The 57,671-nt window shown below is 62.5% G+C and carries 44 protein-coding genes (1 of these 44 running past the window's edge); 7 read left to right on the forward strand and 37 right to left on the reverse strand.

Annotation, left to right across the window (positions count from 1 at the left end):
• The 3 genes from AB4Y87_RS21610 to tdh form a co-directional block, all read right to left on the reverse strand.
• On the reverse strand, window positions 1–134 hold a 134-nt coding region (locus AB4Y87_RS21610), incomplete at its 3' end, for a transposase (protein WP_442006358.1).
• Between the two features lie 105 nt (window positions 135–239).
• Window positions 240–1,433 carry a glycine C-acetyltransferase gene (locus AB4Y87_RS21615; RefSeq protein ID WP_442006310.1) on the reverse strand — a complete coding sequence of 398 codons (1,194 nt, stop codon included), beginning with the start codon at window positions 1,431–1,433 and terminating at the stop codon, window positions 240–242.
• 47 nt (window positions 1,434–1,480) lie between these two features.
• Window positions 1,481–2,527, reverse strand: a complete 1,047-nt coding sequence (tdh, locus tag AB4Y87_RS21620; protein WP_442006311.1) for an L-threonine 3-dehydrogenase — start codon at window positions 2,525–2,527, stop codon at window positions 1,481–1,483.
• Between the two features lie 107 nt (window positions 2,528–2,634).
• Between tdh and AB4Y87_RS21625 the strand changes: the two genes are divergently transcribed.
• Window positions 2,635–3,561, forward strand: coding sequence for a LysR family transcriptional regulator (locus AB4Y87_RS21625; protein WP_442006312.1), 927 nt, complete (start codon window positions 2,635–2,637; stop codon window positions 3,559–3,561).
• An 8-nt stretch (window positions 3,562–3,569) separates the two neighbouring features.
• Here the strand turns inward: AB4Y87_RS21625 and AB4Y87_RS21630 are convergent, their stop codons facing one another.
• From AB4Y87_RS21630 to AB4Y87_RS21650, 5 genes are all read right to left on the reverse strand, one after another.
• Window positions 3,570–4,754: a Gfo/Idh/MocA family protein gene (locus AB4Y87_RS21630; protein WP_442006313.1), complete on the reverse strand. Its 1,185-nt coding sequence runs from the start codon at window positions 4,752–4,754 to the stop codon at window positions 3,570–3,572.
• Between the two features lie 27 nt (window positions 4,755–4,781).
• Complete coding sequence (locus AB4Y87_RS21635) at window positions 4,782–5,834, reverse strand: LacI family DNA-binding transcriptional regulator (RefSeq protein WP_442006314.1); 1,053 nt, start codon at window positions 5,832–5,834, stop codon at window positions 4,782–4,784.
• A gap of 41 nt (window positions 5,835–5,875) precedes the next feature.
• A complete protein-coding gene (locus AB4Y87_RS21640) occupies window positions 5,876–7,537 on the reverse strand; it encodes a sugar ABC transporter substrate-binding protein (RefSeq protein ID WP_442006315.1) in 1,662 nt (553 codons plus the stop codon).
• Between the two features lie 71 nt (window positions 7,538–7,608).
• Window positions 7,609–8,532 (reverse strand): carbohydrate ABC transporter permease, encoded by a 924-nt coding sequence (locus AB4Y87_RS21645; protein WP_442006316.1) that lies wholly within the window; start codon window positions 8,530–8,532, stop codon window positions 7,609–7,611.
• Between the two features lie 43 nt (window positions 8,533–8,575).
• On the reverse strand, window positions 8,576–9,601 hold the full coding sequence (locus tag AB4Y87_RS21650) for an ABC transporter permease (protein ID WP_442006317.1): 1,026 nt from the start codon (window positions 9,599–9,601) through the stop codon (window positions 8,576–8,578).
• 212 nt (window positions 9,602–9,813) lie between these two features.
• Here AB4Y87_RS21650 and AB4Y87_RS21655 point away from each other — a divergent pair, with 212 nt between their 5' ends.
• The gene (locus AB4Y87_RS21655; RefSeq protein ID WP_442006318.1) at window positions 9,814–10,827 is read left to right on the forward strand and encodes a formylglycine-generating enzyme family protein; all 1,014 of its coding nucleotides are present in this window, start codon (window positions 9,814–9,816) and stop codon (window positions 10,825–10,827) included.
• A 27-nt stretch (window positions 10,828–10,854) separates the two neighbouring features.
• Here the strand turns inward: AB4Y87_RS21655 and arr are convergent, their stop codons facing one another.
• The 10 genes from arr to AB4Y87_RS21705 form a co-directional block, all read right to left on the reverse strand.
• Window positions 10,855–11,265 carry an NAD(+)--rifampin ADP-ribosyltransferase gene (gene arr, locus AB4Y87_RS21660; protein WP_442006319.1) on the reverse strand — a complete coding sequence of 137 codons (411 nt, stop codon included), beginning with the start codon at window positions 11,263–11,265 and terminating at the stop codon, window positions 10,855–10,857.
• Between the two features lie 35 nt (window positions 11,266–11,300).
• The gene (locus tag AB4Y87_RS21665; RefSeq protein ID WP_442006320.1) at window positions 11,301–11,990 is read right to left on the reverse strand and encodes a hypothetical protein; all 690 of its coding nucleotides are present in this window, start codon (window positions 11,988–11,990) and stop codon (window positions 11,301–11,303) included.
• Window positions 11,991–11,993: 3 nt separating this feature from the next.
• Entirely contained in the window at window positions 11,994–12,824 is an 831-nt protein-coding gene (locus tag AB4Y87_RS21670) for an ImmA/IrrE family metallo-endopeptidase (protein ID WP_442006321.1), read from the reverse strand.
• Window positions 12,824–13,156, reverse strand: coding sequence for a helix-turn-helix domain-containing protein (locus AB4Y87_RS21675; protein ID WP_442006322.1), 333 nt, complete (start codon window positions 13,154–13,156; stop codon window positions 12,824–12,826). The genes AB4Y87_RS21670 and AB4Y87_RS21675 overlap by 1 nt, the downstream gene beginning before the upstream one ends.
• 117 nt (window positions 13,157–13,273) lie before the next feature.
• Complete coding sequence (locus AB4Y87_RS21680; RefSeq protein ID WP_442006323.1) at window positions 13,274–13,834, reverse strand: DUF5666 domain-containing protein; 561 nt, start codon at window positions 13,832–13,834, stop codon at window positions 13,274–13,276.
• Between the two features lie 107 nt (window positions 13,835–13,941).
• Window positions 13,942–15,450, reverse strand: a complete 1,509-nt coding sequence (gene gatB, locus AB4Y87_RS21685; RefSeq protein ID WP_442006324.1) for an Asp-tRNA(Asn)/Glu-tRNA(Gln) amidotransferase subunit GatB — start codon at window positions 15,448–15,450, stop codon at window positions 13,942–13,944.
• Complete coding sequence (gene gatA / locus AB4Y87_RS21690) at window positions 15,450–17,018, reverse strand: Asp-tRNA(Asn)/Glu-tRNA(Gln) amidotransferase subunit GatA (protein WP_442006325.1); 1,569 nt, start codon at window positions 17,016–17,018, stop codon at window positions 15,450–15,452. Before gatA ends, gatB begins: the two co-directional genes overlap by 1 nt.
• 5 nt (window positions 17,019–17,023) lie before the next feature.
• The gene (gatC, locus tag AB4Y87_RS21695; protein WP_017199363.1) at window positions 17,024–17,320 is read right to left on the reverse strand and encodes an Asp-tRNA(Asn)/Glu-tRNA(Gln) amidotransferase subunit GatC; all 297 of its coding nucleotides are present in this window, start codon (window positions 17,318–17,320) and stop codon (window positions 17,024–17,026) included.
• 61 nt (window positions 17,321–17,381) lie between these two features.
• On the reverse strand, window positions 17,382–18,260 hold the full coding sequence (locus AB4Y87_RS21700) for a cytochrome c oxidase assembly protein (protein ID WP_442006326.1): 879 nt from the start codon (window positions 18,258–18,260) through the stop codon (window positions 17,382–17,384).
• A gap of 144 nt (window positions 18,261–18,404) precedes the next feature.
• Window positions 18,405–19,895 (reverse strand): CitMHS family transporter, encoded by a 1,491-nt coding sequence (locus tag AB4Y87_RS21705; RefSeq protein WP_442006327.1) that lies wholly within the window; start codon window positions 19,893–19,895, stop codon window positions 18,405–18,407.
• 198 nt (window positions 19,896–20,093) lie between these two features.
• On the opposite strand from AB4Y87_RS21705, the gene AB4Y87_RS21710 reads away from it, so the two are divergent.
• Together AB4Y87_RS21710 and AB4Y87_RS21715 are read left to right on the forward strand one after the other, a co-directional pair.
• Entirely contained in the window at window positions 20,094–21,809 is a 1,716-nt protein-coding gene (locus AB4Y87_RS21710) for an ATP-binding protein (protein ID WP_442006359.1), read from the forward strand.
• Window positions 21,802–22,461, forward strand: coding sequence for a response regulator (locus AB4Y87_RS21715; RefSeq protein WP_442006328.1), 660 nt, complete (start codon window positions 21,802–21,804; stop codon window positions 22,459–22,461). Before AB4Y87_RS21710 ends, AB4Y87_RS21715 begins: the two co-directional genes overlap by 8 nt.
• 25 nt (window positions 22,462–22,486) lie before the next feature.
• On the opposite strand, the gene AB4Y87_RS21720 is transcribed toward AB4Y87_RS21715, so the two are convergent.
• Entirely contained in the window at window positions 22,487–22,867 is a 381-nt protein-coding gene (locus AB4Y87_RS21720; RefSeq protein ID WP_223948469.1) for a RidA family protein, read from the reverse strand.
• A gap of 69 nt (window positions 22,868–22,936) precedes the next feature.
• Entirely contained in the window at window positions 22,937–23,449 is a 513-nt protein-coding gene (locus tag AB4Y87_RS21725) for a GNAT family N-acetyltransferase (RefSeq protein ID WP_442006329.1), read from the reverse strand.
• A 311-nt stretch (window positions 23,450–23,760) separates the two neighbouring features.
• Here AB4Y87_RS21725 and AB4Y87_RS21730 point away from each other — a divergent pair, with 311 nt between their 5' ends.
• Window positions 23,761–25,128, forward strand: coding sequence for an LLM class flavin-dependent oxidoreductase (locus tag AB4Y87_RS21730; protein ID WP_442006330.1), 1,368 nt, complete (start codon window positions 23,761–23,763; stop codon window positions 25,126–25,128).
• Between the two features lie 30 nt (window positions 25,129–25,158).
• Here AB4Y87_RS21730 and AB4Y87_RS21735 read toward each other — a convergent pair whose 3' ends face one another.
• From AB4Y87_RS21735 to AB4Y87_RS21815, 17 genes are all read right to left on the reverse strand, one after another.
• Window positions 25,159–26,367, reverse strand: coding sequence for an AAA family ATPase (locus AB4Y87_RS21735; RefSeq protein WP_442006331.1), 1,209 nt, complete (start codon window positions 26,365–26,367; stop codon window positions 25,159–25,161).
• 50 nt (window positions 26,368–26,417) lie between these two features.
• A complete protein-coding gene (locus AB4Y87_RS21740; RefSeq protein WP_442006332.1) occupies window positions 26,418–27,242 on the reverse strand; it encodes an inositol monophosphatase family protein in 825 nt (274 codons plus the stop codon).
• Window positions 27,239–29,536 carry an NAD-dependent DNA ligase LigA gene (ligA, locus tag AB4Y87_RS21745; RefSeq protein WP_442006333.1) on the reverse strand — a complete coding sequence of 766 codons (2,298 nt, stop codon included), beginning with the start codon at window positions 29,534–29,536 and terminating at the stop codon, window positions 27,239–27,241. Before ligA ends, AB4Y87_RS21740 begins: the two co-directional genes overlap by 4 nt.
• A gap of 68 nt (window positions 29,537–29,604) precedes the next feature.
• Window positions 29,605–34,065 (reverse strand): FtsK/SpoIIIE domain-containing protein, encoded by a 4,461-nt coding sequence (locus tag AB4Y87_RS21750; protein ID WP_442006334.1) that lies wholly within the window; start codon window positions 34,063–34,065, stop codon window positions 29,605–29,607.
• The gene (locus AB4Y87_RS21755) at window positions 34,062–34,766 is read right to left on the reverse strand and encodes a hypothetical protein (RefSeq protein WP_442006335.1); all 705 of its coding nucleotides are present in this window, start codon (window positions 34,764–34,766) and stop codon (window positions 34,062–34,064) included. Before AB4Y87_RS21755 ends, AB4Y87_RS21750 begins: the two co-directional genes overlap by 4 nt.
• A 48-nt stretch (window positions 34,767–34,814) precedes the next feature.
• Window positions 34,815–36,518, reverse strand: coding sequence for a serine/threonine protein kinase (locus tag AB4Y87_RS21760; protein WP_442006336.1), 1,704 nt, complete (start codon window positions 36,516–36,518; stop codon window positions 34,815–34,817).
• Window positions 36,515–38,293, reverse strand: a complete 1,779-nt coding sequence (locus tag AB4Y87_RS21765; RefSeq protein ID WP_442006337.1) for a hypothetical protein — start codon at window positions 38,291–38,293, stop codon at window positions 36,515–36,517. The genes AB4Y87_RS21760 and AB4Y87_RS21765 overlap by 4 nt, the downstream gene beginning before the upstream one ends.
• The gene (locus AB4Y87_RS21770; protein ID WP_442006338.1) at window positions 38,280–39,176 is read right to left on the reverse strand and encodes a PP2C family protein-serine/threonine phosphatase; all 897 of its coding nucleotides are present in this window, start codon (window positions 39,174–39,176) and stop codon (window positions 38,280–38,282) included. Before AB4Y87_RS21770 ends, AB4Y87_RS21765 begins: the two co-directional genes overlap by 14 nt.
• A complete protein-coding gene (locus AB4Y87_RS21775) occupies window positions 39,173–40,576 on the reverse strand; it encodes an RDD family protein (RefSeq protein WP_442006339.1) in 1,404 nt (467 codons plus the stop codon). Before AB4Y87_RS21775 ends, AB4Y87_RS21770 begins: the two co-directional genes overlap by 4 nt.
• On the reverse strand, window positions 40,569–43,058 hold the full coding sequence (locus tag AB4Y87_RS21780; protein ID WP_442006340.1) for a transglutaminase family protein: 2,490 nt from the start codon (window positions 43,056–43,058) through the stop codon (window positions 40,569–40,571). Before AB4Y87_RS21780 ends, AB4Y87_RS21775 begins: the two co-directional genes overlap by 8 nt.
• Entirely contained in the window at window positions 43,055–44,344 is a 1,290-nt protein-coding gene (locus AB4Y87_RS21785) for a DUF58 domain-containing protein (protein ID WP_442006360.1), read from the reverse strand. The genes AB4Y87_RS21780 and AB4Y87_RS21785 overlap by 4 nt, the downstream gene beginning before the upstream one ends.
• Window positions 44,345–44,378: 34 nt before the next feature.
• On the reverse strand, window positions 44,379–45,350 hold the full coding sequence (locus AB4Y87_RS21790) for an AAA family ATPase (protein WP_416417455.1): 972 nt from the start codon (window positions 45,348–45,350) through the stop codon (window positions 44,379–44,381).
• A 58-nt stretch (window positions 45,351–45,408) separates the two neighbouring features.
• Window positions 45,409–51,528 (reverse strand): Ig-like domain-containing protein, encoded by a 6,120-nt coding sequence (locus AB4Y87_RS21795; RefSeq protein ID WP_442006341.1) that lies wholly within the window; start codon window positions 51,526–51,528, stop codon window positions 45,409–45,411.
• 757 nt (window positions 51,529–52,285) lie between these two features.
• A complete protein-coding gene (locus AB4Y87_RS21800; RefSeq protein ID WP_442006342.1) occupies window positions 52,286–53,452 on the reverse strand; it encodes an adenylate/guanylate cyclase domain-containing protein in 1,167 nt (388 codons plus the stop codon).
• Window positions 53,442–54,035, reverse strand: coding sequence for a PH domain-containing protein (locus AB4Y87_RS21805; RefSeq protein ID WP_442006343.1), 594 nt, complete (start codon window positions 54,033–54,035; stop codon window positions 53,442–53,444). Before AB4Y87_RS21805 ends, AB4Y87_RS21800 begins: the two co-directional genes overlap by 11 nt.
• Complete coding sequence (locus tag AB4Y87_RS21810) at window positions 54,028–54,951, reverse strand: biotin--[acetyl-CoA-carboxylase] ligase (protein ID WP_442006344.1); 924 nt, start codon at window positions 54,949–54,951, stop codon at window positions 54,028–54,030. The genes AB4Y87_RS21805 and AB4Y87_RS21810 overlap by 8 nt, the downstream gene beginning before the upstream one ends.
• A 56-nt stretch (window positions 54,952–55,007) precedes the next feature.
• A complete protein-coding gene (locus AB4Y87_RS21815) occupies window positions 55,008–55,868 on the reverse strand; it encodes an SDR family oxidoreductase (protein WP_442006345.1) in 861 nt (286 codons plus the stop codon).
• Between the two features lie 216 nt (window positions 55,869–56,084).
• Here AB4Y87_RS21815 and AB4Y87_RS21820 point away from each other — a divergent pair, with 216 nt between their 5' ends.
• Both AB4Y87_RS21820 and AB4Y87_RS21825 read left to right on the forward strand, forming a co-directional pair.
• Window positions 56,085–57,668 carry an acyl-CoA carboxylase subunit beta gene (locus tag AB4Y87_RS21820; RefSeq protein WP_442006346.1) on the forward strand — a complete coding sequence of 528 codons (1,584 nt, stop codon included), beginning with the start codon at window positions 56,085–56,087 and terminating at the stop codon, window positions 57,666–57,668.
• A protein-coding gene (locus AB4Y87_RS21825; protein WP_442006347.1) for an acyl-CoA carboxylase epsilon subunit crosses the window boundary here: on the forward strand, window positions 57,665–57,671 show its beginning. 242 nt of this gene lie beyond the right edge of the window; 7 of the gene's 249 nt are visible here — the first part of the coding sequence; its start codon is at window positions 57,665–57,667; the stop codon falls past the right edge of the window. The genes AB4Y87_RS21820 and AB4Y87_RS21825 overlap by 4 nt, the downstream gene beginning before the upstream one ends.

The raw sequence follows: 57,671 nt of genomic DNA on the forward strand, positions 1-57,671 counted from the left end.
ATCTCCTCGGCGACCATCTCCTCGGCGACCTGTTTCACCGACCGGTTCGTGGACAAAACAAGCCGCACAGCGTCCTCACGGAAAGCGGCATCGTATTTTCTTCTGGGCGTGGTCATCTGAAGTGAAGCTCCCATCAAGCTGTCTCACAAAACCATACGACCGCATAGAACATCCGGTGGAAAGCGGCAGGATGTGAGAGAAGATCGGGTGGAAAGCGGCAGGATGTGAGAGAGCGTTGCTTAGGCGGCCGCTGCGCGGCTCTTCACAAACGCCTGGACGCAAGCTTCGACGTCTTCACTGCTGTGCGCGGCCGAAAGCTGGACGCGGATGCGGGCCGCTCCCTTCGGCACCACGGGGTAGCTGAAGGCGGTGACGAACACGCCGTGACCAAGCATCTCGTCAGCAACCTTTGCGGCTATTACGGCGTCACCGAACATCACGGGAATGATGGCGTGCTCGCCCTCGAGGAGCTCGAAGCCTTCCTCGCTCATGCGGCGGCGGAACAGGGCTGCGTTTTCGAAGAGGCGGGTGCGGAGTTCGCCGGATTCCTGTACGAGTTCGATCGCCTTGATGGTGGCGGCCACGATGGCAGGCGCCAGGGAGTTGGAGAAGAGGTAGGGTCGGGCCTTCTGGCGCAGCATCGCGACGATTTCACCGCGGCCTGAAACGTACCCGCCGGATGCCCCACCCAGGGCCTTGCCGAACGTGCCGGTGTAGATGTCCACGCGCTCCGAAACACCGGCGTGCTCAGGAGTACCGGCACCCCTGGATCCCATGAAGCCGACGGCGTGGGAGTCGTCCACCATCACCAGGGCATCGTGCTTCTCGGCGAGGTCGCAGATGGCTTCAAGCGGGGCAAGGTAGCCGTCCATGGAGAACACGCCATCGGTGACGATGATCTTGCGGCGGGAGCCCTCGGCCTCAACGAGCTTGGCCTCAAGGTCAGCCATGTCCTGGTTGGCGTAGCGGAAGCGCTTGGCCTTGCTCAGGCGGATGCCGTCGATGATGGATGCGTGGTTGAGGGAGTCCGAGATGATGGCGTCTTCCGGGCCGAAGAGGGACTCGAACACCCCGCCATTGGCGTCGAAGCAGCTGGAGAACAGAATCGTGTCTTCGGTGCCCAAAAAGGCCGAGACGCGGGCCTCGAGCTCCAGGTGAAGATCCTGGGTGCCGCAAATGAAGCGCACAGAAGCCATGCCAAAGCCGCGCTCGTCCATCGCGGCCTTGGCTGCGGAAATGATGTCCGGGTGGTCGGCAAGGCCGAGGTAGTTGTTGGCGCAGAAGTTCAGCACAGTGTTGGCTGGCTGGCCGAGTTGGCCTGCGGCGATGTGGCTGGCCTGCGGGGAATCGATGTGGCGTTCGGTCTTGAAGAGGCCGGCGCTGCGGATCTCGTCGAGTTCGCCTTGGAGTTGGTCTTTGATGGCTGAGTACATGGTGTGCTCCTGAATACGTCGGGAAAGGTTCGGTGGCGGAAGCGGGGTTACAGTTCGGTCCAGTCGAGGACCACTTTGCCGCCGGTTCCGGCGCGGGCGATGTCGAAGCCCTTCTCCCAGTCGGCCGCGGACAGCTTGTCGGTGACCACTGCGGAGATGTTCCGGTGCAGCACAGGGTTGGAAGAAAGCATGGCGCTCATCGCGTACCAGGTCTCGAACATTTCGCGGCCATAGATGCCCTTGAGCGTGAGCATGTGGGTGACCACCTTGCCCCAGTCGATGTCGATGGACTGGCTGGGAAGTCCCAGCATGGCGATCCGCCCGCCGTGGTTCATGTTGTCGATCATCTCAGGCAGCGCCGTGGGGTGTCCGGACATTTCCAGGCCGATGTCGAATCCTTCGCGCATACCCAGCTCCCGCTGTGCGTCGCGGACGCGCATTTTGGAAACGTCGACGGCGAGGTCCACGCCCATCTGTCGGGCCAGTTCCAGCCGGGGAGCGGAGACGTCAGTGATGGCGATCTTGCGGGCGCCAGCGTGGCGGGCGACGGCAATGGCCATCAGCCCGATGGGTCCCGCGCCGGTGATGAGGACGTCTTCGCCCACCAAGGGAAAGCTGAGGGCCGTGTGGACGGCATTGCCGAAGGGATCGAAGATGGCACCGAGTTCCGGCGTGACGGATTCGTCGTGGTGGACCCAGACGTTGGTTTCCGGGATGACCACATATTCGGCGAACGCGCCATCGCGCTGCACTCCCACGGAGACGGTGTGAATGCACATCTGCCGACGCCCGGCACGGCAGTTGCGGCAGATTCCGCAGACCACGTGGCCTTCGCCGGAGACCCGGTCTCCTACTTTCACATCGCGGACGTCCTCGCCGACTTCCACTACTTCACCGTAGAACTCGTGGCCGGCGATGAGCGGCGTTTCGATGATGCTTTGGGCCCAGGCATCCCAGCTCTGGATGTGGAGATCGGTACCGCAGATGCCCGTGGTCATGACACGGACCTTGACGTCGCTTGGTCCCGCTTCGGGCTCGGGACGGTCAACGAGTTCGAACCCTGCGTGTGGTCCGGATTTGTAGAGAGCCTTCATGGGATTCCTCACTGCTGGGGCTGCTTGGCTGCTGCTGACTCCATTAGAGCGCCGCTAACGATTTAGCACAACTAGATTCTTCTCAATCAACGATTTAGGATTTGCTAATGGAAATCCATCAGTTGCAGATGCTCCGTGAACTCGGCGACCTGGGCAGTGTTAAAGCTGTGGCCGAGACTCTTATGGTCACCCCATCTGCGGTTTCGCAACAGCTCGCACTCCTGCAGAAATCAGTGGACGTTCCACTGACACGCAAGGAAGGGCGCGCCCTGGTGCTTACCGACGCCGGAAAGGTCCTCGCCGAGGCCGGTGCCGCCGTCGTGAACGCCATGGCGGATGCGCGCGCAGCAATTGGTGCGTATCACGACGCTCCCGACGCGCCTGTCAGTGTCAGCGCCTTCCACAGCGCGGGGCAGGCGCTGTTTGCGCCGTTGGCAGCGTTGTTGGCGTCCGACGGCGGGAAGTCGCCCAGGCTGCGACTCTCGGATGAGGATGTGGCCCAGGAAGATTTCCCGGGCTTGGTTGCCCGCTACGACCTCGTGCTGGCACACAGGATGGATAACAGCCCGCCATGGCCTGGGGACAAAGTGGCCGTGATCCCGTTGGCCGACGAACCCTTGGACGTCGCCCTGCCTGCGGACCACCCGCTGGCATCCCGGCGCGAACTGAAGCCGTCCGACGTCGTGGGTGAAACCTGGGTGACCAGCCGCGATGGCTACTCCCCCGCGGACGTGCTCGCCGCCGTCGTCGCCGTGAGTGGACGGCCCGCCGAAGTGCTGCACCGCATCAACGACTACTCAACTGTTGCCGCGCTTGTCGCGGCGGGCGGCGCGATCGGACTCCTGCCAAGGTTCACTGCGCGGCGCGTCCTGGATGCCGGCGTTGTGCTGCGGCCTCTTTCCGGCGTGAACTCGGTGCGCAAGATCGACATCCTCGCCCGGCCGGAAACGCTGAAACGGAAATCGGTCATGACGGTTTGCGAGTCACTTCAAACCGTCATGACCGAACTTATCGAGCTATCCAGCCCCCGCTAGCCAAGTAGCTAGCCACGGGCCAAGGCGGGTTGTCCGGCGTCGAAGTACGCCACGAGCCCGGCGGGCAGGGCAGGGACTTCCCGCGCGCAGCCGTCGCCGCGCAACGATTCGGTGGCTAGGATACCGGCCACCACGGCTTGCCGGGCAGCCACGGGACTTGTTTGCGTTTGGCCGCCTTGGGAGGCGAAGCGCAGGAACTCCTCGATGAGACGAGGGTCTGCACCCCCATGGCCTCCGTCACCGTCCTGGATTGTGTGCACCTCGTCTGGTGCCGCGTAGCCGGAAGTCCGGCTGGTCCAGACGTTGATTGTGTTCCCGGGGCCGTCGCCGAAGTTCTCGATTCTGCCCTTGGTGCCGATGATGGTGTAGTTGCGCCAGTAGTCGGGTGTGAAGTGGCACTGCTGGTAGGAGGCCAGCACGCCGTTGTCCAGGACCATGTTCATCATGGAAATGTCCTCGACGTCGATCACCTCAGCCAGGCCTTTCTGCTCCGTGGGCGGCCAATTGTCCACCGAGTACCATTCGCCCATGCGCTTGCCCGCGTTGTTGCTGCGGTTGGTGACATCGCCATAGACCGCGAGATCACCGACGGCGGCAACCCGCTTGGTGTACCCGCCGGCCAGCCAGTGGATCACGTCGATGTCGTGCGCCCCTTTTTGGAGGAGCAGGGAGGTGACATTGGCGCGCTGGGCATGCCAGTCCTTGAAGTAGTAGTCCCCGCCATCGCCGACAAAGTGCCGGCACCAGATGGCCTTGACCTCGCCGATCTTGCCCTCCTGAATGATTTGGCGCATCTGTACTACAACCGGCATGTGCCGCATATTGTGCCCAACGTACAAGCGCGTTCCGGTCTCATAGGCCGTCTTCAAGATCAGGTCCGCTGCCTCCACGGTGATATCCAGCGGCTTCTCACAGAAGGTCGCAATGCCGGCCTTGAGCGTACGGACCGCGACGGCGGCATGCTGGTTATCGGGGGTTAACACCAGGACGGCGTCAAGGTCGCTGGCGAGCACTTCCTCGAGGTCGCTGGTGATACGGGCCGAGGGGATGCTCGCCGCGGCGTCCGCCCGTCCCCTCTCGCTCACGTCACAGACGATGGTGACTTCAGAGCCGTTACCCGGTTTATGGGCGTGTCTCCACAGCCCGGAGCGCAGGCCGAAACCCACGATACCGACCTTCAAATCCTTTTCCATGAGGTGCACTTTCCTTCTGCTGGTTCGTTAGTAAAGTCTGGTTGCGGAGCTGCGGTGAGGTGCCGATTCACGGACGAACAGGTGCCATGGGAAGTCCAGGACCGCAGGCCCGCCCTTGGCCTCCGGGGCAGCGGGTGACGTGGCCCGCTGCAAGAGAAGCCGGGCCACTTTGCCGAAGAAATCCACGGGGCCCACCGTGCTGAGCGAAGGCGACATCCGCTCCCCCTCCACTGTGTTGCCCACACCAATGATGTCCACGTCCACACCGACGGCGAGCCCAAGCCGTTGGGCCGCATTGATGGCTGCGACGGCGGCGAAGTCCGTGGTGGCGTAGATGGCAGTAGGCCGCTCCGGCAGGCTGAGCAGCCGCGTTGTGGCAGCATACGCACCGGCGGACGTGCCATCGAAGAGGCCCACATAATCCTCGTTTTCAGGGATGCCGGCTTCCACCAGGGCCTCTGAGTAGGCCCGGTAGCGGGTGCCGCCAGAGGCGCCTGCAGCCGTGGCCGGGGTGAGGCAAGCGATCCTCCGATGGCCGTGGAGTAGGTGCTCCACGGCCATGCGGCAACCCGGGCCCGCAATGGACCTGATGACGTCGAAGCCCTCCGGTTCAAGCTCTTCGTCAAAAACCACGAGCGTGGTCCCATGCTCCGCGAGCTTCCGAAGGGCGCCCCGTTGCTCAGGGCGGACTGCGTCCACGAACACAGCGTCGGCGTTATGAGTGCCCAGGACCTTCACCCAGTCGGCGTCGCCGAGGATCATCGGCGTAATTCCGAACGGAGCTGCCGCCTTTTGCACCGCCTCGATGACGGATAACGACCAAGGATCGGACAGCATTGTCAATGACAGGATGACGGTGTTCGTCTGCCCTGTCCGGATAGCACGGGCAGCCTGGTTGGGGCGGTAGCCAAGCCGCTCCGCAACTGCCTTGACCTTCTCCGCCGTCGGGTCCGAAACTCCCGGTCCCGCATCACCCCGGCGACCCGACAACACATAGGAAACCGTGGCCGTGGAAACACCCGCGAGTTCGGCCACCATGCGGATGGTGGGCCGGACGCCTGTGTTACTCGCTTTTGCCATGATTTCCCCTGCTTGTTGGTGTTTCTTCTGGTTTTTTGAGGCTAGCTCCTGAACACGGGAGCTTCGGGATCCAACGCGGCCTGGTATTCGTCGCGCATCTTCTCACCACCTTCGCTCTTCCAGCGCTTGACCGCGTCCTTGAGTTCATCGATCTTGGCCCGGCCCGTGATGATGTCCACCACCTTGTCGCGGAGCTGTTTGGTGATCTTCGCCCCCACCTTGGCGTTCGTATCGGAGTAGGAACCATTGGTGGGGTTGCGCCATGCGAGCTCCAGCAGCTTCTCTTCCTGCTGGCTGACATAGCGGGTGTCGTCGTCGAATCCCGGATTGAAGAGGACGTTTTCGGGGCTGGACATGATGTTCAACGCCGATACCAAACCGGGCGCATTGGTGGTCCCAGTCTCCGTACGGACCGGGTTGCCCGAACCATCCAGGGTGTAATCCTGGCCGAGCTCGCCGAAGTTCTTCTGCATGTACTCCACCGTGCCGAACGGTGCCGACAGGTAGTTGATCAGGGCCAGAAGCTCGCGGATCTTGCCTTCCTCAGCCTTCTTGAACGGCGTGAAGCCCACCGTGCCATAGCCCATGTCGTAGGTTGGCTTGACCTTCCCGTCGGCGCTGAAAGGAATGAGGATGTCGAACTTCGCGGTCTTGTTCAATGCCCGGTAGCTGCGGAGGTCATGGGGACCCACCACCACCTGTGCCGCAACACTGCCATTGGCAACGCGGGAACGAATGTCCGTGGCCTTGGAATCCGGGTAGAAAACGCCGGCTGCGAACATCCTGGCGGTGAACTCCACGCCGGCCATGTACTCGTCGGTTTCGTACAAATGCGTCAGCGTACGGTCCTTGTTGACCGCCCAGCTGTTCGGGGCGCCAAACCACTCGGTAACCATGTGCAGGGCATTGATATAGGCGGGCTCAAGGGCATACTTCTGATCGCCAGGACGCGTCAGTTCCTTGGCCTTGTCCAGGAACTCGTCCGCGCTGGCAGCCTCGAAACCACCTACTTGTGCCCATACGTCGTGATTGCCCAGGTACACCTGGCCGAACGGGGTGCTCGGAATGGGTGCTCCCCAGATCTTGCCGTTCACGACGGCGGTCTTCCAGGAATCGGGCTTCAGCGCGGCAAGGTTGGGGTACTCGAGCACTGCATCACCGGAGAGGTAGGGCGTCAGGTCCTGGAACTTCGCCTCGAGCATGGGGCCAACATTGGGAATCCCCTGGTTCGGCGGCACCCACATCATGTCCGGCAGTTCATTGCTGGCCAGGACAGTGGCGAACTTGGCCGGATAACCATCGCCGATGTCCTCGGCGATCTGCAGTTCCAGGTCGCCTCCGAGTTTGGCGTTGAGGCGCTGCCAGAAGGGGTTGTCCTTCAGGCCGGGACTCATGGTCTCGAAGGTTTCCGTCAGGCCGGTCACCTTGCCCTTAAGCGGCGGAGTCTTCACGGACTGCACGGCGGTGGGCAGTTTGAAGTAGCCGGCCTGCAGGCCTTTGGCGTTACCGGCAAGATCCGGACTCACTCCGGTGAATTCCTTGTAGGTGGGCAGCTTGACCGAAGCGGAGGCAGCTGCGCCTCCACTGCTCGCAGCTCCACCACCCCCGCACGCAGAGAGGCCGACGGCGGTGACGGTCAGGCCTGCGAGGCCAAGGAAGCCGCGACGGCTGAATCCAGCCTGTCCTGAGGTAGTGCTCGTCATGGCATAACCCTTTCTGGTTATTTACTGGTAGTTGATGCTGTTCTTAGTGGTCAGGGATGCCGCGTCAACGGCTAGCCCTTCACTGCGCCGGTGATGACTCCCTTGGCAAAGTGCTTTTGAAGGAACGGGTAAACCATCAGGATGGGAACCAGCGCCACCACCACTACAGCCATCTGGATGGATTGCGGCGGAGGTGTGGTGGTGATTCCCAACTGGTCTGCCGCTCCGCTGCCCTGGACTACGAAGTTACGGAGCAGCAACTGGATGGGCCATTTGCTGTGGTCATTGATGTAGAGCAGTGCGTTGAAGAACGAGTTCCAGAAACCAACGGCATAGAACAAACCGACGACGGCGATGACGGCCTTCGACAGCGGCATGACGATCCGCCACAGGATCTGCCAGTCGTTGGCACCATCGATCCGGGCGCTTTCGATCAGTTCACCCGGGATGTTCATGAAGAAGGAGCGCATCACCACGAAGTTGAAGGCGCCGAATATACCCGGGAGGATCAGCGACCACAGCGAGTCCAGCAGCCCGAGCTGACGAATCATGAGGAAGGACGGGATGAGGCCCGGCGCGAACAAGAGTGTGAACAACACGGCGAGTACCACAGGACGGCCGAAGAGGACTGATCGGCTGGTGGCGTACGCCATGGTGATCGTGACGAACAGCGCAAGAAGGGTGCCCACGGCGGTGATGACCATGCTGACCCCGAGGGACTGCAGAACCATGGGACCTTTGAAGATGGTCGCGTAGGCCTCCAAGGTGGGCCGCTCCGGCCAAAGCACGAATCCGCCTGCCTGTACGAGTTGTTCCGTGTCCGCCAGGGACGTGGACACCACGAGGAGCAGCGGCGTCAGGATGGACAGGCTGAAAAGGACGAGGACGACGGCTTTTACCGTCTGGTAGAGAGGAGAAGGGCGTTCCTTCCATACGGGTCGTTTGGGGTTGTAGCTCAATTCCCGCGGTTTCCTCGTGAAAAGTGTTGTTGCCATGGGTTTCTCCTTGTGCAGCAGCTTGTGCAGCAGCCGCGTGGGCTCAGCGTGCTTGCTTTGCAAAAATTCCGTCTTCGCCAAAGCGGTGGGCAAGTTTGTTGGCGCCGTAGATCAGCAGGGCACTGACCACACCCTTCGCCAGCCCGGCCGCGGCACCTGAACTCCAGCCGCCACCGACCACGCCGGTGTAGTAGGTAAAGGTGTCCAGCACTTCCGCCGCCCCTGCACCCACGGCGTCGCGTTGGAGGATGAACTGCTCAAAACCGACGGAAAGTATGTCGCCAATGCGCAGGATCAGGAGGAGCACGATCACGGGCCTTAGCCCAGGCAAGGTGATGTGCCACATCCGGCGCCAACGTCCCGCACCGTCAGCAGCGGCTGCTTCATACAGCGAGGCATCGATACTTGCCAGGGCGGCGAGGAAGATGATCATGGCCCAGCCGGCATCCTTCCAGATCATCTGGACGACCACCATGACGGGGAAGGTTTCCGGATTGGTCATGAACGGAATTGGATCCATGCCCATATCGCGAAGCAGGTTGTTGACGAAGCCCGCACCGCCCAACATCTGCTGGAAGAATGCGATCACCAGGACCCAGGACAAGAAGTGCGGCAGATAGGCGATGCTCTGGAAAATCCTCCGGATCCGTGTGCTGATCAGTGAGTCCACAATCAGTGCGAGCACCAGCGGCACCGGGAAAAGGAAAACCAGCTGCCACGCCGCAAGGTAGAGCGTGTTCCAGAATGCATGGATGAAGTCGGGGTTGCCGAACAGGTCCACGAAGTTCTGCCAGCCAACAAAGAGGCTGTCCCCGATGCCGAGGTAGGGCTGGTAGTCCTGGAACGCGATGACGTTGCCCAGGATCGGGATGTAGAAGAAGAGCAGCAGGAAAGCAACACCCGGGAGCATCATCAGGAGCATCTGCTGATCCCGCCTCAGCCTTGACCGGAAGCTTTGCTGGGGCCCCCTGTTGCCCTTGCGCCTCCCCATGCCGGATTTTCCGGGCAATGCCTCCGGGACGCGGCGCGCTTCCGGCAAAGCCGGAGCTTGTTGCGTCGTCGAGTTCATACTGTCTCCTCAGTGCTGGGCCAGAGTCATCAATGGTGCCGGGAGAGTGTGATTCAAAACACGCTCGTTAACCGTTTAACAAACCATAAGCGACCACCTTCACGTTTGCAAGATCATGATTGAAACTGACGATAGAAATCAGCTTTGATCATTGTTGGGGCTGTGGCCGGTCCCACTAAGATTGATGGAGAACCGCAGAGGAAAGGTTGAATATGGCAGACTGCTGCAGCCCTGGCGCCGGCGCCCGGGAACATTCGAAGCCGGGGCTGACGCTCCCCCTGCGTGCGGTGGGCGAACATCGGAACCCGACGGCCGGCGTCGTACGTTCCGGCAAGGATGCCGCGACGGCGGGTAATGGAGACGTCGAGATCCCGTCCGGGACCTTCGCCATGGGCGATCCTTTCGGCGAAGGCTACGACGGCGACGGCGAGACGCCAGTCCACGAAGTGTCCGTTTCCGGATTCACCATCAGCGCCACCACGGTCACCAACACGGAGTTCGCGGCATTCGTGGATGCCACGGGGCACCGTACGGAATCTGAAGAGTTCGGGACCTCGGCAGTGTTCCATCTGGCAGTCAAGGCCGAGCCGCACGACATCCTGAACAGGGTGAACAACGTCCCTTGGTGGCTCAATGTCCGCGGCGCAGACTGGGCCCGCCCGGCCGGGCCCCTCTCCCATTGGACGGACATCCCGGACCATCCAGTGACGCACGTGTCCTTCAACGACGCCTTAGCCTACTGTGCGTGGGCGGGCCGACGACTGCCCACCGAAGCGGAATGGGAGTATGCAGCCCGCGGCGGTGCGGCCGGGCAGCGCTATCCATGGGGCAACGAACTTCACGATGACAGCGCGGAAGGCAACGCCCGGCACAACTGCAACATCTGGCAGGGCGAGTTCCCGGTACGCAACGACGTCGAGGACGGCTACCTCACCACAGCGCCAGCCAGGTCATTCGCCCCCAACGGGTATGGGCTGTACCAGACCAGCGGCAACGTGTGGGAGTGGTGCAGCGATTGGTTCCTGCCCAAGTACTACAAAGCATGCCTGGCCGCCGGAACCGTAGATGACCCACCAGGCCCAACGATTGGGCGCGGAAGGGTCATGCGCGGCGGCTCATACCTTTGCCATGACTCCTACTGCAACCGTTACCGGCTGGCCGCGCGGAGTTCCAACACGCCTGACTCGGCAAGCGCCAACCTCGGATTCAGGACCGTAGCGCTCTAAGATTCCCGGGTCAGCCAAGGATCCCCGTCAGTTGATGATTTCGCCACGTTCATCAGCAAGAATTGCCGCCAGCCGTTCCTTCCACGCTCGCAGCGCCTCGGGCTCCAGCCGTGTCCAATCGGTGACTTCTCCGAGGACCCTGAGTGGGGCCGTGCTGCGGTATGACCGGGTGGGGTTCCCAGGGAATTTCTTGTCAGTCACGTTGGGATCGTCCTCGAATGGCCCGGTCGGCTCGACTGCGTAAACGCGCGGAGCCCCGTCGCCGGCCGCGAGTTCGGCAGCCAGCCCTGCGCCATCCCGCAGAGCAGTGAAGTAGATGTGGTTCATCACGACCTCGGGCCGGTAGTTCGACCTGAAGCCCGCGCTCAGGAGATCACCTTCCCGAAGGTTGGCCTTTGTGCCATGAAAGAACGGACCCTCGTCCAACGGTTGATTCACAGTTATACCCTAATCGCATGACGCCGACCGACTGGTTACGTTCTGTCGTTGGCGGCGGCCAACTGTTCCAGGGCAGCCCTTGCTTCAGTTTCCGCCTCTCCTGAGGGCACCGACTCCGGCTTCCGCGCCCACAGCCCCTTTGTGAGGAGATGGGTCTGCTCGATGTGGACCAGACCTGCGTCATATTTCCGGAGGTTATCGTAGGTCTTCCGCATCTCCCCACGGTCAGCGATCAGCCCGCGAGCAACCGCGCTGCCAAGTATCCATGCGGAGTCGATGACTTTGATACCGAACTGGGTGGCCAGCTTTTGTCCCCGATGTTCGTCAATAACTACGTACACATCCTCGCCCCGATCCTTGCGGACCATGGCGTGAGCGATGACCAGGATTTCGCCTAGGTCCTTACTGTTCGTGAGGCGTTCGGCCAGCGGTGTGCCGGATAGTTTCTTGACGGCATCCGATAGGGCTTGGGCATCATCAGAAGACACCGATGAGTCAAGGATTCCGACGTGCTCATGTTCGGTCAGTAACCGCCAGTTGCTTACTGTTCCGGGCGGGAAATCCCGTCGGTTAGAGCCGCGCTTGCCGACCTCATCATCCACAACATCCGGGACGTGGAGCTGGTTTGAGCCACGTTGCAGGACCGCGACCAGTAGGGCCTGCTTGGAAGCCGCGCAGAAAGTGATGCACGGTCCTGCGTCCAGAATCGTTATCTGTGTGGGCATGGGTCAGGCCGGTCCGAAGGCGTCCAGATCGGCCCATGCCACTTCGATAGTTTCAGGCCTGATCCCTGATTCTTCGAGCTCCTGGAGCTGACGTTCGGGATCCACCCCACTAAGTGCTGCAAGGCCCTGCACGGAGATCAGATTCCGGATGTAGGCCTCGGTGGCGTTTTCGATGAGCCGCTGCGGTGGCCGGGGTGTCTGACTTTCTGCAGCCATGGCCCGATAGTCACCGATCCACCCGAATCGCAGCGCCAGTCCTTTGGCAGTTTCACCCCACCAATCCGTCTTTTGCGCAGTTGCGATCCATCCACAGGCCTGCATTTGGATCAGGGCAATGGCAGGCGACACTTGGAAGTGGTGTACGACCGAGGAAACGTGGCGAAGGGTTAACTGGCCTGGAACGGCACGCAAGTCTTCAAGGAATGCTACAACGCCCTGAAGAGGAGCCAGTAGGTGTCTGGCAAAGGTGTCAGCGCGCATTTCTTGGGGCGTCCGCTCAGACGGGTCATGCCGCAAGCCGGCTTCGTAGTCTGCAAAAACGATGTGACCGAGTTCGTGTCCGAGTGATGATCGCTGGCGCTCGGGAACAGAAGTGGTGGCCACTCCAATCACCGTCTTTGCGCGCACAGGGTCCGTCGCCACCATGCCGTCCATCCCCTCGGGCATGTCCAGGATTGCAACGTCGGCTCCGGGTGAGACAAGGCCGATAAGCCCGTGGAGATCAGCGATTGGCCCGCTGCCCAACCCATGCTGGTCACGGATCTTCCTCGCCGCGAGATAGGCCGGCCGCTCGCTGTGGCCGACGCTTGCAGGAATGGATTCCTTTTCCGCCATTACGCGCCGATGCCGTGCATGGCTAGGTAGGCGTCCATTTCCAGGAATTGTGTCAGCCGCGCCTTGACAGCCGCAGCGTCGGCAGTGGATGTGCTGGCACGGCTTGCTACCAGCACCCGGTCCCGGACCGGCGTCTCGTCCAGAATCGCTTCCACCGGGCAGCCTAGAGCCCAGGCAATGGAGATGATCTCGTCCATGCGGGCAACACGATTACCGGACTCGATACGCTGCAGCGTGCTCTGGGAAATCCCAGTGAGACCTTCAAGATCGCGCTGACTGAGGTCCGTCTCAAGCCGCCGGCGAGCTATCCTCTCCCCGACATTTACTCTCACACTAATCCCCGACCTTGAATCAATATTTAAAAACTTGATTCAAGCATAGCTGATTTTGGTCTTGACCAACACGGCGGCGCGGGCCAGGTGGCACTGGAGGCGGTGCCCACTCCGCGGTCAAAGCCCCTTGTGTCCGTGCCCCCTGAGACCATGCCCCTTGAGGACAGCTGGAAGCTCACCGGCCACAATGCGCTGTGCCGTCACAGTGTCGCCGTCCTTGGTCCCTGCTATCCGTACGGTGTCGCCGGACTTGAGATCCGCCGCGGTAGCCGAAGGTAGCGTGGGCTTACCCTTGCCATTGCGCAGTTCCGAGAGGTCGGTGGGCATGCGTGAGATGCTGGTCCCGGAGTTGATTGCGTAGCTCTGCGTGAAGCCATCCTCGCTCTTGACGGTAATGGCGGAATCACTCACGGACTCGATCTTGCCGGTCTGTGTGACCACAGTGCGGAAGGTGCCGTCCTGCTCTTTCACAATGTGCTCGCCATGGATCCCCTGTGCCCGCCCCTCAGCGCGCTTGGCGCCGTCAGATGCCGAGGGACTTACTGAGGCAGTAGCGCTCGACGGCGATGGGCTGGGCTGAGTGCCTGCCCACACTGCGGCAGCCCCGCCGCCGGTCAGGGCGACGGCAACGCCGCTGGCGATAAGGGCCTTGCGAAGGCCTGGTGTCATGGTGGCCATGTATCCATTCTGCGCCCCTTACAGAAAAAAGTAGCTCGCAGTTGCGGTTGTTCTGAGCTCTCAAAACAACCACAACTGCGAGCTACTTGGGCAATTCGCCGCCGAATTTAGCCTTCGACGCCGAGCTTCTCCAGGATGAGCTCGCGAACGCGGTTGGCATCAGCCTGGCCACGCGTTGCCTTCATGACACCGCCCACAATCGCGCCGATGGCCTGGACCTTGCCGCMACGGATCTTCTCCGCGACGTCAGGCTGTGCCGCGAGGGCGGCGTCGATGGCTTCCAGCAGCGGACCGTCGTCGGAAACCACCGCGAGGCCGCGCTTTTCAACGATCTCGGCCGGTGTACCTTCGCCGGCAAGAACGCCGTCCAGGACCTGCGTAGCCATCTTGTTGTTGATCTTGCCGTCCTCGACCAGCTTGTTCAGCTCGACGATGACCTGCGGTGTGACACCGAGAGCGGAAGGATCGACGTCGGCGACCTTGGCGCGGCCAACAATCTCACCCATCCACCATTTCCGGGCAACATCTGCGCTGGCACCGGCTGCGATGGTTTCTTCGATGGAGTCCATGACGCCGGCGTTGACCACATCGCGGAACTCCAGATCCGAGTAGCCCCAGGCTTCCTTGAGCCGCTTGCGGCGTTCGGCCGGCGGCTCCGGAAGGGTGGCGCGAAGCTCCTCCACCCACTCACGGGAGGCGACGACGGGAACCAGGTCCGGCTCGGGGAAGTAGCGGTAATCGTCGGCGTCGGACTTGGCGCGGCCCGACGTCGTCGAACGCGTGTCCTCGTGCCAGTGGCGCGTCTCCTGGATCACTGGTTGGCCGGAGTCCAGGACCGCAGCGTGGCGCTGGATCTCGTAACGAACGGCGTGCTCGACGGCGCGCAGCGAGTTTACGTTCTTCGTCTCCGAGCGGATGCCGAAGCGTTCCTGGCCGTGCGGGCGCAGGGAAACGTTGGCGTCGCAGCGGACGTTGCCGCGTTCCATCTTGGCGTCCGAAACACCAAGGTTCTTCACGATTTCGCGGACCGCGGCAACGTAGGCCTTGGCCAGCTCCGGGGCGCGGCTTCCGGCACCCTGGATCGGCTTGGTGACGATTTCCACCAACGGAACACCCGAACGGTTGTAGTCCACCAGCGAGTAGTCGGCGCCTTGGATGCGGCCCGCGGAACCACCCATGTGGGTGAGCTTTCCGGCGTCCTCTTCCATGTGGGCACGCTCGATCTCAACGCGGAAGATCGTGCCGTCCTCAAGCTCGATGTCGAGGTAACCGTCGTAGGCGATGGGCTCGTCATACTGCGAGGTCTGGAAGTTCTTCGGGGTGTCCGGGTAGAAGTAGTTCTTCCGGGCGAAACGGCAGTACTCGGCGATCTTGCAGTTCAGGGCAAGGCCGATCTTGATGGAGGACTCCACAGCCGTCTTGTTCAGCACCGGGAGGACGCCGGGCATGCCGAGATCCACCTCGTTGACGTTGGTGTTCGGCTCATCGCCGAAGACGTTCGGTGCGGAGGAGAACATCTTGGTCTTGGTGTTGAGCTCCACGTGGACCTCGAAACCCAGAACAGGATCGTACTTCTCCATGGCCTCTTCGAAGCTCAGGGTTGCGACGACGGACATTAGTTTGAACCTCCGGCGGAGTTGGATGCGGCACCGAGAGCGGGTGTCTTCAATTCAGGAGCCTGCGCAAGGAGCGGGCCGCCCCACTTTTCTTCCAGGATCGACTCCAGCACAGCACCGACGCGGTACAGGCGGGCATCCTGGCGGGCAGGGGCCAGGAGTTGCACGCCAACGGGCAAGCCGTCCTCGTCAGCCAGGCCACCGGGCAGCGACAAGCCCGGGATACCAGCCATATTGGCGGGAATGGTGGCGACGTCGTTCAGGTACATTGCCAGGGGATCGTTCGCTTTCTCCCCCAGTTTGAACGCTGTGGTGGGAGCCGTAGGCGAAATGAGGACATCCGCCTTCGAGAACGCGGCGTCGAAGTCGCGCTGAATGAGCGTGCGGACCTTTTGCGCCGAACCGTAGTAGGCGTCGTAATAACCAGCGCTCAGGGCGTAGGTGCCCAGGATGATGCGGCGCTTGACCTCATCACCAAAGCCAGCGGCACGGGTTGCACCCATGACACGCTCGATGGTCATCGGGGCGTCCTTGGGCAGGGCGCGCAAGCCATACCGAACGCCGTCGAACTTGGCCAGGTTGCTGGACGCCTCGGACGGCATGATCAGGTAGTAAGCGCCCAGGGCGTACTTCAGGTTGGGGCAGGAAACCTCAACAATTTCCGCACCTGCATCCTTCAGCAGCTGAAGGGACTCGTTGAAACGGTTCTCGACGCCGGCCTGGTAGCCCTCGCCGTGCAGCTCCTTGATGATGCCGATCTTCATGCCAGCAACATTGCCCACGCGGGCAGCAGCAGCCAGGTTGTCGAACGGATCAGTCAGGGACGTGGAATCGAACGGATCATGGCCGCCGATGACTTCCTGCAACAGAGCCGCGTCCAGCACCGTGCGGGACACCGGGCCAATCTGGTCCAGGGAGGATGCCATGGCAATCGCGCCGTAGCGGGAAACTGCACCATACGTGGGCTTGACGCCGACGGTTCCGGTGACAGCACCGGGCTGGCGGATCGATCCACCGGTGTCCGTACCCAGCGCCAGTGGCGCTTCAAAAGCAGCGACGGCGGCAGCCGAGCCACCGCCTGAACCACCAGGAATGCGGTCCAGATCCCAAGGGTTGCGGGTGGGCCCGTACGCCGAATGCTCCGTGGAGGAACCCATGGCGAACTCGTCAAGGTTGGTCTTGCCAAGGATGGGCATCTTGGCCGCGCGCAGCTTCTTCACCACGGTGGCGTCATAGGGGCTGTGCCAGCCCTCAAGGATCTTCGAGCCAGCCGTCGTCGGCTGGCCAATCGTCACGATCAAGTCCTTCACCGCGATCGGCACACCAGCCAGGGCATGAAGTTCCCCGGCAGCGGCGCCACCAGCGGCACGCGCGGCGTCAACCTCGGCCGCGACAGCCAAGGCTTCCTCCGTATTAACGTGCAGGAACGCATTAATCTGGCCGTCCACGTCAGCAATACGGTCAAGGTGCGCCTGCGTCACTTCAACAGCGGAAACCTCGCGGGCAGCAAGCTTCGCAGCAAGATCGGCAGCGGAGTGGCGAATGAGTTCGTTCTTAAGCTCAGTCATGGTAATTAGTCCTCATCCAGGATTGCCGGGACCTTGAAACGGTTCTCGTAAGCATCCGGAGCGCCGGACAATGCCTGCTCAGCCGTAAACGTGTGGCCCACGACGTCCTCACGGAACACGTTGGTCAACGGAATCGGGTGGGACGTGGCCGGGACATCCTCCCCGGCGGCTTCGCTGACGGACTTCACCGAATCCACGATGACGGCAAGCTCAACCGCCATCCTGTCCAGCTCTTCGGCACTCATTTCAATGTGAGCCAGACGCGCAAGATGCGCGACGTCGTCACGGTTGATCGCAGCCATGGATCTCCCCTGCAAAGTTCAAATGGTTTTCCGAACCAGTCTACTTGGCCACGCACGGCCTTCAGTGCCGGTGCAGGTGCTGCGCGTTCAGCTCGTCCAGTTCCGCATCAGTGAGCTCATCGAAGCCACGCGCCTCGCGTTTGTCGCTCCGGGAAAACCTGATGAACATGAGGATGATGAGTGGCAGGTCAACGATTTCACAGACAAACCACAATGCGTCCCCAGCCAGTTGCTGGTCACGGAGCGGATCAGGGAACCAGCCAAGCATGGCCTGGGTGCTCATCACATGGTCAAGAACCTGTCCGTTGAGGCGCAGGAGGATGCCGGGCACAGCGTCGACCAGGAGTTCGATGAAAACAAACACGAACTCCAGCGTGATGTACACGCTGGAGCGCTGGAAGTCCGCTTCTTCGATAATGGGCAGCGCCATGAGGAGGCCAAGCAACGGAATGGTGATCGTCAGGAGTGTTTCAGCCAAGGGATCAGCACGCAAGGTGTAGAACGCCGGCGTGAGGAAGGTGGAGAACAGCGCCAGCCCCAGCAGCGGCGCTGCCAGCGAATTGCTGAAGAAACGGACTAAACGGTGAGCCAGTACCCTGTTGAGCACCTCGATACCGTCAGGAGGCAGGGCAACGCGGGCAAGCGTGATGGGCCGGCCCAGACCCATCAGGAGCGGAACCACAAACAGGAGCAAGGCAACCTTGATGGTGAAAGCCCATCGGAGGTCCGCACTGTAGACACCAGTGAATCCGCAAGTGAGGACCGCCATGGATCCCAGGCCCAGGAGGTAGAAAGCTACGGCCCGCCACAGCGGCCACTGATGCCCGTTCTTTGCGGCAGCCTTGATACCAAGGCCATAGAGCACGCCTAAGGCGGTGATCATAGCGAGGGCTGCCCAGTCGATCCGCCAGGCACTGAGAACTAGTTCAAGGGGTGGCACCCGCCAATGATATGCCGGTCTCCTGATAAGGGACGTTCGCAGGATCGGTCAATACCTCCCAAAAGGATCAGCCTGCCGGGCAACTAACCCGGCAGGCTGATCATTCATTGTGCTGCTTCCGGTTACCCCGGGCGCTTTGTGCGATCAGCCGATGCCGATGGCTCCGGTCAGGACTCCGACTGCCAGCATGACGATCGAAATGACTGCAGTGCGCCAGAGGACCTTCTTGTGGTGGTCGCCCAGGTCTACCTTTGCCAGGGACACGAGCAGCAGGATCGCGGGAACCAGGGGGCTCTGGAGGTGGAACGGCTGGCCGGTGATGGAAGCGCGGGCCATGTCCGCTGCGCCAACGCCATAGTGGGCTGCGGTTTCGCTGAGGACCGGCAGTGCGCCGAAGTAGAACGCGTCGTTGCTCATGAAGAAGGTCATCGGGATGCTCAACACACCGGTGATGACTGCCATGAATGGGCCCATGTCCGCGGGGATGATCTGGACGAGCCACTCGGACATTGCCTTGACCATGCCGGTGCCGTTGAGGACACCGGTGAGGACTGCAGCCGCCATGACCATGCTGACGACGGCGACGATTGACGGTGCGTGGGCGATCAGCTGGGCGCCCTGGTCCTTGACCTTGGGGAAGTTGACCAGCAGTGCGATAGCCGCGCCCACCATAAAGACGAACGGGAGCGGGACGATGTTCGCTACCAGGGTGACCATGACGGCGACCGTGAGCCCAAGGTTGAACCAGAACAGTTTGGGCCGGAGCGTGGCGCGGTTGGGATCCAATGCAGTATCAGCCATGGCGGTGTCGTGGTCGTCCACCAGCTCTTCAGTACGTTCAAGAACTGCGACGCCGGCCCCTCCGCCGGTTACCGGCTTGGGTGCGGTGCGGCCAAAGCTGAAGCGGCCCTTGCTGAAGCCTGAACCACCAGCACCAGTGGCGGCCGAACCGCCGCGGCCATTGCCGCCGTCGAACGCGTCGGAAGGATTGGCGACGTCGCCCCAGATTTCGGGAGCGGTGGTGCGGAGGCGGTTACGTTCCTGCAGGCCGAGCAGCCAGGAGAAGACGAGCACGACGATGAGGCCAACGATGAGGGACGGGACCATGGGGACGAAGACGTCGTTGACATCCAGCTTCAGCGCGGTAGCGGCACGGGCTGTGGGTCCACCCCACGGCAGGATGTTCATGGTGCCGTTGGCAAGACCCGCCACGCAGGTGAGGACCACGGGGCTCATCTTCAGGCGCAGGTAGACCGGCAGCATGGCGGCGGTGGTGAGGATGAAGGTGGTTGAGCCGTCACCGTCCAGGGAGACTGCCGCGGCGAGGATAGCTGTGCCCAGGACTACCTTGGCGGGATCATTGCCGAGCTTGCGCAGAATGAACTTCACCAGGGGGTCGAACAGCCCGACGTCGATCATCAGGCCGAAGTAGATGATGGCGAACATGAGGAGCGCGGCCGTGGAGGTCATGGACTTCATCGAGTCCATGACCATGGGGCCTATGCCCAAGCCGGCCCCCGCGAAGAGACCAAAGATGGTGGGGACGATGATCAGCGCCAAGACGGGCGTCAACTTTTTGGTCATGATCAGGACCATGAATACCGCAATCATTGCGAATCCAAGCAAAACCAGCACGGCCGGCTCCTTACTACTGTGAATGGCACCACTTCGGTGTGATGCGCACTACAGACGTTATAGTGGCGCCCGTCACGGGCTGGGGTTTCCGGGAATTGTTGGGAATACTGATCATTGCGAGCGTTTTGCGCATTGTGCTCAGTGCTTCAATGGAGCTGGAGGAAAGGAGTCACGGTGCCGCGCTTTACCAGGGTCAGTATGCGTTTCTCCACCCAGACGCTCCTTCTCCAACTGGGGGTAGTTCTGCTTGTAGTGCTCCTGAGCGGTGCCGTCCACGCATGGCTGGTCTACGAACGGATCGGCGACGAAGCCGAAAACCAAGCACTCACCCTCGCCCGCACAGTTGCGGCGGATCCCGATATCAGGGAAGACGTCCAGGCCATCAGCAAAGAAGAAGGAACGCCGCCGCCCAGCGTCCTTGCCGCCGGACCCTTGCAGGCAGCGGCAGAAGCAGCCCGGATCCGCACTGGGGCCCTCTTCGTGGTCATCACGGATGAAACCGGGCTCCGGTTGGCCCACCCGGAAATTGCGCGGCTCGGTGAACGCGTGAGCACAGATCCCTCCGTAGCATTGGCCGGCCAGGAAATCACCACCCGCAACACCGGCACTTTGGGTCCATCGGCGGGGGCCAAGGTGCCGGTGTACGCGCCCTCGTCCGGCGGCGTTGCAACCGCTGGCACGATCGTGGGTGAAGTCAGCGTGGGCTACTCCATGGAGTCCCTCAGCAAGAGCCTGGCACGGGACATTGTGCCCATCGCCCTGACCGCCGGAGGGGCACTCCTGGCGGGCGTCCTCGCTTCATTCCTGCTCCGGCGCCGCCTGCAACGACTCACGTTGGGCTTGGAACCTGAGGAAATCAGCACTCTCGTCCACGACCAAGTGGCTGTGCTCCAGGGCGTGGATGAGGGCGTGATCGGTGTCGCCGCTGACGGACGCATCTCCGTGTTCAACGCCGCCGCTGCCAGGCTCCTGGACCTGCCCGACGCCACCGGCCAGGATTGGGCCACGGCCAACGTTCCTGCCCAGCTCAAGCAACTCACCCAACCGGCAGCCCGTGATGCCGAAGCCGTGGAACTCGTAGCCGGCGGAAGAGTCCTGGTGGCCAGCGCCCGAAAAGCCTGGCACCGCAAGGAAGACCTCGGCTGGGTGGTCATGCTCCGAGACCGCACCGAACTGCAGCAACTGACCCGCCAGTTGGACGCGGTGGGAACCATGTCCACCGCCCTGCGCGCCCAGCGCCACGAATTCGCCAATCAACTCCACACCATCGCGGGCTTCATGAGCATCGGCCAACACGAGCAAGCCAAGGAATACCTGGCCCGGATCTCCGCCACAGGGCCGCTGAAATTCCCCGTGGAGCAGGCAGAACTCCTTCAGGACACGTACTTGCAGGCTTTCGTCGGCGCCAAGAGCGTGGAGGCCTCCGAACGCGGAGTGGCACTGCGGATCGGGCCGGAAACGCTGGTCCGGGGACACGTGGCCGATCCCCAGGACGTCACCACAGTGCTCGGCAACCTGATCGACAACGCCGTGAGTGCCGCCGTCGCCGGTTCCGCATCGGAGCGCTGGGTAGAACTTGAGTTACTCGATGATGCCGGCCAGGACAGTGGAACGCTGCACATCGTCGTCGGCGATTCCGGGGACGGTTTGGGTGGCCTGGAACCCGAGGAAGTCTTCGCGGAAGGATTCACGACGTCCGAACATCCGGTACGCCCGGGGGCCGGACAAGGTTTGGGCCTGGCTTTGGTGCGGCAGTTGGCCCGCCGCAGGGGTGGGGACGTCCGCGTCCTGGAGACCGGCAGGAAAGGCGGCCCCGGAGCTGTCTTCATGGCGACAATACCTGGCGTGATGGGGCGATCGGGCGACGGCGGCGCTGAAGCCGGCACAACAATGCGGGAGGACAGCAGTGGCTGAGGATTTGAGGGTGCTCATTGTGGATGACGACTTCCACGTTGCCAGACTGCATGCCGCCTACGTGGACTCGGTGGCCGGATTCATGGCGCTCGCTCCGGCCGGTTCGGTGTCCCAGGCTCTGCAGGCGATCCACAGTCTGCGTCCTGACCTGGTTTTGCTTGACGTATACCTGCCGGACGGTTCAGGGCTTGATTTGCTGGGCCAGCTGGATATCGATGCGATCATGCTGACAGCGGCCTCTGATGCTCCGTCCATCAGGGTTGCGATTCGGCGTGGCGCCCTGGGGTACTTGTTGAAGCCCTTCACCGCGGAATCCTTGTCCCAGCAGCTGAGGTCCTATGCACGGTATCGCCGGATCCTTGGGCAGCAAACGGGTGTTGACCAGACCACGATTGAGCGTGCCAAGCGGGCACTGATCCCAGGTGATGTGACGCCCACTCAAAAACCGCGCTCGGCAACCGAAGCAGCAGTCCTGGAATCGCTGCTTCCCGGCGAACAGTACTCAGCCACCGAGGTCGCAGACCGGGTGGGCGTTTCCCGGGCGACGGCCCAGAGGTACCTGTCCTCGCTTGCCGACGACGGCGCCGTCGAAATCCAATTACGCTACGGAAGCACGGGCCGCCCGGAACACCGCTACGGCATTCCGGGCTAGCCCACGTAGTTCGCAGTTGGGTGAACTACGCGGACTTCTGCGCGACGAGCTCGATCTCCACCAGCATCTTGGAATCCAGGAACGGCAGCACGTGCACCAAGGCCAGGGTGGGACGGATCTCGCCGAAAACCTCGCCGTGCGCGCGGCCAGCGTCTTCCCACTTGCTGATGTCCGTCAGGTACAGCTTGGACTGAACGACGTCCTCGTAGGAGAACCCCGCTTCTTCCAGGACCGCTCCGAGCTTCTCAAGGATGTATTTGGTCTGCGAGTAGAAGTCATCGCCGACGATGCCATCAGGCCCACTGGCCGCCGTGGCAGAAATGAAGAGTGTATTGTCCACCTGGACCGCGCGGGAGTAGCCAAGTGTCTGTTCCCAGACGGAACCCGTGCCATATGTCTTGCGCATGCCGCGCCTTTCCTGATCGCTGTGCCCGCACCGGTAGTTCAAAGGTGACGGGGTTTACGAAAGGAAACTTTATGACTGCGGAAGGTCCAGCCGGTAAACGAACAGCTTTATGTCGGTGCCGGGGACGAACCAGTCGCGGTGCGGAGCGCGGGCAAAACCGGTCCGGGCGTAGAGCGCGTTGGCACTCGCCCACGTGGCTCCCGTCGTGAGGGAGACCGCGCCGATGCCGTCCATCGCCTTGGCTTGCTCGACGACGGCCTGCACCAAAGCCCGTCCGGCGCCGGAACGCTGCACCGCGGGATCTACTACAAGGGTGCGCAGTTCCAGTTCGTCGTCCAGGCCGATGTCAGAGAAACCGCCGCCAGCTGGTGCTGCAGTGACGGAACCGATCACCTGGCCGTTACGTTCAGCAACGAAGATCTCGGCGTGCTCCGCGCGCGCTGCCACGTCCTGTAGTTGCTGCAGGTACGGGTGGTCCGCGCTGCCATAGTACCCCGCGGTGACGTATGAATCCTGCGTGATGCGGGCAACGTCGTCATAGTCTTCGGGCAGGGCTGGGCGGACAGTAATCGACGAATGCACTTATCAATGGTAGTGGCGCGGTCACCGCCCCAAACGCCAAACAGCCCTTTCCGTGACCGAACTATCAGTCCGGCGCTGAACTCCCGACGGCGGATTGTTGCGTCATGTTGATGAGGCCGGGTATCGCTGGACTGCTTTTCTGTTGCCTTCTGTGGCGCTTGATTGAGTCCTATGGCGTGCTGTGAAGCCCGGTTTCCCGGTGTTGCGGGCACGTGTCGAAGAGCTGGCGAAGGGCGCTGCGACCGTGCTTGAGTTGCCACACTCAGCCCTCACCCGAGCCCCAAACCCTCAGCAAAACCAAGGAGAAATCCATGTCCACGCCACAACGCCAACTCCACCTCAACGCCTTCCTGATGAGCACCGGCCACCACGAAGCCTCGTGGCGTCTCCCGGAAAGCGATCCTTTCGCCTCCACCAAAGTGCAGCACTACCAGCATCTGGCGCGCACGGCCGAACGCGGGAAGCTGGACTCCATCTTCTTCGCGGACTCCCCTGTGCTCTTCGGCGAGGTGGGTCGTCGCCCTGCCGGCAAGCTGGAACCCACCGTGCTGCTGACCGCCATCGCCGCCGCCACACAGAAGATCGGCCTGATCGCCACGGCCTCCACCACCTACAACGACCCCTTCAACCTGGCACGCCGCTTCGCTTCGGTGGACTGGGTGAGCGGGGGCCGCGCCGGTTGGAACGTCGTCACGACGGCGGGGCCGGACGCTGCGCGGAACTTCGGCGTCGACGACCAGCCAGCACACGCGGTCCGCTACGAGCGGGCGGCCGAGTTCATTGAGGTAGCCCAGAAACTGTGGGACAGCTGGGAGGATGACGCAGTGCTCGCCGACAAGGCCGAGGGCGTGTGGGGAGACGCACACAAGATCCGTGCCATTGAGCATGAGGGCAAGCACTTCCGCGTTCGCGGTCCGCTAAACGTCCCCCGTTCCCCCCAAGGCCACCCACTGATCGTGCAGGCCGGATCCTCGGAGGACGGCAGGAAGCTCGCCGCCCAGTACGCCGAGGCAGTCTTCACCGCCCACCAGACAGTGGAGGATGCGCAGGCCTTCTACGCCGATCTCAAGGCCCGCACCTTGGCCGCTGGACGGGACCCTGAAGGCCTCAAGATCCTTCCGGGCATCGTCCCGGTGATTGGTTCCACGGTGGCAGAAGCGCTGGAGCTCGAGCGCGAACTCGATGAGCTGATCAAGCCCGAGTATGCCCGGGAGCAGTTGGCGAAGACCCTGCGTGTGGCACCCCAGGACCTGCCCCTGGACCAGCAGCTGCCAGCAGACCTTCCCGCCGAAGACGACATCGAGGGTGCGAAGAGCCGCTACACGCTGATCGTGGAGCTTGCCCGTCGCGAGCAGCTCACAGTGCGGCAGCTGATCGGTCGCTTGGGTGGCGGGCGTGGCCACCGCACCTTCTCCGGGACACCCGAGCAGGTAGCCGACGCCATCCAGGACTGGTTTATAGCTGGCGCAGCCGACGGTTTCAACATCATGCCGCCGGTCCTCCCCTCCGGTTTGGAGATCTTCGTGGACCAGGTGGTGCCGATCCTCCAGCAGCGTGGCCTCTTCCGCACCGAATACACGGCGTCGACGCTGCGCGGGCACTACGGACTTGCACGGCCTGCGAACCGCTTTGCAGGCTCTGCGGCGCAGAAGCTCACGTCCATCGGCTCGGCGTTCTGATGACCTTACGGTAAAACCCGGCTGTAGCTGTCAGCGCTTTGGCCAGCTCCACAACGGGCCTTCCAAGGAACCGAGTCCCTTGATCCTTGTCTCGCCCAGGTCCTTGTAAAGCTCGTGCTCATGGGCCGCTCCACTTTCCCGGAGGGCCCCGAGCAGTGCTTCGGAGTGTGTCACCACGATCATCTGGCTGTTGGCACTGGCTTGGACGATGAGTCCAGCCAGTGCCGGCATCAGATCGACGTGGAGGCTCGTCTCGGGTTCGTTGAGGACCATCAATTCCGGTGGGCGCGGAGTGAGCAATGCGGCGGTCAACAGCAGGAACCGCAACGTTCCATCCGAGAGTTCGGCTGCCTTCATGGGCCGCAGCATGCCAGGCTGCCGCAACTCCACACTGAAGCGGCCGTCGCTCACGGCAATGCCGAGGCGGCTCCCCGGAAAGGCGTGATCGACGGCGGCATCCAACTGCCGCTCAAATCCCACTTCACGCAGGGTCTGCAGCGCCGCCGCCAGGTCCTTCCCGCTATGGTGCAACACGGGAGTGCGGGTGCCGAGCTGCGCTTGCCGGGCCGGCGCTTCCGCATCTGTCCGGAAGTGATCGTAGAATCGCCAAGATCGCACAGAGTCTCTGACCCGGAGAACTTCAGGCGCCCGGTCCTGGTCCGATACTTCCGTCAGCATGCTCTGGAAGGTGTCCAGCCGCCGCGAAAGTTCAGTCCAGTCCCCGTCTTGTCCCCGGAGCTTCGCAAGGCTTCCTTTGCGATCCACCAACAGGGAACCCGGCCTTGCTACTGGTCCGGAAAAGATCTGCTCGCGCTTGATCTCGGGATCCAGGCTAAAAGCTGAGGGCCGGGGCCTGCCTGTTTCCTGGTCGAATCCGGCGCCACTGGACACGGGCATGCCCAAGTCCACGAGGTAACCGAAGTCGTCCCCCGAATACCCCAGTTTCAGGTTGACGGAATCCCGACGGACTGTACCCTGGACTGGAACTTCGCCACGCCGCATTGCCTCGCTGATTGATTCAGGACCGGCCCAGAGTGTGGACGCCAGTCCGCCATCCCTGGCCAAGGATCCCACCACGTTTCCGGAATCGCCCCCGGCGCATTCGGCCAGCAAGCGCAGTGCACGGTACAGCGAGGATTTGCCGCTGCCGTTGGCACCTGTGACCACGTCAAGGCCATGCAGCTCCACCGCGAGATCGCGAATGGAGCGGTAATTGGCGATCGCAAGGGTCCTGATCACGGCGAGTGGACGGTGGTCATGGGTGCAGGAGGGTCACAGACACAGGAAGGTCACAGGGGAAATTTGCCGGAGAGCTCCAAGGCCCCTGCGCACGTCCACGCGGCCAAGCGATCCTCGAGGGTTGGACCGCCGTCGAGTGGGCTCTCAAGCCGTGGCCTGCGCACCCAACAGCCCGCTTCTTCAGCGATCAGGGCGCCCGCAGAGAAATCATGCTCGTTCAATCCGCGCTCCCCAAAGGCGTCATAGGTGCCATCTGCCACCAGGCACAGATCCAAGGCCGCGGAACCCAGCCTCCGAACATCCGCGAAGCCGTCCATCAGTTCGGCGAGGCCTTCCGCTTGATTGGCGCGGGTAGCGGGATCGTAACTGAATCCTGTGGCAAGGATGAGGCCGGTGCGTCCGGGAACGGGCCCAGCCAGCTGGGTAGTCTCCCCCGCAACTTCCAACCAGGCGCCCTCGCCCCGGGCCGCCGAATAGACGCGGCCCAGGGCCGGCGCGTGAACTACTCCCGCCAGCCAGACGCCGTCGGCATCTGCCACGGCCACTGACGTGGCGTAATAGACGATGTTGCGGATGAAGTTGGTGGTGCCATCAAGGGGATCAATGGACCAGCGGTAACCCGAGGCTTGCTCGGGCCGCGTGGTGCCATGCTCCTCGCCCGTGATGGCGTCGTGGGGCCGTGTCGCCAGGATAGCCTCGCGAACTGCGTTCTCCGCTGCGACGTCGAACTCGGTCACCCAGTCGCCGGCATCGCCCTTGTTGGACATTCCCAAACCCACGCCGCCGGTGCCCGCGGCTGACCTCCGCGACAGGACAGCGGCGCCCGCAGCAGCAGCGCGTTTGGCTACGGTGAGCAGCTCCATGGGGTCGGTCATTCTGCTTCTGCCTTCACTGTCTCGGTCGCGTCGGCTTCGGATTCGGCTTCGGATTCGGCGTCGGCCTTTATCGGGCCATTCGCCAACAGCTCCCGGAAGCCGTCCTCATCCAATACCGGAACACCGAGCTGCTCGGCTTTATCCAGCTTGGTCCCGGCACTTTCACCAGCCACGAGGTAGCTGGTGTTCTTGGACACGGATCCGGAAGCCTTTCCGCCACGGATGATGATGGCTTCCTTGGCCTCGTCCCGGCTGAAATTGGGCAGCGTCCCCGTGACCACGATAGTGAGGCCCTCAAGGGTTCGCGGCATGCTGGTATCGCGTTCGTCTTCCATCCGCACACCGGCAGCTGCCCAGCTGTCCACGATCTCGTTGTGCCAGTCCACGGCGAACCATTCCTTCAGTGCCGCCGCGATGGTAGGTCCAACGCCGTCCACATGCGCAAGCTGATCTTCAGTGGCATTCCGGATCGCGTCCATGCTGCCAAAAGCGGTCGCCAGGGCGCGGGAGGCAGTGGGTCCCACATGGCGAATGGACAATGCCACGAGGACACGCCACAGGGGCTGCTTCTTCGCTTTCTCCAGTTCGGCAAAAAGTTTTTCCGTGGTTGCCGTTGGCTTGGACGGCGACTTGGCCGTCCCCCTTGAGTAGAAGTAGGGAACGAGCTCATACTGGCCCGTGCCCACGCCCTTGGACCTCTTCTCGCGGCGGATCATGACATTCGCCAGATCCTCGCGGGTCAAAGAGAACAGTCCCGCTTCACTCGTCAATGGCGGAGTCTCCGGCTCTGCGGGCTGGGTCAAGGCGATGGCCGCTTCCCAGCCCAGGGCTTCGATATCGAACGCACCTCGGCCAGCCAGATGGAAAACACGCTCACGCAGCTGGGACGGGCAGGACTTGGCATTGGGGCAACGGATGTCCACGTCACTTTCCTTTGCCGGTGCCAGCGGGGTGCCGCACGACGGGCACTCGGTGGGCATCACGAACTCGCGCACGGGTGGATCCTGTTGGTCGCGCAGCGCCAGTACAGGTCCAACGATCTCGGGAATTACGTCGCCGGCCTTGCGGAGAATCACGATGTCGCCGATCATAACGCCTTTGGCCTTGACCACATCCTGGTTGTGCAGAGTGGCCATTCCCACTGTGGAACCCGCGACCTTCACTGGCTCCATCAGACCGAACGGCGTGACGCGCCCGGTACGGCCCACGTTGACCAGGATGTCCAAAAGCTTGGTGTGGACTTCCTCCGGCGGGTATTTGTAGGCGGCGGCCCATCTGGGGACACGGGAGGTGTAGCCGAGGGCACGTTGTGTGGCGAAGTCGTCAATTTTGACCACAATGCCGTCGATTTCGTGAAGGAGGTCGTGACGGTGCTCGCCGTAATGGGCGATAAAGTCCAGAACGCCTTCAAAGGAATCCAGAACTTTGAAGTAGGGGCTGACAGGCAGCCCCCAGTCAGCCAGCAGTTTGTAGGTTTCGGATTGGCTCTTGGCATCCAGGCCTTCCCGGGCGCCGATACCGTGAACGAACATGCTCAGGGGACGCTTTGCTGTTTCTGCCGGGTCCTTCTGGCGGAGCGAGCCGGCAGCCGCATTGCGTGGATTGGCCAGGGGGGCTTTACCTGCGGCAACCAGGGATTCGTTGAACTCAACGAAGGCCTTGGAAGGAATGAACACTTCCCCACGGATCTCAACTTCCGAGGGATAACCCGAGCCGCTGAGTTGACGCGGGATCTCCTTGATGGTGAGGACGTTGTGAGTGATGTCCTCACCGGTTGTGCCGTCACCGCGGGTGGCCGCGCGGACCAATTTTCCGTCCCTGTACAGCAGGTTGACGGCGAGTCCATCGATTTTCAGTTCAGTCAGCCAGGCAATGGGCGGGACGCTGTCCCCGAGTCTGGCCACCGACGCTTCAGCCTTGCGTACCCAGGCTTCGAGTTCCTCGAGGGAAAAGACGTCGTCCAGGCTGTACATCCGCTGTAGATGGGCGACGGCGGTGAAGGCGGCAGAGACTTCACCACCGACTTCCTGCGTCGGTGAGTCGTTGGAGACGAGTTCCGGGTGCAGCGCTTCGATTTCTTCCAGGCGACGGTAGAGTTCATCGAACTCGGCGTCGGAAACCGTAGGCGCGTCCTCTTGGTAATAGGCGTACCGGTACTTGCGCACGAGGTCCGCAAGCTGCTCATACTCATCCCGCAGGCTCTCCGAAGGAGGTGTTCCCTCTTCTGCGACCAAGGCCGCAGTGGCAACCTGGGTTGTGGTGCGGACCGGATCTGGATTCTCTGGTGTGCTCACAGGTCTATCTTGCCGCAACCCACGGACATTATTGACCCGTCCGGATGTGAGCCCATGCCAGCCAATTCCTAGCTGCGGTTCTCGGGCGGCATGGCGATCTGCAGCTTGCGTACCTTTCCACGTCCCACGATGTACCCGCGGCCAGGGATGAAGTCCTTGCTGATCCTGCCCAGCGAGGTGTTCAGGAGGGTATCCCCTTCCACATCTCCAGGGTTGAGCAACAGTCCACGCCTGCCCGATTTGAAAGGCTGGGCCAAGGACCACGCCTGGGACCACGTGGAGGTTTCGGACTCGCCCACCACCCACTGATCGGCCTTGATGGCAGCCGTGACCAACCGTCCCACGCCTGATTCTGCCAACGTGTCCGTGAACTCGGTGAGGCCCTCGATGAAGATGGCCATGCTGCCGGGGTTGTCCGTGGCTTTGTCGACGAGGTCATCTACCACGTCCGAGACCTCGTCCGGCCCCACCAGGGACCTGCTCCAGATGTTCAGTGAGGCAACGGCAGAGCGGCGGGAACCGATGTAGATGAGGTCTGCTCGCGGGTTGGATCGCCGCAGGGCGTATGCCAAGGTGACCAAGGCGACTGTGCGTCCGGCACCAGGCGGCCCCGCCAGCAGGAGCGAACCCTTGGCAGCGATGGTGGCCGAACCCAAGGTCTCGTCGTCCACACCAATAACAGGATTGTCCGGTGCACCGGTGGGCAGGATATCCAAGTCCACAAGTTCCGGAAGCCGCTGGATTTGTGGTGCCTGCTCCAGGCCCTGGCGCACCATGGCCTGGCTGAGTTTGGACACTTCGCGCGCCTGCAGCGCCAGGTTCGAGTTGCCACCCAGCACGGCCAGTTGGACTTCCAGGCCATCGAGCAAACCGCGGCCGGGAGGCGAGGCTGCATTGAGAACGTCTTTGGGCACATCGAGCGTCATGTAATCGTCTTCGGAGCTAAGACGCAGGACCAAACGCTTTTGGATCGAGGCAAGGAGCGACGCCGGAACAGAGTTGGTTCGGTCACCGCTCACTACCAAGTGGATACCCAGGGGACGTCCATCGGTTGCCAGCTGGAGGAAGATGTCCCACAGTGCGGACAGGTTGCTGTACTCATAGCCTTCACGGAAGGCGGACATGCCGTCCACCAGGATAAAGATACGCTTTTCGTCCGGACGGTTTGCGAGTTGCCGGTATTCAACAATCGTGGAAGCCCTGACCTCGGCGAACCGCGTCGCGCGGTCATCGGCGACCTCCTTGAGCCAGCGCAGCAGGCGGCCAACCCGCTCGACGTCGTCGCCGTTGATGACCTCCCCCACGTGCGGAAGTCCGTCCAGCATCTTCAAACCTGAGGAACCACAGTCGATGCCGTACACGTGGACGGGCCCACCACGCGGCGTGACGGCAGCGGCGATGGCGATTCCGCGCAGCGCCGCTGACTTGCCCGAACCACCAGTACCGTAGACGGCCATGTTGCCGTCCTTGTCCGGTTCGTAGAACACGGTGGGCTGGTCCTGGTGTGCGGGGTCGTCGGCCACGCCCAGCAGGAGTCGCTCGTCCGTGCGGGGGTTTGGCAGCTTGGAGAAATCGTAGGTCATGGCTAGTTCGTTCAGCCACGGCTTCCGTGGTGGTTCGATCGCAAGGAAGTCCGCCGCCCGGATGATGTTGCCGGTCATTCTGGCGATGTCGTTGGGGCCTGCGGGTTCTTCCTCCACAGCTGCGGCAGGCGGTGGCTCCCAGGAGAGACCGGATCCGAAGGCCATCTCCACGATGTCGATCCGGGGGCGCTGCGGCTTCTCGGTGGTCCAGCCACCTGCGTATCCGGTCTGGAACCCCTGGATGCGGCCTGGCCCGGTCTTCGCAGCACCGCGGCCTGGAATGGAAGGATCGAAGTAGGCCGCCGTGGGGACGCCAAGAATGTCCACTGCATCCACTTCATCAGCCATGCGCAAAGCAACCCGGAGGTTCGTGTTTGCCCGCAGGTTGTCCTTGATGACGCCCGCAGGGCGCTGGGTGGCGAGGATCAGGTGCAACCCCAGGGAACGGCCACGGGCAGCAACGTCCACCACGCCGTCAACGAACTCCGGGACCTCGGTGGCCAAGGCCGCGAATTCGTCCACGATGATGATGAGGTAGGGCGGCGCCTCGGGGTCCGCTTCCCGCTGCAGCGCCAGAAGGTCCTTGGCCTTTTTGCGGTTCAGGAGGCGTTCACGATAGTGAAGTTCGGCCCGCAATGAGGTCAGGGCCCTGCGTACCAGGTGCGGAGACAAGTCGGTGACGAGCCCCACGGTGTGGGGCAGGTGCAGGCAGTCCGCAAAGGCAGCGCCACCCTTGTAGTCCACAAACAGGAAGCTGACGCGGTCCGGGCTGTACGCCGCTGCCATTCCCATCACCCATGACTGAAGGAACTCTGACTTACCTGCGCCAGTGGTTCCGCCCACCAGCGCGTGCGGTCCTTCGTTCTTGAGGTCCAGATAGAAAGGTTCAACCCCCTTGGAGCCCACCAAAGCACGCAGGCTACCGTTGTCCTTGCGGTTGGGCACCGCCGTGGCATGGACCGAGTTGTTCTCCTGCCAGCGTTCGGCCACGGCCTGCGGGTTGTCCATGAGTTCCTTGCCGATCAAGGTGGCGTAGGAAACGGCACGCGGGAGGTCCGAATCGTCCTCGAGCGGATTTCCGACGTCCACCAGCGGCGACATCATGCGCGCCAGCTGCGTAGCGAGATCGGCGTCGAGGCTTTCGCAGCTCACCGGGTAGGTGTGGCGGCCAAGGCGGACCTGGCCGGTAGTGGTGCCGTGATCGCCGTCGACGGAGAGGAAGTCCCGGCAAGCTGCGGGCAGGGACTGCACATTCGCTGCCACCCACATTACGTGCACGCCGAAGTCCGGGCCGCGTTCCACGAGTCGGGTCAGCCGTCCCCGGTCCACAGGCGCATCGTCCTCAACGACTACCAGGACGGCAGGTACCACGGGGCCGGGAATCTCTTCGTGCTCGTCCTTGAGCGCGGGGCGTGGCTGCGGACCGGGTTCTTTGGCCTGGGCCTCGCGCTGCTCCACAAGGTCCTCCAGGCGCGAGAGCAGCGAGGCACCAGCAGCGGGGCCGGCGGCCAGATGGTCGCCGGAGAGCGGGCTGTGGCCGGAACCAACGTGCGGGAGCCACTGCAACCAGTCCCAACGCTCACGCGAGCGGGCCGAGGTCAATGCAGTCAACACCACCTCGGCGGGCGAATGGAGCCCCACCAACTGAAGCACCATGCCCCGGGCGACATCGTCCACCACGCTGCGGTCCCCCGCCACACCGAATGAACCCGACGTTCGCAGCTGCGATACGATCGGCACGCCATCAATAACGCGGACCTGCTGCAGGCATTCCTGGATTTCCCTCATGTACCGAGGTTCGGTTTCGTTGGCGCCGGGTTCTTCGAACTGAATCCGCGACGGCGAAGATCCGAGTCCGAACCGGACACCAAGGAAATGCTGATGCTCAGGACGGTTGGTCCACAGGAGCGGGCCGAGTTTGTAGATGGCATCCACGGTATCGCTGATGGACGGCGCTTCCTGAAGCCGCACTGCCCGTTCAATGTTCTGTTGCCGGTCAATGTCCTCGCGGAACGCAAGCATGGAAGCCTGGAACTGCTTATGGCCTTCTTTCGCCTGGCGCTTGCTCTGCATCTTGTGATCCACATAGTGGCCAACGATGAACAGCGGCATCATGGCCATGAAAAGCACCGAGAGCAGGTTCTGGGTGAATGCGAAAAGAACGCCACCCATCAGCAGCGGTGCGATCAACATGATGTACGGGAAGGGTTGATGTTCGGGGCGTTTGGGGCCAGCTGGCGGCACGCGTTTGGGAGACTCGAACCTGGGCAGCACACGTGGCGAGCGGTTGAAGTCGACCAGCGGCGATGACGGGCCGCCTCCATGGTTCCGCGACAGTGACACAACTCCCACGGTGGTATCGCCCAAGGTCACCGTATCCGAGGATTCAAGCGTCGCCCGGGTGACCGGCAAACCCTCCATGAGGAGTCCGTTGGCCGAGTTCGTGTCCACGATCTCCACGGTCTCGCCAACGGTGATGCGCGCGTGGCGCTTGGACGTCAGCGGATCCGAGAGACGGATGTCGGCGTCCCTGTCCCGGCCAATGTAGCTGGTGCCGAATGGCAGCGAAAATTCGCGTCCGACGTCGGGCCCTGACATAACGCGCAGGGTCGCCGCGGCTGGCCCTCGGTTTTGGCCGTTGGTACCGCCGTTGCCGTTCGACGCGAACTGCTCGCTCACCTGCGCGAGCGAAACCTTGGAGCCTGGCCGCAGCCCGGACTCGAGCAGGTTATCCGAGGGCCTGAGGACATGGCCTGAAAGCCCTCCGCCCACGAACGCTTCGTCCACGCTGATGGACAGGTTCGACGGCGGTTCGGTCCCCTTGCGCGCGGGGTCGGCGGCCCAAAGTTCGGTGGCGATGTCCGCCACGGTGGCGCGACCATCCACCGTAACGGCGAGGTCCTTTGCTTCCGCGGGGTCTCGCCGCAAGGTCAAGCGGAACTTCATGCTTCGTCTGCTCCCGACATGGTTTCCAGAAGGTACAGATCCGCGGCTGTCACCAGGTGTGAGGTCACCGCGTGCTCCACCAGGCGGGCACGGCGGTTGGTAGCGAGTTTGCCCACGCCACCACGCAGGCCCACGACGCCCACGCGATCCAATTTGTCGCAGACGTTGTCCAGCTTGCGGTTGAAGCGGGTCAGGGCCCATCCCAGCCTCTTGGCCGCCTCCGCCGACGACGGGATGGCGCTGAAGCCGGTGCCGTCCCGCCGCAGCATGGGCTCGGCGAGGGCGACGATCAGGGCTTTCTGCGAGTCGGTAAAGACCACAGGGCCAATGGTGGTGTCCCCCGCCTGGTCCTCATCCCTGGCTTCATGCCGGAAGGACGGCGTCTTCAGATGCACGGCGAACTCATAAGTGGTAGGCCCGGCTGTGAAGATCACGTTGGTGTGGCTGAAAACGAGCGGAATCCGTGCGCCCGGAGCCAACCAGGCCTGCATACCGCCCGATCCGTCCGCGACCGTGGCAGAGAGCATGCTGCCTACATTGCTGAGCCACCACATCCCGTCGTAACGTGCAATCTGCAAAAAGCGCCGGTGCAGGTACGGGTTGTCATCGACCTCCAAGTCCCCTTCGCGACCGATGTCAAAGACGTCTTCGTCGGATGGTTCGTACCATTCGCCACAGAAATCTATTGCTAGATCCCCCATGATCTGTGCCTCCTCAGATGGCCGTAAATGAGCTTCATGTGACTCCTGCTAATCCACGCAGGCAATGGATCCCTGTCCTCCGGACGAGGCACTGCCGTCAGCACGTACTATCAGCACTTGGATGCAAAGTGGCGATTCCGTGCCATAGGCCAGTGCATGGGGTTCCACTTCGGAACTGCTGTATTCACCGTCGAGGACGGCTGTCTTGTATCGCCATTTGTACGTGTCGCCCTTCTTGGGCTGCGGGTTCTTCCACTCGAAATCGGCGAAGTCGGGCTCGTCCGCCCTGCGCTTGCCGACCAAGCCTTCCACGTCAGGAACCCCGCCATCGCCCAGGGCGTCAACGGGCTGCTTGCTTGACGTCTCCGTGGGCGCCACTTTCGGCTGCGCCTGGGCACCCAGGACCACGCCAACCACAATGGCGACCACCAAAACCGTGGCACCGGTCGCCGCCAGCCAGAGATTGCGCTTGCCATGGTCCAGAGCGGGCGCATCGTCTTGGGACGCCGGCGATGCGCCTGCAGGTGCCTTCGAGCGCCGGACCGTTGCGCCTACGTCGTCCTGCGGACGCGAAGGCTGCCAGCCGCGGAGAACCGTCGACTCCGCCACCGCCGGTTCCCCGGCCTGTCGGTATTCCCTGATTGGCACGTGGAACTGCGGCGGGGTTTGCTGGGCCGGGTTTGACTGGGCGTGGGCCTGGCCAGGCTGTGCTGGAGCCTGGGTGGCGCCGGGAACCGTGGACGGGAAGGTCCGTGCCGGGAACGTGGGAGCCGAGCCAGTGGTAGCAGTTCCAGACGCGTCCGGATCGATCGAGGCGATGCTGCGGACGCGTGTTTCCTCGAAGTTGTCGTCAGGGTGTTGCTCGTCCCCGTGACCCGGTTCTTCAAGCACCTCGAAGGGCGTCACGGACAAGTTCAGCTCAGTCTGGATCCGCTGCAACGCCAAGGCAAAAGCGTGGGCCGACGAATAGCGGGATTCCGGGGACTTCGCCATTGACGTGGACAGGACGAGTTCCAGGGACTCCGGAACGTCGGCACGGCCGAGCCTGGGCAGGGGCGAGTTGGTAATGCGGGAAATCAGTTCCCGCTGGGAGTTGTCCTGGCCAGGAAGAACAAACGGTGAACGACCCGCAAGCAGCGTGTACAGCGTGGCACCGAGCGCCCAAATGTCCACCGGAACGCCATCGACGGCCCCGCCGCGGAATTGCTCCGGCGGTGACCAGGGGATGGACATTCCGGCGTCGTCCGCGGTATCTGCCCCAATGGTGCCGGAGATGCCGAAGTCGGTGAGGGCGGGACGGTTGTAGTCGGTGACCAGGATGTTGGCGGGCTTAATGTCCCGATGCACGATGCCGGCGCGGTGGGCCGTCTCGACGGCGGATGCCACCTGGATGCCGACGGCTAGGACCTCATCCACGCTGAAGCGCTGACGGCGGTAGCGGACATCGAGGCTGGGCCGGGAGCAGTACTCCATGGCCAGGTAGGAATGGCCGCTCTCCGTGATTTCCGCTTCGAAAATCGTCACGATGTACGGGTGCGAGGACAACTGCGCCATCAGGTTCGCTTCGGACTCGAATCGGCGGCGCGCGCCCTCGGTCTTCAAGTCGGACAGCAGCACCTTGACGGCTACTTTACGGCGCGGCCTGTCCTGCTCGTACAGGTACACGTCAGAGAAGCCACCGGAGCCCAGCAGGCTGACGTACTTGAAACCGGGGATGGGTGGAGGCGGCGCGGGGGGCCTCTTGGAACTCAAAGAATCTCCTCGAAACGCAATGAAATGTCGTCACCCAGTTCAGCGATGTCGCCGTCCAAAAGGATGGCCATCTCGTTTTGGGCGAGTCGGCGGGGTGCTTGGCCTTCTCTAATGAGCACGGTTCCGTTCGTCGCTTTGAGGTCGCACAGCATGACGTGCCAACCCTCCAAGCGAACCTCGACATGCGAGCGGGRAATGTCCCCGCCGGGGCTCTCCACCTGCAACAACTTGGGCATCGTGCCGCCTTGGACGCGGGACACTGACGGCTGCCTCCCAATGATGAGTGACTGATCCAAGTCGATCAGTTCACCCGTGGATAACCGCATCCTGCCCAAGCGGGGACGCGGGACCTGGAGGGAGTCACCGGATAGGGCGGAACCACACGTGGCGCATTGGGAGTACGTAGGCGGGTTGGCATGACCTTGGGAGCACACCCGTGCTAAAACGCTGGGACCATTGCCAGCCGCGGCATCCTTCGGTCCAACCCCGGGCACAGCACCTTGTGCGTCCTGGCTGACGATGCTGCTCTTCATGATCGTCTGCCCGTCATGATCAGCATCGCCCTCTGCGGGGACACCGTCCAAAGGCAGGTTGCCCACTGGCGCGCTGTTCGTTGGCGTGCTGTTCGTTGGCGTGCTGTTCGTTGGCGTGCTGTTCGTTGTCGTGTTGGGCCGAAGCGCGGGCATCGACGCCAAACCCGCCGGTGCCGACTCCCATCCCGCCGGAACCTGAGGCGCGGGCCTGTTGCCATTCTCTGAAGCGGGAGGGGCTGGCGGCGGAGCAATCGATTCGACCCGTTCGTCAGCTGCGGGCACTTCGCCAGGGCTTCGCAGCCAGGGAACGGACTCGATCAGTGCAGGCACATGCCCAGGACTTGATGCCGAAGCTGCCGGGGGTCTTTCTAACGCCGAAGCTTCTTGTGCTGGAGTTTCTGGTGCCCGAACTTCTGGTGCCGGAGTTTGTGGCGCCGGAGCATCGTGATCCTCAGATTCATCGTCCACACGCACAGCTGCGTCTTCGATGTTGCGCATGACCGTCTTGTCCCACAGGTGGTCATAGTTGGTGGTGGTCTCCAGCGAAGGAACTATGGGATCCGTGGTGCTGGTGTGGCCGGGAACGCCCGAGGATTCTTCAGCGCTTTCGGGCTGTTCGGGACTCTCCGGCTCAACATGACTTTCGGGCTGTTCCGGCTGCATATGGCCTTCGGAATGCCCGGGCGCAATAGTCAGACCCAGGTCGGCATCGGCGTAGCCAATCATTGTTTCATCGGAAACCACTGCCAGCCCCGGAACCTTCACAGTGGCGGGTTGGAGCACCACCTCGAGGGAGGCAAGCAGAACCACGCCCTCCTCCAGCGGCAAGCTGCCATCCGGCGTCGAGGTTTTACCAGGGTTTGAGCCTATCCGCAGGCTGTACGAATCAGCCGCGCTGAGCCGGCGCTCCGTCCAGGTAGTCACGTCGCGTCCAGAGACCACCTCTTCCCCGGCGGACATTTTCACAACGAGTTCGAGGTCGCCGCGAAGGAACACGCGCAGGGCGTCTTTGGAGTCGATGATGCCAAAGGGCGGGATGCGACTAAGGGAAACTCCGAAAGCCTCGGTCACTTCGTGGAGGACCTCATGGGCTTCGGGCGCGGACGCGAGGAGCTCCCACACGGAATCGATCAGGGCAGGCGACGTGTCCGGGCCGAGCAGCACCACAGTGCCCTGACGGACGACGCCGAACCAGTCACCCCGCTGGTATCGGGCGTGGGATGGGTTGTTATTGCTTTCCATCTACGCCCTCCTCCTGATCCGTTCCGGTGACCCAGGCCCTGGGGAGAGTGTCCTCCTCCACCTCGGATTCGGTCTCCGGGCGCGGCGCGGTGGTGGCGATGCCGGCGTCGTTAAGGACGTTCTTGGCGTCAACCACAATCACCGTGACGTTGTCCCGTCCGCCACTGCGCAGGGCAGCCTGGATCAAAGCATCCACTGCGTCCTGCGGATGGGCCACGGTGCTGAGGATGCGGAAGAGATGGTCATCCCCCAGTTCGCCGTTCAACCCATCGGAGCAGACCATGATCCGGTCCCCCTCCTGGATGGGCAGCAACCAGAAGTCCGCCTCGGTTTCGTCGCCAGTGCCCAAAGCGCGTGTGACCACATGCCTGCGGGGGTGAACGGCAGCCTGCTCGGCTGTGATGTCACCGGAGTCCACCAGCTCCTGGACTTCTGAATGGTCAACGCTGATCTGGGCGAAATGCCCTTGGCTGAGGCGATACGTCCGGGAATCCCCGATGTTCATTACGAGCCAATAGGGCACGCCCATTTGTTCCACCACCACGACGCCGGAGAGCGTGGTGCCCGCACGCCCTCCCGTGGCTTCGCGGATGCTGGCGTCGGCCTTCAACAGGCACTCCTGCAAGTCCGCCGCCGAAGCCGAACGGACCCCTGCCGCGAGGACAGGGGAACTGCCCAGGGTCCGCACACACACGCCACTGGCGATCTCGCCTGCCTCATGGCCTCCCATGCCATCGGCCACGGCGAAGACGGGATCCGAAGCTATGAAGGAGTCCTCGTTCAGCTCGCGACGCAGTCCGCGGTCCGTGCCGTATCCGTAGCTGAGTTGGAAGGCGGATCCAGCGGCGTTGGCGTCGGCGGGGCTGGCCGGCTGTGAGTTCATGCTTGTCCTAGGTGGAAGGAACGGTCCCCGAAGTGAACGGTGGAACCGGGTCTGACGAAAACTGCTTCCCCAGGCTGAAGCCGGGTCTGGAGGCCATCGGGGGTAGTGACAGCGCTGCCATTGGTTGAGTTGCGGTCTGTGACCCATACTCCATCTCGATCAACCCGGAGGTGCAAGTGGGTCTTGGAGATGGACCTTCCAGGATCCGAGACGGCCAACAACTGCTCCGCAGCTTCCCCAGGCTGGGGTGCGGGATTGCGGCCAACAAGGACGGTACCACCCAGCTCGACGTCCTGGCCGTCGTCAACACGGATGCGGAGCACGGCCTCCACCCGGGCATTTCCGGGGCGCATCTGCGTCCGCTCGACGTCGTCGTCCGGGTGGGCATGGGCAACGGGAGCTGGCTTTGGTATTGGGGCTGGAACCGGGTTTGCCATTGCGGTTGCCCGGGAGATGGTTGCTGCCGCAGACATTGATGGCATGGGTGACACCACTGGCTGCACGGGCGGTAGCTCCACGGGCGCGAAGCTGTAGGGCCCCTGGATCCCTCCAGTAGCGACCGGATTGCGGCCCGCGTGGACGTCGAACACCAAGGACTTCGCTGCCTTGTCATGCCAGCCGCGTAGCTTGCCGTTCCTGTCCCAGGCATTGGAAACAACCACCAGGACGGCCCAAACCACACCAAGGACCATGAGAGGGAGGGTGATCCACAGGACCAACCCAAGCAAGCCAAGGCCCAACAGCACAGCACCCAGGATTGTCCCGAGCAGAAGGAGTCCGCCTGTGAGTAGTCCACGGACAAAAACCACGCCGGCGCCCGGTGCGTAGCCATCGGCATCGGAACTGCGGATGCCCATCAGTTGATTACCGATGGTGTTTCCGGACCGGGCTTCGATTCCGAGCAGCACAAACACGTACAGAACCGTGACACCGAGGCCGATGCTCCCCAAGAGGACCAGCAGGGAGGTGTCGTAGACGATAAAGCCGTTCCGCCGGCTTTGGGTGATGCCCGCGATGCCAAGGGCGAACGTGGTTGCCAGGACGGCAACAGGTCCCAACCAGTCCAGCACTGCCGCACCCAGTCGTTTTCCTGCGGATGCCGGCACCAGCTCGAGCTGTGCAGTCATTGTGGTCCCTCCCCCTGGCCCCGGATGTACGTTTGCAGCTGCTTCACGTCCCGGCTGCATCGGTGCTGTTGACGCCGGCACTACCGAGATACTACCGGGATCGGGCAGGCCTTGCCGGGTTGCGAAATCAAGGGCCGCAGCCTGGGCACGGTTGACGTTGCGTTCCTTCCGGGCTCCACGATTGGTCAGCGGCGATCCGCAATGAGTACAAAAAGCTGCGCCGGGGCGGACCGGGTGTTTGCAGGCCGGGCACAGCTCAGCTTCACTACTCATCAATGCTGCCCTTCTTCTTGAACAGGTTGCCCGCGGTGAACATGCCACCCTTCGTGGGGGCCGGGGGTGTCTGTTCCCGCCGGCGCAGCGCGGCCCTGCCATCGGAAAGCAACGACCTCGGCGAGAACCGCGCCTGCTGCCGCTTCCAGAAACCAACGCTTCCCGTGATGTCCTCAAGCGAGGAATCCACGATCTCCCAGTACTCCTTGACTTCTTCCTCACTGGGTTGCCCCGCCCCGAAAACCGCGGCGTCAGCCCTGTGCGCCAACATCGTGGTGGTCGTCCCTGTAACAGGGAAGGCATCGGCGATGACAGTAGCCGATTCCCGCCGCGTGGACTTGGTGTCGATCGAGGCGCCCATGTCAGTGGCAAGGCTCAACACCTCGTTCCATCCGCCGCCGACCCGCTGGGCGGGGTGGCCATCATGAAAACGTGCCTTCCGGCGTCGTGATTTCAGCAGGAGGATCAGCAACAGCGGCACGGCGAGAATCCCCAGCGGAATCATTGCCACGCCGATAGCGGCAAGCAGCGGCCCCCAGAACAGCCACGGGTTGTTTTTCTTCTCATCAGCATCCAGGGCATCCGGGGTGGAATCCGGTGGGAGGTCCGCGGGCTCCTGCGGCGGGGGCGGCGGCTGGAGCACCTGCGGCTTCGGCTTGGACTTGTTTTCGGGGTCCGGCGGGATCGGGATGTTGTCCTTGGGCGGAGTGGGATCGAACGATACCCAACCGACGCGGTCGAAGGCCACTTCCACCCAGGCGTGCACGTCCTTGCCCAGGATCTTGACGTCTCCCGCACCGTTTTCCGGGCTCTTGGGATCCGGGTAGAACCCCATGACAACGCGCGAAGGGATGCCCAGGTGGCGCAGCATGAGTGACATCGCGACGGCGTACTGTTCGTCATCGCCCAGCATTTGCTTGGCGGAGAGCAGGCTGCGAACACGTGCCGCACTGTGACCAGGCAAGCTAGGCAACTGGCCGTCAGCCACCAGTCCGTTGCTGAACGCCCCGCTCTTCTGGAAATGGGCTTCGATCTGCCGCACCCGGTCGATGGCCGTGGGAGCGTCAGCCGAGAGCTCGTTTGCCTGCGAGGCGACGATCGGCGGTACTTCCTGGGCTTCGGGCAACGTGAGCTTGGCGAAGTCGTACTGCGTCAGCTGGCCATGTTCAAGAGTTCCCGGATCAGAAACCTGGACTGTGTAGTTGTCGCCCTTTGCCAGGCCCTTGGTGGTCACTGCCGTATCGGTGCCGGCGTTGAAGTATAGGCCGGACGCCGCCCCGGAGCTCTGCAGGAAGTTCATACCTGTGGTGTGGCGGCCGCCCGGGACGAAGTAGCCCTGGTAGTCCTCGATGCTGATTTCCAGCGTGTAATTGGTTCCGGCTACAGGGCTTCCAGTATCGGCCAGCGTGTTTAGCGAACGGGCATCTCCCACCTTGCTGAAGTTGCCGGAACTGTTGGGATCCATGGTGTAGTTCAGGCCGTTAAAGGCATCCAGCGCCGCCAGTCGCACGCGTGCGTCCTTGGGTAGACCTTTCACAGTAAACAGCGTCTGGTCTTTCTCGTCCTTCACGAAATTCCGAAAGCTGGCAAGCGGGGTGATGTAGTCGCGGGGGTCGAACGGCGGAACGATCGTGTTGCGCAGTACCTTCCGGTCGTCGCTCGCAGTCACCAAAGGCGAAGCGACTGCCGTGATGCCGACGGCGGCGACCACCACGGCAGCAGCAGTCCCCAGGCGGCGAAGCTTCCCGCGGCGGGCAGCACCGGCGTCGGACTCAGCCCTGTTGGCCGAAACGGTCTTGGTGCTGCTCTGCCGGAGTGCGTCACGGCGGAACGTCGCCCAGAGGATCGAGACAATAGTCAGCGAAATGCCGCGCTCCACATTAAGGAAGCCCGCGCTGGTACTGAAGGCGATGCCGGTGACGAAAAGGACCAGCACCGGCAACAGCGGCCAGTACGGACTCTTCAGGCGCCAGGTCAACAAACCCGCGGCCAGCGCGGTGATCATTGAACTGAGGAACGGCACGATGAGCATGCCGTTGGCCGTGCCCACTGGCACGCCGACCGTGAGCATGTCCTTCCACGCGAAAACTATGCCCAGGAGCAAGGTCCGCAACGAATCGAGGCTCGGCAGGAAGCCGAGGACGGCTGAGTCCGGCACTGCCAATGCCGAACCGAACAGCATGTACGCATGGAAACCCAGTGCGGTGGTGATCAGTAATCCCAAACGGAGGTGTGCGTTCAGGATCGCGCTGCCGAGTCCGATGAAAATGCCGCCCAGGCCCGCGATGAGGTAGCGAGGATCGCCACCGAAGCTAAGGCTGAAGCCAAGCACGCCCAGGAACAGCAGGACCACAAGGGCGCCGCAGTCCACGGCAAAATGCCAACGGGGTCGGCCGTCGGCGAATGGCGAGCCTTCGCTGGCACGCCTGGCTCCGCTGTTGGTGTCCCTGCGGCGCGCGCGAAGATTTGGTGCGGTGCTCATGCTGCCGCCTTTCTCAGCACGATGGCCAGGTCATCGAGGTCGCCAACTGTGAGGACCGTCAGGTCTGCAATGTTGGCCCTCGACGGCGCCGCCCCGGGTTGGACGCGGACGGCCAGGCTGCGAACGCCCGGCGGAACGGACGCGGCCGCGGTGCGGAGCTGCGTCGCCGTGACGTGGCTCCCGACCACGAAGAACACGACCGACGCGTTGGGAACGGTATCCGAGAGGTTCCGGGCGAGGTCGACGGCGGTCTTCCGCAGGGGTGCCCCCACAATCCTGGTCATGTCGTCCAGCAGGTTACGGCCGGTTTCACAGCGCAGCGGTCCCTTTTGGGTCAGGACGTCCAGCTCACGCTGCTCCCGGATGACTTGCCGGCCGATCGACGCGGCAACGGAAATGGCCATTTCGAATTCGGGTTCGGAATCGTACTCGTCGGTGTTGATGGAGAGCGAAATCGCCAGGTGCGCGCGGCGCGTTTCCTCGAATTGCCGGACCATCAGTTTGTTGGTGCGGGCCGTTGTCTTCCAGTGAATGTGGCGGCGATCGTCCCCCGGAACGTAGTCACGCAATGCGTGAAAGGACACATCGGCGCTGGAAAGTTCCGTGGTGGGCATGCCTTCGAGGTCGCGTATGAAGCCGGCAGCCGAGCCTCCCAAAGGTACGGTGCGCGGGTGGACGAAAAGGTCCACTGGCGCAGTCCATAGCACGCGCCGCCGCAGGAGATGGAGCGGATCAGCACGCACGGATCGTACGGGACCGACAACAATCACAGCACGCCGCGCCGTCGGAATGGTGAAAAGGTCCTCATGTATCTGGGCCGGCTTCATGCGGGGCAAGTGGAAGACAGCGGTCGCGGCGCCCACCGGCAACTCCAAGGCAGCAGGCAACAGCGGCCTGGCCGAAACGTTGGACACTGCGATGCTGCCAACTGCATCGTCCCCCACTGCCACACGGGTGCGGGCCAGATCCAGGACCACGCCGTAAGCCGAACGGCCCACGATGAAGCCGACCGCCAACACAAACAGCAGGAAAGCAACCATTGCGGCAGAATTCGCCTCTTGCCAGCCCCAGGCCTGGCCGGCGATCCACAGCCCAATAGCGGCGGCAAGGACCACCCAGCCGAGCACACTCACCACGGAAAGGACAGGCCAGGCGAAGCGAAGCCACAGTTCCCGCACCTTGGCCCATGCCGGTGCGACAACGTCACCTGCTGTTCCCACTGCTTCAGCCCATACGGCCGAAGGATGGAGTTTGCCAGCCTTCTGGATGCCGGGTTTGCGCTGCAATGCACTGGCTACTTTGTTAAGCGTTCGCACAGCCCTATGCGCTCGCGCGTTGCTGCGGGGCCGCCACCTCGGCCAGGACACGAGTGAGCACGACCTCCGGCGTCGCGCCCGAGAATTCGGCCTCGGGATCCATCACCAAACGGTGTGTCCAGACCACGGGAGCGAGTTCCTTAATGTCGTCCGGCAGCACAAAGTTGCGTCCCTGTCCGGCGGCCCAAACCTTCGCGGCGCGCACCATGGCCAAAGCACCACGGACGGAGACGCCAAGGCGGGTCTCGGAAGCGTTGCGCGTCTCTTCGCAGAGCCGTGAAATGTATTCCAGCACTGCAGTGTCCACGTGGGTGGTGGCGGCGAGGTCCGCCATGTCTGCCACGGCCTGGGTGGTGATGATGGGAGTGAGGTCCTTGGAACGGTCCTTCAAATTCGCCCCACCCAGGAGCCTGACGGTGGAGGCGTGGTCCGGGTAGCCTATGGATGTTTTGATCAGGAAGCGGTCCAACTGTGCCTCGGGCAGGCGGTACGTACCGGCCTGTTCAATCGGGTTCTGAGTAGCCAGGACCATGAACGGACGGCCTGCCTCGTACGTGGTGCCATCCACAGTGACGCGTGATTCCTCCATGACCTCCAGCAACGCCGACTGGGTCTTCGGGGAGGCACGGTTGATCTCATCAGCCAGGACGATGTTGTTGAAGACAGGGCCCTTGTGGAACTCGAATTTCTGGGTCTTCTGGTCATAGATGGTCACACCCGTGACGTCCGAAGGCAGGAGGTCCGGAGTGAACTGGATGCGGTTGTGGGAACCCTGCACTGTCGCAGCCAAGGCACGGGCCAGCGAGGTCTTGCCGGTACCCGGCGCATCTTCAAACAGGACATGGCCTTCAGCCAGCATCGCCGTGAAGGTCAGCCGGATCACGTGGTCCTTGCCCAGAACGGCCTGGCCCACGTTGGCAACGAGCTTCTCGAACGTTTCTGCAAACCATGCGGCCTGCTCGTTTGTCATGGTCATGGGGTTGAATCCTTTACTTGGGAGTGGGGTTGATCAAGGGCTTGCCGGGCAGCACGAGTCAGCATCGGCCAACGTCCGGACCGTTGACGTCTATGGTCGCGAGCTTGACGTACCACCCCGCGTGAGGGCCGTTTTCCATCCGGTACCACTTGTAGTAGGACGGCGAGTTGGATGACTCGCTGGAGCCGTAGATGTTCATCCAGCAAGCCGAGGTGATCCATCCATCCGAATACGAAACCCAGTTGGCGTCGCTGCTGCCGCATCGGGCGTCGCCATTAACGTTGCTGTAACGGTCAGGAACGCCAGGCTTGCCCGGGCAACTGTTGTTGTCGGACCGTTTCACGCGGACCGTGGTGACCGGTGGGGTGGGGTCGTCGCCGCTGGTGGAATTGGCGCTGCCGGCCGGTCCGGCTACGACAGTCACAGCCCTGACCTTCAGGTTGCGGGTGTTGCTCCATCCCCCGCCGGAGGCATCAAAGCTCGTGGCCTTACCCACGCCGTTCCAACCGCCACCGTCCAGGCTGACCTCGTAGTGATCCAAGGGACGGCCGTTCATGGATGGGTTGTTCCACGTCCAGTGCACCTGGCCGTCGCCCTTTGCCGATTTTCCACCGTTGACGTTCGGCGCGTTCGGAGGCCCATAGGGGTTCCCCGTGCCGATTGCCTTGGCATCGCCGGACATGCCGTTCTTCACTGAAGTGGCAATGATGTTGACCACCACGTTGGTGCCATTGGGCTGGCCACCGATGTCTCCGGCGCCGCGGCCAATCGGACCCGAACCGTAGGCGGTTTGCCAGCGATAGGAGATCTCGTTGTCCTGGGAACCGTTGCGTTCCGCGGCGGTCAGCGGCGTAAACGTCACCCGGAGCTGTCCACTGCTGCCAGTTGCAGCGACCGAACCGCTGCCCACCGTGCCGGGTTTACCCGCAGCACGAATGGCCGCAGACTGCTGGCTGACTCCGCTGACACCGGCCTTGTTGGTAGCCGAAACAGTAAAGGTGTAGTCAGCCTCAGCGTTTGCCACGGTGACATTCTGCGATGTCGCGGCTACAGATTGGGAACCCACGACGGCGCCACCCCGGTAGGTGGTCAGCGTGTAGGCAGACACGGGGTCGCCGTTGTTGTTGGGAGCTACCCAGCTGACCTTCAACTGGCTCTGGCTGCCAACTGATCCTGCGCCGGACACAGAGGGAGCAGCCGGTGTTGCCGGTACCCCTGCCGGAGTTTCCGCGGCGGAGTACGGACTCCACTCCGAGGGTTCTTTGGCATCGTTCCTGGCCAGGACGCGGACCTTGTAGGCAACGCCGTTCGTCAGGCCTTTCCAGACGTAGCTTGCACCGGTGAGGTTCTGGATCTGGGGATTCTGGCCCGCGGGAGCCGGGGAAATCTCGAGATCGTAGGACTTGATGGGCGAACCCTTGCTGGCTGGCGGGACCCAGGCTACGGACAACTGCTTGTCCCCGAACTTGAGAGTCGGCGCCACGGGGGTGTCCGGTTTGACGTCGGGTCGAACCTCGGCGGACACGGGCGAGCGATCGGACTCGTTGATGGCGTTGGTGGCGGTCACTGCGAAGTGGTACTTCACGTTGTTGGTTAGGCCCGTCAGGGTGCAGGTGTTGGCAGGGCAGTCCTGTTTGAAGCCGCCTTCGCCGTACACCGTGTACTTGGTGATGGGCGACCCACGGTCCGCAGGGGCATTCCAAGTCAGCAAGGCTGTTTGGTCGCCGACGCTCTGTGCCAGCGGAGTGGTCGGGGCCGCCGGCTTGTCCTTCACCGTGAGGCGAATGCGTGCCGTGGCGTACCGGGATGTCTCGCCCGTCTTGTCTTCCACCGTGTAAGCAACAACCATCGTTCCTGTAAAGCCTGCCGCGGGCGTCACTGTGACATCGCTGTTGCTGGGCTCCGCCGTTCCCTGCCCCGTCTCCGTCACTGCGGAAACGATCTTCAGGGGTGTATCCGGGAAGGGGTTCGAATCGTTCGCCAGCGCATTGACGGTGACCGGTTTGCCCGATTGGGCATCGGGTTCCACGTCATCATTGGCCACGGGTTTGGGCCGGTTGGATGCGGACAGGGAGAGCTTGTACGTAGCGAGTGCTTCCAGTCCGCGGCGGTCCTTGGCCTTCACTTGGACTGTGCCGCTCTGGCCGATCTGCACGGAATCGTCCGCGGAAACCTTGAGTGTCTTGCCGTCGACGTTCACCCGGAAACCACCGGGTGCAGCGCCCACCAGCTCGTAGCTCATGTTCTGGACGTCGTCGGCATCAGGATCCGAGGTCAGCTTCTCCAGGTCCAGGCTCGCCGAGTCCCCCTTGGGAACCTCAACCTGGCTGCCAAGCAGCGTGGGCGGATTGTTCTTATTGGGGTCCGGAAGCACCTTGGTACGGATGCTGAGCGTGGACTTCAAGCCGTTGGGATCATCAGGACCTGTTCCATCCGTGACTTCAAAGCTGATGGATCCCGGGCCCACGTATTCTGCGCCTGCGGTGTACTTGATTGCAGTACCACCGTTGGCAATAGGATCGCTGCCGTCGGCCCCGATGAGCTTGATGCGGTCCGCCTGGGTGAGGCGGGGTGAACGTCCATCACGGACCTTGACCCAGTCGRCCAAACTTACGGTGACGGACTGGCCGGACACCAGCTCCACCACCTCGTCCTTGGCCAAGGTGGGAACCTGCTGCCCGATGCCCGGCACCCAGATGATGGCCGTGGACTTCTGTCCGTCCACGTCCTCCACCGTGTAGGGCACCAGTTGGGGCTGCTCAGTGAGATCAACGATGACGTTGCCCTCAGAACCGGGCCGGGCCGTCTCCAATCCGGTACTGATTTTCAGATTCTCCCCCACGCCATCGGGGTCTTCGTCGTTCTTCAGGACAGGAACGTCTACGGCCGTCTTCCCAAGAGTCTGCGCCGATGTCACGCGGTCGTCGCGGGCAATCGGGGCCTGCAGCGGGACATCGTTCCTGACGATCACCCGGATGCTGGCCTGGCCCACGGCGTCGCGGTCGTCGGCCACGGAATAGCGGACGTTCACCGTGCCTTCGGCTGCAGGCGCGGTAATAAGGATGCGGCCACTGGTCTTGCTCACATGGGCGTCCAAGCCCGGGTCAGCTTCAATGCCATCGGCCACGATCCGGATCAGGTCACCATCCGGATCAGTGTCGTTGGCCGTAGCATCCACGGCAATCTGACGGCCCGGCCGGACCTTGACTTCGTCGTCCACCGGAGCCGGCTTCTGATTGTCTTCACCGCGCGGCGCAACCCCGACTGTGACAGTTCCCGTGTTGACCGCTCCTTGGCGGTCAATCACCTTGTATCGGAACGTATCGGTACCCGCACCATCGCCTGCGCCGACGAAATCGATGAAGTTGCTACCCGCCGTCGCTGTTCCCATGCTGGGTGTGCTGTCGATGCCGGTTAGCTGGACAGAGTCGCCGTCGGGGTCTATGCCATCCAACGGAACCGGAATGCGGACGCTGCCGCCAGCCACTACCCGCGCCGTCAGGTTCTTGGGCTGTGGCCGCGAATTCTGGGCGCCTTCCAACGGGAGGATGTGGATGGTCACTGCAGCGGCGCTCTTCTGCCCCTGGGGATCCACGGCGTTGTAAATGGCGCGCACAGTCTTGGGGGCAGGACCTGCGATGAAGCGGAGCGTGTCTTCGGAAATGAATGCTTTGCCGTCTTCTTCGGCAACGGGCTGGGCCAACACCGGATCAACAGAAAGCTTTTCACCCTGCGGATGCGTGTCGTTGTCCAGGACAGGAATGGTGACGACGTCGTTGACGCGTACGYTCACTTCGTCGGGTTTGGGCTGGGGAGCCTCGACGACGGCGGGGGCCGGCACCGGGACGACGCCCACCGTTCCGGTAGCTGAAGCGCGCCCGTTGGACATGGTGTAACTGAACACGAACGGTTCCTTGGCGCCGAGGACATCAGTCACGCGAAGGACGCTGTGGTCGATCACACTGACCGACGCCGAGGAGCCGTCGGGCACCGTAACCGACTGGAGGACGAGGACTCCCCCGGAAGGATCGGAGTCGTTGGCCAACGGATCAACCAACACGCTTCCACCCACAGGCAGCAGGGCGACGTCATGGACAGCAACCGGGGCTCCGGCGTCCTTGCCGGACTCCACGTCCACGCGGATCAAGCCTTGGCTGCTTTGTGGTCCGTTGCTGGCGATGTAGCTCAAATACACAGGGCCGGGGGTGTTGCTGCGGAACGTGAAGGTTCCGCCGTCGGTCACTGGACCCAGCTCTGCCGGGCCCGCAGCCTCAACATGGGCCACGCGCAAGGCGCCGCCGTTGGGGTCAACGTCATTCTTCAACGGGGAGATCACCAGGTCCTGGCCCACCACTGCTGTGACGTGGTCCGCGTTGACCACCGGTGCGAGGGCTCCGGGCGGTTGCACGTTCACCACCACACGGCCCGTGGTGGTGGCACGGCCGTCCCAGACGGTGATGGTGACGTTCTTTTTGCCGGGCGCTGCGCCGGAATCCTGGTACGTGAGCAACCCGTCCCGGCGGACCTTGACCTGGTCTTGGTCATTGTCAGCCTTGGCGTCCAGCAGGACGAGGTCGTCGCCGTCGGGATCCATCCAGTCGGTCAGGATGTTTTGGCTAACGGACTTGCCCTGCTCCACGAGCATCGTAGTGGGCTCGGCGCGCTTGAACAGTGGGGGCTTGTTCTCTTCCGGCGCGACGACGTGCAGCGTCACCTTGCCACCAGCCGACAGGCCACGGCCGTCCGCTGCGTTGTAGTCGAAGACCTCCGTGCCGGGCTTCGCGGTGGGAGGGACCTTGATCTGGAACGCTGAGCCACCGTAAATGTTCTCCAGCGCACCCGACTTCGGGCCGTTGGCGCCAACCGAGGCGGTGAGGACATCGCCGTCGGGATCTGAATCGTTGTCCAGGACGCTCAGACCGGAAGTGCGGCCGGGACGAACGCCGAACTCATCGGGTTTGGTCTCGGGCGGTCGGTTCGGCTTGGTACGGTCCGGGAGGACGTTGATGGTGTTGTTGTCCGCGGATTCCTGGTCCTGGTCATCGGATTGGTTCTTTGGCGGGACAACATCGTCCCAGTTGTTCACGAGTTGCATGTTCTGGTTGACCAGCCACACGCTGCCGGAGTTGATGTCGTTGAGGACCACGAGGTCCCGGTTCACACGGAAGACGTAGCTGGGCGATGCGCTGGCCTTGGGAACATCGTTTTTCTTGTCGTCTGCATCGTTGTCGCAATCACGGACGTATTTGTTGGCCCCGGCCCACGCTGCGTGAACACATTTGCTGACCCGCACGGGGGCGGCGGGAACTCCCTCGCCGTCCACGGTGACTGTCGCTGCCGTGGACCCGTCCAAAGGCTGCTTCAGGAGGGCTTTGCGCGTAGCGATGGCCACATAGCCGCTGTCTTCGCCGCTCTGCTGGAGCTTGGCTTCCCGGGCGTCCTGTAGCTGGAGCTTGCGGCCACCGGGGAGGAAGAGATTTCCGGATGCGGCATCCAGCACTACCGGTTTGTCGCCCACAACAGCAATCTGCAGATCACCTGCGCCCTTGAGCTCGTCCACCTTGGTTACTTCCGAGGCAGTCCGTTCGCCGTTGGCGTCCACGGTGGTGATGGTGATTTCGCCCTTGCCCGGGTCCGCCGTGTAAATGCGGTTGTCCTGTCCGACGGCGGAGACCAGGTTCTGGTCGCCTGTGAGGACGGGTTCCGTGGACTCTTCATCAAAGCCATTGACGGTAGACGGCGAGAGTGCCCACACTTTTCCGCGGGCGGGGTCGGTGACTGAGAGGACGCTGGAACCGTAGCTGACTTGCGAGGACGAGGGCAGTTGCTTGTCGCCACCCAACTTCAGGTTCGCCGCGGAGACCTGGTTGATGGTGGAGCCGGATTCATCGTCCACAAAGACGTTGCCGTCATGCTGCAGGACATCGAAGGTGGTGGTCGCCGGTGTCACGGCCCCATCAAGAACCCGGGATGGATAATTCAACCGTCCCACGGCATTCTTGGTCTTGCTCACAACCCACACGCCGCCGTCGTTCAAATCGACCTCGGCCGTCTTGAACCCCGGATACAGTACTGCGCCCGCTACCAGCAAGGCGCCGGCCGCAGTCACTGCAGTTGCAGATACGAGTTTCTTGTTTCGACGCTTTTTCAGCCCCAGCTTGCCGAAGAAAGATGTCACAGCCCCAAAATTCCCTTGTTGTACAGCCGCCCCCAGGCGGCGTCCAGGCAGACCGGCATGTGCCGGCAGCCTTGCATTCCGCAGTACCCCCATACGGCGGCGGAATTTTCAGTCCCTAAGACTATCCCACGCACCGCACGAGTAGCCAAGGGAACCCGAGATTGGACTCTCCATTGGCTTTGACAGCCTATGGCCTTCCCCGGGGATGCGGCGATGGGGAGAACTCCCCTGCTGCACCCGATCAGAATACTAGGTTATTCCATCGATTTGCGAAACCTGAGCCCGATCCTCTCTCACGTCCAACCGGTTTTCGGCCGATCCTCTCTCACGTCCCACCGGTTTCTGGCCGATCCTCTCTCACGTCCAACCGGTTTCTGGCCGATCCTCTCTCACGTCCAACCGGTTTCTGGCCGACGCGCGGGAGTTCCGTTGAGCAGCCTTGATCGTGTCTTCTTCTTCGCCGGGCATGAGGCTGCCTCGGGAAAACCAAGGACCGCAAACTCCCGACGTCGGGCTTAAGCTTTCGCGGCTATCCCGGCGTCGGCGCAGGACGTGAAAGAACGATCGCCAAAAACCCGCTGGACGTGAGAGAAGGATTGCCCAAAAACCAGCAGGACGTGAGAGAACGATCCCCAAAAAGCCCGCAGGACGTGAAAGAACGATCGCCAAAAACCAGCAGGACGTGAGAGAACGATCGCCAAAAATCCGCAGGACGTGAGAGAAGGACGCGCAAAAACCCGCAGGACGTGAGAGAGCGCTAGTCCAGCACCAAACCCTTGCCGCGGCCACGCGCGAGCATCACGGGGTGGATTTCGCCGAAGCCACGGACATTCTCGGACTTTTGCGGGACCAGCACGAAGCGTTCGTCCTGTCCGAGTGCAGCAGCGGTCATCGCATCAACCAGCACCGTGCCCGGCTGCGCCAGGGTGGTCAGCCGCGCCGCAAGGTTCACGGTGGGGCCATAGATGTCGCCGAGTCGGGACAGGATGCGCCCCCACACCATGGACACGCGTGCCTGTGGCAGGATCTCGTCTTCCGTAAACGCCTGCGCCAAAGCAAGGGAAATTTCCGCGCCCGCAGCAGGGGTCTCTGCAATATAGAGAACTTCGTCGCCCACGGTCTTCACCAGGCGTCCGCCGCCCACGGAGATGATCTCGGCGCATTTGTTCTCGAAGCGCTGCACCATTTGGGCCAGGGTTTTCTCGTTCATGCGCCGGGAGAGGCTTGTGTAGGAGACGAGGTCGGCGAACCCTACGGCACGGGCCAAAGGCAAGGGGGAATCGTCCTCGTCCCCTTCGCGGCCTTCTTCGCTCGCTTGCAGGCCGGCCTCGGCACGAACGGCAAGCCGCTGAACACCGGCATTGAGCTGACGGCGATACGAGTAGACCAGGATCTCTTCCAGGGAATCCACCAGCGCCGGCAGCTGGCCCACCAATTGCTTGCGGGCCACGGCATCCGGAATCCCCTGCTCCTGGACCATGTCTTCAACCAGTGCTTCGATCTGCCAGACCACCATGCGGTCCGTCATCTGGCCGATGGAGCGGGTAACGGATATCGCAGCTTCCTCGGTGAGGATCCCCGCGCGGACAAGGTCAAGAATGGTGGACAACGCTGCTTGGTCACGTTCGGTAAACGCGACGTCGTCGTCGCCGAAGTTGGGGAAGCCCAAAGCCCGCCACAACTTCCGCGCGGAAAGAATGGAGACACCGGCACCTGCAGCAACTTCACGACGGCGGAGCTTGCGTTCGCCGCCAAGCAACCTCGCCTCAAGCGCTTTGATGGCCAGGCGTTCTGCGGACATCACGCCGGTGGGAGGGCCAGTGGTCACGGGCGCTGGTTCCGTGTCCTCATCTACTGAAGGTTCGGGTACGGCGTCGAACTCCTCGTCCAGGTCCTCGCCGGACTGCTGATCCTCAACGCTCATCTCTTCCACCTTCTCTCAATTCCCACGGCAATCCATCAACGTCCGACAGGACTTCACCCTCAAAAACCCCACCTTTGGGCAGTTCATCCATGGCGTCAAGAATGTAGCCCCTGAATTTTCCGACCTCCGGAACGTCCGTCAAGACGGCTTCGCCAGAGGGCCCGGTATCCAAGGATATATTCCCGGAGTGCAATGTCCGCTGCAGCAGGTTCTGGTGGACCCCCACGCTGCGGACCGCCATCAATGACACCTGCCAGTCGCCGCGGCGAAACATTCCGTACTTGGCAATTATCCTGCGGCTCGTCAGGATGAACCTGACGGAACGCCATTTCAGCACCCGCTTCAGGCTGTAGGCCATCAGAACGAGTGCTGCCAAGCCCACACAGGCACCGACAAGCCATGGCGTCCATTCCACTGTAATGAATGGTGCAAGGCGTTGTGGATTTCCTTTGATGATCCATGCACAGGCGTACGCCGCCAGGGCAGGAATCACGATGAAGGCCAGCGTTGGCAAGAACAGCGAGCGGGGCTGTTGCCGCGTGATGGTGATGACCTGCTCCCCCGGAAGCAACTCTTTACGCATAACCGCTTTCCGTGGCGCGCAGATGGACCACATCACCTGCCGTCACAACATGTTCCCGGCCGCCGTGGTCCACCACCAGGAGCGATCCGTGCTCGTCCAAACGGGAGGCGTGGCCCACTATTTCGTGGTCGCCGGGCAGGTGCGCGCGCACTTCGCGTCCCAAGGTGACCATTGCCGACTCAACGCGCTTATGCAGCGAGGGGCCACCTGCCAACCCTGCCGCGGGATCGCCCTCAGAGTTGCAGAAGCTGCGGTAAAGCCGGCTGAAGCGCGAAAGGTAGCTCTTCAGCAGGGCGGTGCGGTCCATCGTCGTGGCCCCTTCCAAGGCCAGGGACGTTGCGGTTGGCACGGGCAATTCATCCTGCGCCAGCGAGACGTTGAGGCCGACGCCCAAGATCACTGCAGGGACCGATCCGTCACCCAGTGGCGTCATCTGAGCCAGGATTCCGGCAACCTTCCGTCCATTAATCAGGACGTCGTTGGGCCACTTGATCTCTGCAGTTATGCCGGCCGTTTCCTGCAATGCTTCGCGCAGGGCAACGGCGGCTAGCAGTGAGAGCCACGAGTAACTCTGCGTCGGCACGGGCATGCCTTCGGCTGTGACGGGTCGCAGCACCATGGAAACGGAGACGGCGGAGCGCTCGGGCGATTCCCAGTGCCTGTCCAGCCGTCCGCGTGCCGCCGTCTGGTGTTCGGCGGTCAACACAGCAAGGTCGGCCCATTTTTTGGGCTCCGAAGTTACGGCACGCACGAGGTCCTGATTGGTGGATCCCGTGGACTCGACAATATTCACTTGGGAAATTCCGGTTGCCGACAGGAAATCAGGCTGGAGCAGTGCCTCGCGGTCCAATGACGGCCGGTCTTCCCCGGGCCTGGGGTCGAGGGGTTCGCTGCTGGCAGGCTGTTCGGCATCCATAGCTGAATCCTATCCAGTTGCGGCCCGCAGAACTTGCCCGAATCATGGGAATCCGCTTAGAGGAAGATGTCGGGCACCAGCCGGTCCTCAGGCGCGCCGAGGCTGTATGGCGCAAACTCCTTCACACCGGCTGCCCTGAGGACTTCTTCGTCGGTGTAGAAATTCCCCGAACCCGCGGAACCGTCGCCAAGGTTGGCCCCAGTCAGCACAGCGTGCGCAGCATCGGCCATGATCTCCGGTCCGCGGGCGGCCTTCACAATCTGCTGCCCACCGGGCATGTTCCGGATCGCCGCGGTATCGATCAGGGTGCAAGGCCAGAGCGAGTTGACCGAGACGCCGTCGTCCTTAAGCTCCTCGGCGAGTCCCAGGGTGGTGAGGCTCATTCCGTACTTGGCCATGGTGTAGGCCAGATGCATCCCGGCCCATTTTGGATCGAGGTTCAGGGGTGGAGACAGCGTGAGAATGTGCCCGTTCCCGGATTCCCGCAGCGCAGGGAGGGACAGCTTGGAGAGCAGGAAAGTTCCACGGACGTTGATGTCCTGCATGAGGTCGTAACGCTTCATGTCAATTGCATCCGTGCGCGAGAGGTCAATCGCTGACGCATTGTTGATGACGACGTCGATTCCCCCAAAGCGCTCGACGGCGGCACTCACCGCCGCGGCGACGTCGTCGTCATTGCGGACATCACCAACGAGCGGCAGCGCCTGGCCACCCGCGGCGACCAGTTGATCGGCAGCAGTGAAGACGGTCCCCTCAAGTTTCGGGTGGGGTTCTCCGGTCTTGGCCATCAGGACGATATTGGCGCCGTCGCGGGCGGCACGGGTGGCGATGGCCAATCCGATTCCACGGCTTCCTCCGGACATGACGATGGTGCGGCCCTTGAGTGAACCGCTGGCTACATAAGGGGTTGGAGTCATGGAGACACTCTAACCCAACTATGTTACTCACGGGTAACATACATACAGCTTTGGCTTGGGCGCCGAAAATTGTAGGGTTTCTACAGCGGTTCGCGGCAATGGCGTCACTAGACTGGCCAGCGGGGCCTTTTCTTTGTACGGAAGCTACTTAAGTCAGCTACTTGTTTGCACCAGAACTGCGCCAGCGAAAATCAGCTACAGAGCCGGAGACACTTGATGAGCCACGATCTGACAACGACAGCGGGAAAGATTGCAGACTTCCGCGACCGCCAGGCCCGTGCAGAGCAGCCTTCCGGCCCGGAAGCGATCGAAAAGCAGCACGCACGCGGCAAGAACACTGCCCGCGAACGCATTGACCTCCTGGTCGATCCCGAATCATTCGTTGAGTTCGATGCCCTGGCCGTCCACCGCTCCACAGCCTTCGGCATGGAGAAAAAGAAGCCCCTGGGCGACGGCGTCGTCTCCGGCTACGGCACAGTGGACGGGCGGCTCGTTGCCATCTACAGCCAGGACTTCAGCGTCTACGGCGGTTCCTTGAGCCAGGTTAACGGCGAGAAGATCGTCAAGGTCCAGGAATTCGCCCTCCGCAACGGCTGCCCTGTGGTGGGCATCAACGACGGTGGCGGCGCGCGCATCCAGGAAGGCGTGGCTTCCCTGGCCATGTTCGCGGATATCTTCCGCAACAACGTCCACGCTTCCGGCGTCGTCCCCCAGATCTCGCTCATCATGGGCCCCTGCGCCGGCGGCGCTGCCTACTCCCCCGCCCTGACCGACTACGTGGTCATGGTGGACAAGACTTCCCACATGTTCATCACCGGCCCGGATGTCATCAAAACCGTCACGGGCGAGGACGTGGATATGGAAACGCTGGGCGGTGCCCGCCAGCACAACGCCACCACCGGTACGTCCTCTTACCTTGCCTCTGACGAAGCCGATGCCATTGAATTCGTCCGCGAACTCCTGGACTTCCTGCCTTCCAACAACCTCTCCGAGGCGCCGGTTGTAGAACACGACCAGGAATTGGAACTCGACGACGACGACCTCGCCTTGGATGGACTGATCCCGGATTCGGCCAATCAGCCGTACGACATGCGCAAGGTCATTGAGCAGATCGTGGACGACGCCCACTTCCTTGAAATGCAGTCGCTGTACGCCCCCAACGTGATCATCGGCTACGGGCGGGTCGAAGGCCACACCGTCGGCATCGTTGCGAACCAGCCCATGCAGTTCGCAGGCACCCTGGACATCTCCGCATCCGAGAAAGCCGCCCGGTTCGTCCGGCACTGCGATGCTTTCAACATCCCCATCATCACGCTGGTGGACGTGCCCGGCTTCCTCCCCGGCAAGGACCAGGAATTCCAGGGAATCATCCGTCGAGGCGCCAAACTCCTGTATGCCTACGCTGAGGCTACTGTGCCCAAGCTCACCGTCATCACCCGCAAGGCCTATGGCGGCGCATACATCGTGATGGGCTCCAAGAAGCTCGGCGCGGACCTGAACCTCGCGTGGCCCACGGCCCAGATCGGTGTCATGGGCGCCCAGGGCGCAGTGAACATCCTTTACCGTCGCGATCTCGCAGCGGTTGCCGAGGCCGGTGGCGACGTCGAAGCCAAGCGCGCAGAGATTATCCAGGGCTACGAGGAAGAACTCCTCAACCCTTACCAGGCAGCTCAGCTGGGCTATGTGGACGCCGTCATTGCACCCTCTGACACGCGTCTCCAGATCATCCGCGGCCTGCGCGCCCTTCGCGACAAACGCGCCAGCCTGCCCACCAAGAAGCACGGGAACATCCCGCTGTGAGCC

This window comes from Paenarthrobacter sp. RAF54_2 (genome assembly GCF_052113945.1).
Classification (GTDB): domain Bacteria; phylum Actinomycetota; class Actinomycetes; order Actinomycetales; family Micrococcaceae; genus Arthrobacter.

Coding starts and splice junctions, on each gene's coding strand:
- AB4Y87_RS21615 (WP_442006310.1), bottom strand. CDS start 1,433: ATGTACTCAGCCATCAAAGACCAACTCCAAGGCGAACTCGACGAGATC.
- tdh (WP_442006311.1), bottom strand. CDS start 2,527: ATGAAGGCTCTCTACAAATCCGGACCACACGCAGGGTTCGAACTCGTT.
- AB4Y87_RS21625 (WP_442006312.1), top strand. CDS start 2,635: ATGGAAATCCATCAGTTGCAGATGCTCCGTGAACTCGGCGACCTGGGC.
- AB4Y87_RS21630 (WP_442006313.1), bottom strand. CDS start 4,754: ATGGAAAAGGATTTGAAGGTCGGTATCGTGGGTTTCGGCCTGCGCTCC.
- AB4Y87_RS21635 (WP_442006314.1), bottom strand. CDS start 5,834: ATGGCAAAAGCGAGTAACACAGGCGTCCGGCCCACCATCCGCATGGTG.
- AB4Y87_RS21640 (WP_442006315.1), bottom strand. CDS start 7,537: ATGACGAGCACTACCTCAGGACAGGCTGGATTCAGCCGTCGCGGCTTC.
- AB4Y87_RS21645 (WP_442006316.1), bottom strand. CDS start 8,532: ATGGCAACAACACTTTTCACGAGGAAACCGCGGGAATTGAGCTACAAC.
- AB4Y87_RS21650 (WP_442006317.1), bottom strand. CDS start 9,601: ATGAACTCGACGACGCAACAAGCTCCGGCTTTGCCGGAAGCGCGCCGC.
- AB4Y87_RS21655 (WP_442006318.1), top strand. CDS start 9,814: ATGGCAGACTGCTGCAGCCCTGGCGCCGGCGCCCGGGAACATTCGAAG.
- AB4Y87_RS21665 (WP_442006320.1), bottom strand. CDS start 11,990: ATGCCCACACAGATAACGATTCTGGACGCAGGACCGTGCATCACTTTC.
- AB4Y87_RS21670 (WP_442006321.1), bottom strand. CDS start 12,824: ATGGCGGAAAAGGAATCCATTCCTGCAAGCGTCGGCCACAGCGAGCGG.
- AB4Y87_RS21680 (WP_442006323.1), bottom strand. CDS start 13,834: ATGGCCACCATGACACCAGGCCTTCGCAAGGCCCTTATCGCCAGCGGC.
- gatA (WP_442006325.1), bottom strand. CDS start 17,018: ATGACTGAGCTTAAGAACGAACTCATTCGCCACTCCGCTGCCGATCTT.
- gatC (WP_017199363.1), bottom strand. CDS start 17,320: ATGGCTGCGATCAACCGTGACGACGTCGCGCATCTTGCGCGTCTGGCT.
- AB4Y87_RS21710 (WP_442006359.1), top strand. CDS start 20,094: ATGCGTTTCTCCACCCAGACGCTCCTTCTCCAACTGGGGGTAGTTCTG.
- AB4Y87_RS21720 (WP_223948469.1), bottom strand. CDS start 22,867: ATGCGCAAGACATATGGCACGGGTTCCGTCTGGGAACAGACACTTGGC.
- AB4Y87_RS21730 (WP_442006330.1), top strand. CDS start 23,761: ATGTCCACGCCACAACGCCAACTCCACCTCAACGCCTTCCTGATGAGC.
- AB4Y87_RS21740 (WP_442006332.1), bottom strand. CDS start 27,242: ATGACCGACCCCATGGAGCTGCTCACCGTAGCCAAACGCGCTGCTGCT.
- AB4Y87_RS21750 (WP_442006334.1), bottom strand. CDS start 34,065: ATGAAGTTCCGCTTGACCTTGCGGCGAGACCCCGCGGAAGCAAAGGAC.
- AB4Y87_RS21755 (WP_442006335.1), bottom strand. CDS start 34,766: ATGGGGGATCTAGCAATAGATTTCTGTGGCGAATGGTACGAACCATCC.
- AB4Y87_RS21770 (WP_442006338.1), bottom strand. CDS start 39,176: ATGAACTCACAGCCGGCCAGCCCCGCCGACGCCAACGCCGCTGGATCC.
- AB4Y87_RS21775 (WP_442006339.1), bottom strand. CDS start 40,576: ATGAGTAGTGAAGCTGAGCTGTGCCCGGCCTGCAAACACCCGGTCCGC.
- AB4Y87_RS21780 (WP_442006340.1), bottom strand. CDS start 43,058: ATGAGCACCGCACCAAATCTTCGCGCGCGCCGCAGGGACACCAACAGC.
- AB4Y87_RS21790 (WP_416417455.1), bottom strand. CDS start 45,350: ATGACCATGACAAACGAGCAGGCCGCATGGTTTGCAGAAACGTTCGAG.
- AB4Y87_RS21800 (WP_442006342.1), bottom strand. CDS start 53,452: ATGAGCGTTGAGGATCAGCAGTCCGGCGAGGACCTGGACGAGGAGTTC.
- AB4Y87_RS21805 (WP_442006343.1), bottom strand. CDS start 54,035: ATGCGTAAAGAGTTGCTTCCGGGGGAGCAGGTCATCACCATCACGCGG.
- AB4Y87_RS21810 (WP_442006344.1), bottom strand. CDS start 54,951: ATGGATGCCGAACAGCCTGCCAGCAGCGAACCCCTCGACCCCAGGCCC.
- AB4Y87_RS21815 (WP_442006345.1), bottom strand. CDS start 55,868: ATGACTCCAACCCCTTATGTAGCCAGCGGTTCACTCAAGGGCCGCACC.
- AB4Y87_RS21820 (WP_442006346.1), top strand. CDS start 56,085: ATGAGCCACGATCTGACAACGACAGCGGGAAAGATTGCAGACTTCCGC.